The organism is Brachybacterium sp. HMSC06H03 (genome assembly GCF_001807385.1).
Taxonomy (GTDB): domain Bacteria; phylum Actinomycetota; class Actinomycetes; order Actinomycetales; family Dermabacteraceae; genus Brachybacterium; species Brachybacterium conglomeratum.
The window spans coordinates 1-40529 of sequence record NZ_KV788636.1 but is presented as its reverse complement, the minus strand read 5'-3'; the positions used below and the strand labels follow the sequence as shown (position 1 = coordinate 40529).

General features: G+C 71.3%; 29 protein-coding genes and 1 pseudogene. 9 read left to right on the top strand and 21 right to left on the bottom strand.

The window, feature by feature from the left end; all coding sequences use genetic code 11:
- Nucleotides 1–170: 170 nt before the first annotated feature.
- Nucleotides 171–962, bottom strand: coding sequence for a ParA family protein (locus tag HMPREF3159_RS00420; protein WP_070499050.1), 792 nt, complete (start codon nucleotides 960–962; stop codon nucleotides 171–173).
- A 93-nt stretch (nucleotides 963–1055) separates the two neighbouring features.
- Between HMPREF3159_RS00420 and HMPREF3159_RS00415 the strand changes: the two genes are divergently transcribed.
- On the top strand, nucleotides 1056–2075 hold the full coding sequence (locus HMPREF3159_RS00415) for a methyltransferase (RefSeq protein WP_070499049.1): 1020 nt from the start codon (nucleotides 1056–1058) through the stop codon (nucleotides 2073–2075).
- A gap of 24 nt (nucleotides 2076–2099) precedes the next feature.
- On the opposite strand, the gene HMPREF3159_RS00410 is transcribed toward HMPREF3159_RS00415, so the two are convergent.
- Genes HMPREF3159_RS00410 through HMPREF3159_RS00400 form a run of 3 tightly spaced genes read right to left on the bottom strand, consistent with a single transcriptional unit; the run spans nucleotide 2100 to nucleotide 4950 of the window.
- The gene (locus HMPREF3159_RS00410) at nucleotides 2100–2762 is read right to left on the bottom strand and encodes a TIGR03085 family metal-binding protein (protein WP_070499048.1); all 663 of its coding nucleotides are present in this window, start codon (nucleotides 2760–2762) and stop codon (nucleotides 2100–2102) included.
- Nucleotides 2759–3760, bottom strand: coding sequence for a sugar phosphate isomerase/epimerase family protein (locus HMPREF3159_RS00405; protein ID WP_070499047.1), 1002 nt, complete (start codon nucleotides 3758–3760; stop codon nucleotides 2759–2761). Before HMPREF3159_RS00405 ends, HMPREF3159_RS00410 begins: the two co-directional genes overlap by 4 nt.
- Nucleotides 3761–3804: 44 nt before the next feature.
- Nucleotides 3805–4950, bottom strand: coding sequence for a Gfo/Idh/MocA family protein (locus tag HMPREF3159_RS00400; RefSeq protein WP_070499046.1), 1146 nt, complete (start codon nucleotides 4948–4950; stop codon nucleotides 3805–3807).
- 212 nt (nucleotides 4951–5162) lie between these two features.
- Between HMPREF3159_RS00400 and HMPREF3159_RS00395 the strand changes: the two genes are divergently transcribed.
- Nucleotides 5163–5960 (top strand): transglutaminase-like domain-containing protein, encoded by a 798-nt coding sequence (locus HMPREF3159_RS00395; protein WP_070499045.1) that lies wholly within the window; start codon nucleotides 5163–5165, stop codon nucleotides 5958–5960.
- Nucleotides 5961–5982: 22 nt separating this feature from the next.
- On the opposite strand, the gene HMPREF3159_RS00390 is transcribed toward HMPREF3159_RS00395, so the two are convergent.
- Together HMPREF3159_RS00390 and HMPREF3159_RS00385 are read right to left on the bottom strand one after the other, a co-directional pair.
- A complete protein-coding gene (locus tag HMPREF3159_RS00390; RefSeq protein WP_246821379.1) occupies nucleotides 5983–7038 on the bottom strand; it encodes a PAC2 family protein in 1056 nt (351 codons plus the stop codon).
- Nucleotides 7039–7154: 116 nt separating this feature from the next.
- A complete protein-coding gene (locus tag HMPREF3159_RS00385; RefSeq protein WP_070499044.1) occupies nucleotides 7155–7958 on the bottom strand; it encodes a TSUP family transporter in 804 nt (267 codons plus the stop codon).
- A gap of 54 nt (nucleotides 7959–8012) precedes the next feature.
- On the opposite strand from HMPREF3159_RS00385, the gene HMPREF3159_RS00380 reads away from it, so the two are divergent.
- Nucleotides 8013–8627, top strand: a complete 615-nt coding sequence (locus tag HMPREF3159_RS00380; protein ID WP_070499043.1) for an HAD family hydrolase — start codon at nucleotides 8013–8015, stop codon at nucleotides 8625–8627.
- Nucleotides 8628–8682: 55 nt separating this feature from the next.
- Here the strand turns inward: HMPREF3159_RS00380 and HMPREF3159_RS00375 are convergent, their stop codons facing one another.
- Nucleotides 8683–9486, bottom strand: a complete 804-nt coding sequence (locus HMPREF3159_RS00375) for a hypothetical protein (RefSeq protein ID WP_070499042.1) — start codon at nucleotides 9484–9486, stop codon at nucleotides 8683–8685.
- Nucleotides 9487–9583: 97 nt separating this feature from the next.
- On the opposite strand from HMPREF3159_RS00375, the gene HMPREF3159_RS00370 reads away from it, so the two are divergent.
- Nucleotides 9584–10156 (top strand): maltokinase N-terminal cap-like domain-containing protein, encoded by a 573-nt coding sequence (locus HMPREF3159_RS00370; protein WP_070499041.1) that lies wholly within the window; start codon nucleotides 9584–9586, stop codon nucleotides 10154–10156.
- Nucleotides 10157–10171: 15 nt separating this feature from the next.
- On the opposite strand, the gene HMPREF3159_RS00365 is transcribed toward HMPREF3159_RS00370, so the two are convergent.
- The 5 genes from HMPREF3159_RS00365 to HMPREF3159_RS00345 form a co-directional block, all read right to left on the bottom strand.
- Nucleotides 10172–10981 carry an IclR family transcriptional regulator gene (locus HMPREF3159_RS00365; protein WP_070499040.1) on the bottom strand — a complete coding sequence of 270 codons (810 nt, stop codon included), beginning with the start codon at nucleotides 10979–10981 and terminating at the stop codon, nucleotides 10172–10174.
- 133 nt (nucleotides 10982–11114) lie between these two features.
- The gene (locus tag HMPREF3159_RS00360; RefSeq protein ID WP_070499039.1) at nucleotides 11115–11894 is read right to left on the bottom strand and encodes an N-carbamoylsarcosine amidohydrolase; all 780 of its coding nucleotides are present in this window, start codon (nucleotides 11892–11894) and stop codon (nucleotides 11115–11117) included.
- Between the two features lie 121 nt (nucleotides 11895–12015).
- Entirely contained in the window at nucleotides 12016–13470 is a 1455-nt protein-coding gene (locus HMPREF3159_RS00355) for an MFS transporter (protein ID WP_070499038.1), read from the bottom strand.
- A 393-nt stretch (nucleotides 13471–13863) separates the two neighbouring features.
- Nucleotides 13864–17772 (bottom strand): hydantoinase B/oxoprolinase family protein, encoded by a 3909-nt coding sequence (locus HMPREF3159_RS00350; RefSeq protein ID WP_083305719.1) that lies wholly within the window; start codon nucleotides 17770–17772, stop codon nucleotides 13864–13866.
- Nucleotides 17773–17989: 217 nt separating this feature from the next.
- Nucleotides 17990–18925, bottom strand: a complete 936-nt coding sequence (locus HMPREF3159_RS00345) for a LysR family transcriptional regulator (protein WP_070499037.1) — start codon at nucleotides 18923–18925, stop codon at nucleotides 17990–17992.
- A 106-nt stretch (nucleotides 18926–19031) separates the two neighbouring features.
- Here HMPREF3159_RS00345 and HMPREF3159_RS00340 point away from each other — a divergent pair, with 106 nt between their 5' ends.
- Genes HMPREF3159_RS00340 through HMPREF3159_RS00330 form a run of 3 tightly spaced genes read left to right on the top strand, consistent with a single transcriptional unit; the run spans nucleotide 19032 to nucleotide 24261 of the window.
- Nucleotides 19032–20330, top strand: coding sequence for an aromatic ring-hydroxylating oxygenase subunit alpha (locus HMPREF3159_RS00340; protein ID WP_070499036.1), 1299 nt, complete (start codon nucleotides 19032–19034; stop codon nucleotides 20328–20330).
- Nucleotides 20327–21706, top strand: a complete 1380-nt coding sequence (locus tag HMPREF3159_RS00335) for a flavin reductase family protein (RefSeq protein WP_210388806.1) — start codon at nucleotides 20327–20329, stop codon at nucleotides 21704–21706. Before HMPREF3159_RS00340 ends, HMPREF3159_RS00335 begins: the two co-directional genes overlap by 4 nt.
- A 20-nt stretch (nucleotides 21707–21726) precedes the next feature.
- Nucleotides 21727–24261 carry a GcvT family protein gene (locus tag HMPREF3159_RS00330; RefSeq protein ID WP_070499035.1) on the top strand — a complete coding sequence of 845 codons (2535 nt, stop codon included), beginning with the start codon at nucleotides 21727–21729 and terminating at the stop codon, nucleotides 24259–24261.
- A 1002-nt stretch (nucleotides 24262–25263) separates the two neighbouring features.
- Here the strand turns inward: HMPREF3159_RS00330 and HMPREF3159_RS00320 are convergent.
- From HMPREF3159_RS00320 to HMPREF3159_RS00300, 5 genes are all read right to left on the bottom strand, one after another.
- Nucleotides 25264–26691 carry a multidrug effflux MFS transporter gene (locus HMPREF3159_RS00320; protein ID WP_083305718.1) on the bottom strand — a complete coding sequence of 476 codons (1428 nt, stop codon included), beginning with the start codon at nucleotides 26689–26691 and terminating at the stop codon, nucleotides 25264–25266.
- Nucleotides 26692–26768: 77 nt separating this feature from the next.
- Complete coding sequence (locus tag HMPREF3159_RS00315) at nucleotides 26769–27311, bottom strand: CPBP family intramembrane glutamic endopeptidase (RefSeq protein WP_246821378.1); 543 nt, start codon at nucleotides 27309–27311, stop codon at nucleotides 26769–26771.
- A gap of 156 nt (nucleotides 27312–27467) precedes the next feature.
- Nucleotides 27468–28238 (bottom strand): queuosine precursor transporter, encoded by a 771-nt coding sequence (locus HMPREF3159_RS00310; RefSeq protein WP_070499066.1) that lies wholly within the window; start codon nucleotides 28236–28238, stop codon nucleotides 27468–27470.
- 105 nt (nucleotides 28239–28343) lie between these two features.
- A complete protein-coding gene (locus HMPREF3159_RS00305; protein ID WP_070499033.1) occupies nucleotides 28344–29147 on the bottom strand; it encodes a GH25 family lysozyme in 804 nt (267 codons plus the stop codon).
- A gap of 163 nt (nucleotides 29148–29310) precedes the next feature.
- Complete coding sequence (locus tag HMPREF3159_RS00300) at nucleotides 29311–29976, bottom strand: TetR/AcrR family transcriptional regulator (RefSeq protein WP_070499032.1); 666 nt, start codon at nucleotides 29974–29976, stop codon at nucleotides 29311–29313.
- Nucleotides 29977–30140: 164 nt separating this feature from the next.
- On the opposite strand from HMPREF3159_RS00300, the gene HMPREF3159_RS00295 reads away from it, so the two are divergent.
- Nucleotides 30141–32906 carry an MMPL family transporter gene (locus tag HMPREF3159_RS00295; RefSeq protein ID WP_070499031.1) on the top strand — a complete coding sequence of 922 codons (2766 nt, stop codon included), beginning with the start codon at nucleotides 30141–30143 and terminating at the stop codon, nucleotides 32904–32906.
- Nucleotides 32903–35716 (top strand): YhgE/Pip domain-containing protein, encoded by a 2814-nt coding sequence (locus tag HMPREF3159_RS00290; protein WP_070499030.1) that lies wholly within the window; start codon nucleotides 32903–32905, stop codon nucleotides 35714–35716. Before HMPREF3159_RS00295 ends, HMPREF3159_RS00290 begins: the two co-directional genes overlap by 4 nt.
- Nucleotides 35717–35722: 6 nt before the next feature.
- Here HMPREF3159_RS00290 and HMPREF3159_RS00285 read toward each other — a convergent pair whose 3' ends face one another.
- The 4 genes and pseudogenes from HMPREF3159_RS00285 to HMPREF3159_RS00270 form a co-directional block, all read right to left on the bottom strand.
- Entirely contained in the window at nucleotides 35723–39148 is a 3426-nt protein-coding gene (locus tag HMPREF3159_RS00285) for an error-prone DNA polymerase (protein ID WP_070499029.1), read from the bottom strand.
- Nucleotides 39149–39150: 2 nt separating this feature from the next.
- The gene (locus tag HMPREF3159_RS00280; RefSeq protein ID WP_070499028.1) at nucleotides 39151–39603 is read right to left on the bottom strand and encodes a hypothetical protein; all 453 of its coding nucleotides are present in this window, start codon (nucleotides 39601–39603) and stop codon (nucleotides 39151–39153) included.
- The gene (locus tag HMPREF3159_RS00275; RefSeq protein WP_070499027.1) at nucleotides 39594–40178 is read right to left on the bottom strand and encodes a winged helix-turn-helix domain-containing protein; all 585 of its coding nucleotides are present in this window, start codon (nucleotides 40176–40178) and stop codon (nucleotides 39594–39596) included. The genes HMPREF3159_RS00280 and HMPREF3159_RS00275 overlap by 10 nt, the downstream gene beginning before the upstream one ends.
- A gap of 160 nt (nucleotides 40179–40338) precedes the next feature.
- Nucleotides 40339–40529: pseudogene (locus HMPREF3159_RS00270) on the bottom strand (DNA polymerase Y family protein); the annotation flags it as partial.

Here is a 40529-nt window from a genome sequence, read left to right as displayed (position 1 = left end):
GAACGGCGGGACCCTCGGGGAAGGGGTCCCGCCGTTCTCTCGTGCGGTGATCGTGCTGGTGCTGTGCGGTGCCGAGGTCACGGGCGGGCCCGAGGAGCCCGGCGAGGGCGACGAGCTCCGCAGCCGACTTGTCCCGCGCAGACTCCGGGGCCCGCGCGGGGGAGGAGCGCTCAGGAGTTCTGGCGCGAGTCCATCACGGTGCGCAGCAGCGCGTCGAAGTCCTCGGTGAGGCGCGCGCCGGAGGCGCCCTCGTAGAGGTGCAGCGGGACCGCGCCGCCCTGCGCCTGCTGCAGGCCCACCCGCTCCTCGATGACCGGGTCCAGGACCGAGTCGCCGAAGAGGTCGCGCAGCTCGGCCAGGCGGTACTGGTGCTCGACCGAGCGCGGACGGTAGCGGTTCACCACGAGCCCCAGGGGCTGCAGCCGCGGGGCGATGCCCTCCTCGTGCATCTCGGCGGCGAGCTTGAGCGCGCGGTCCGCGGCGGTGACCGCGAAGAAGCCCGGCTCGGCCACCACGAGGGAGCGATCGGAGGCGGCCAGCGCCATCTGCGTGAGCCCGTTGAGGGAGGGCGGGCAGTCGATGATGACCAGGTCGTACTGGTGGGTGCGCTTGTCCAGCGCCTGGTGCAGCCGGCCCACGTCCTTCTGGTTCAGCGCGGGGGAGTCCATCACCGCGGAGCGGCTGGTGCCCGGGATGATGTCGAGGTGCGAGGCGGCGTCCTTCGACCACGGCGTGGGGATGATCGCACGATCGATCGTCTCCGTGCGCGGGGAGGAGAGCACCTCGGCGATGTCGAGCGTGGAGGCCGGCTCCCCGAGCAGGCCCAGCGTCGAGTCGCCCTGGGGGTCGAGATCGATGACGAGCGCGTTCACCCCCTGGTGCAGGGCGGCAGAGGCCAGGCCCAGGGTCACGGACGTCTTGCCGACGCCGCCCTTCAGGGAACACACACTCACGATGAACACCCCCGCAGTCTACCGACCCGGGCAGGCTCCTCGGTGCCGCGACGAGCGGTAACCTGCCGTGGCCACCCGCACCCCGCCCCCGGAGGGACCCCGATGACGCAGCTGACCCACGACCTCGTGCTCGAGGTGCTCGAGGGATGCGCCGCCAGCGCCCTCGCCGAGGCCCGAGAGCTCGGTGCCGTGCGCACCGTCTCCGCGACGGAGCTGACGCTGCGCACCGACGATCTCGACGCCGTCCGCTCCCTGCGCCACGTCGTCGCCGCCTCGACCTCGCTCACGGTCCCCGCGCGCCGCCCCCGGGAGCTGCTGGAGACCTCCGTGCAGCAGCGGCTCGCCGAGCTGCTCCAGGACCTGCGCCGGCAACGGCCCCGCCAGGTGTTCCACGGGCTGCGCCTGGAGGCGGCGGGTGCCGGGACGCCGGAGATGCGACGCCTGGCCGCCGCCCTCGCCGAGCTCGCCGATCTCCCGATCGACGACGCCGACGGGGACCTCGTCGCCCGGGTGCGCCGCGGCGCCGCGCCCGGTACCTGGCAGGTGCTGCTGCGCACCACGCCGCGCCCGCTCGCGACCCGGGCATGGCGCGAGGTCGACTACCCCGGCGCCGTCAACGCCACCATCGCCGCGACCGTGCTGGGCCTCCTGGACGTCGGCGCGCAGGACTCCCTGCTGGACATGACCTGCGGCTCGGGCACCTTCCTCGTCGAGCAGCTGCACCGGGCGGCACCGGTCCGCGCCGTGGGCGTGGACCTCGATCCCGGGGCGCTGGACGCGGCACGCCGGCACCAGCGCGCGGCCCGGCGCAGAGGCCGCATCGACTGGGTCGAGGGCGATGTGCTGACCGCGGAGCTCGAGGGAGGCTTCACCCGCCTGGTCACCAACCCGCCCTGGGGCACCCTCCACGGCGAGCACGAGAGCAACGAGGACCTCCTCGCGGCGCTGCTCGAGCGCGCCGCGGAGCTCGCCGCGCCCAGCGCCCGGCTCGGGGTGCTCACCCACGAGATCACCCGCATGCAGCGCGTCCTCGAGCAGCGCGCCGCGGGCTGGCGCCGCGTCGGCGAGCACCGCTTCTTCCAGAAGGGCCACCACCCGCGCCTGTTCCTGCTCGAGCGCTGAGCAGGCCGACGGCGCCAAGCGCGCTCAGAGCCCGCGGCGCCCCGCCGTGAGCGCCCGCCTGCCGCCGGAGTCCCCGTGGATCCGCACCCGCGCGACCTCGTCGCGGCCCGTCACCCACAGCAGCAGCTCGAGCGGCTCGCCGTGCACGCGCAGGCTCCCCTCGGCGCCGCGGGAGCGCAGCCGCCGCCCGCCCAGCGGGGAGACGAGCGTGACATCGGCCCGGATCCGCATCGCCAGCGGCGCCATCAGGCCCACGGCCCGCCACGCCGCCCGATCCCGCTCCGCATCCGGACGGCGCGGCTCCCAGCCGTGCCGGCCCCGGCGCAGGTCCTCGTGGTGGATGAGCAGCTCGGCCTGGCCGCTCAGCCGGTCCATCCGTCCGGCGAAGGAGAGCGGGCCGGGGCCCCGCCGGAAGTCCTCGACCCGTTCCGTCCACGGGCGACCCCGCCGGCTCTCCCGCGTCTCGCGGGCTCGTCGGCCGAGCGGGCCGGGCAGGCGCGGCCCGACGACCAGGTGCGGGGCGGACTCCCGCAGCACGAGGTGCTCCAGGAGGTCCTCCGCGTCCCAGCCGGGCAGGATCGTCGGTGCCTCGGGGCCGAGCGCGGCGAAGCTCGCCGCGAGGGCCTCGCGCTCATCGCACTCGCGGTCTGCGCCGGCGCGGTCCCCGGCTCTGCGCACGCGGCTCATCCCTGGTTGCTGAAGGCCGCGTCGAAGGACTGCTCCGAGACCGGGTAGTCCAGGCCGCGCAGCCGCTCGAGCGCCTCCTTCGCGCCGTGCAGGCGGTCCATCCCGGCGTCCTCCCACTCGATGGAGATCGGGCCCTCGTAGCCGATCGAGCGCAGCGCCCGGAACGCCGCGTCCCACGGCACGTCCCCGCGGCCGAAGGAGACGAAGTCCCAGCCGCGCCGCGGATCGCCCCACGGCAGGTGCGAGCCGAGGCGGGTGTTGCGCCCGGTGGTGCGCACCCTGATGTCCTTGCAGTCCACGTGGTAGATCCGGTCGGCGAAGTCGGTGACGAAGGAGACCGGGTCGATCTCCTGCCACATGAAGTGGGAGGGGTCCCAGTTCAGGCCGAAGGACTCCCGGTGCCCGATCGCCTCGAGGGTGCGCTTCGTGGTCCAGTAGTCGTAGGCGATCTCGGAGGGGTGGACCTCGTGCGCGAAGCGGACCCCGCACTCCTCGAAGACGTCGAGGATCGGGTTCCAGCGGTCGGCGAAGTCCTGGTAGCCCTCGTCGATGACGTCCTGGCCGACGGGCGGGAACATCGCCACGTACTTCCAGATCTTCGAGCCGGTGAAGCCGACGACCGTGTCCACTCCGAGCTTCTGCGCGAGGCGGGCGGTGTTCCTCATGTCCTCGGCGGCGCGCTGCCGCACGCCCTCCGGATCGCCGTCGCCCCACACGGCGGGGCCGACGATCGCCTGGTGGCGGAAGTCGATCGGGTCGTCGCAGATCGCCTGGCCCTTGAGGTGGTTGGAGATCGTCCAGACCTTCAGCCCGTGCTTCTCCAGGATCCCGAGCCGCTCGGCGATGTAGGCCTCGTCGTCCCAGCGGCTCGCGTCGAGGTGCTCGCCGGAGACGGCGATCTCGAGACCGTCATAGCCCCAGCCGGCCGCGAGCTCCGCGACCTCCTCGAGGGTGAGATCGGCCCACTGGCCGGTGAACAGGGTGTGGGGGTGCGCCATGGCGGCGTTGCTCCTTCTCGTCGGTGAGGGTGGCGTGCGAGGGGTCAGAGGCGGACGGTCGCGCCGTCGGCCCGGTGGGAGGCGATGACGGCGTCGAGGATCCGCTGGAGGGCGAGCCCGTCCTCGAAGTCGGGGGAGTAGGCGGCGGGGTCGCGGTCCCGGACGGCCAGCAGCAGGTCGCGGGCCTGGTTCGTGAAGGCGTTCTCCCAGCCCAGGATGTGGCCCTGCGGCCACCAGCCCTCGAGATAGGGGTGCTCGGGCTCGGTGACGAGCACCCGGGCGAAGCCCTGCTCGGCGACCGGTGCGGTGGCGTCGAGGACCCACAGCTCGTCCAGGCGCTCGAGGTCGAAGCGCAGCGCGCCCTTCGTGCCGTACACCTCCAGGGCGAGCTCGTTCTTCGCACCGGTGGCCATGCGGGTGGCCTCGAGGGATGCGATCGCGCCGCCGTCGAGCTCGAGGGTGGCCCAGGCGGCGTCGTCGACCGTGACGGGCTCGGGGCCGTCGGGGCCCGGACGCTCGGGGACCATCGTCGCGAGCCGGCCGCGCACCGCGGTGACCTGCTGCCCGGTGACGTACTGGATCTGGTCGATCGCGTGGGAGCCGATGTCGCCGAGCGCGCCGGAGCCCGCGGTCTCCTTCCGCAGCCGCCAGGTCATCCCGGCCTCGGCGTCCACGAGCCAGTCCTGCAGGTAGGAGGCGCGGATCTGGCGGATCTCACCGAGCCGGCCGGCGGCGACGAGATCGCGGGCGTGGGTGAGGGCGGGCACGCGGCGGTAGGTGTGGCCGAGGGCGGCGATCTGTCCGCGCTCGCGCGCGGTGCGGGCGGCCTCGACCATGCGCTCCGCCTCGGCCGGGTCGTTCGCCAGCGGCTTCTCGCACAGCACGTGCTTGCCGGCCTCGAGCGCGGCGACCGCGATCTCGGCGTGGAGGAAGCCGGGGGTGCAGATGTCGACGATGTCGACGTCGTCCCTCGTGATCGCCTCGCGCCAGTCGGTGGCGTGCTCCTCCCAGTCCAACCGGCGCGCCGCCTCCGCGACGGCCTGCTCGTCCCGTCCCACGATCACGCGGCGCGCGATCGGCGGCACGTCGAAGGCGGCGCCGACGGTGCGCCAGGCCTGGGAGTGGGCGCGGCCCATGAAGGCGTAGCCGATCAGGGCGACGCCGAGCGGACGGGCGGGGGTCTCGGGCACAGGGGCTCCTTCGGACGACGGGTCATGGCCGGGCGGATGCCCGCGAGGGCGCGGCCTGCTCGGCAGCACCGCGGGAGCGCGGGTGGACCGCGCCGCGTCTGTGCGATGCTCCGGCACCGATGGCCCCGGCTCACCACCCTATGTCGCTGATCACGTCCGGGCAAAGGCGCCGGCCGCCCGCCGGGCATCCGCCGATGCCGGAGACTGGGGGCATGGAACGTCATGTGCGCGCATGGATGAGAGCCGAGGTCCAGGAGGGGACGGACGTCGCACTGCTGGTCGCGGTCTCGGACGCCCCGGCGGCGGAGGAGACGCTCAGCGTGCGCGCGGGCGGGGCCGAGCATCCGGTGACGGAGACCCGGGACCGCTTCGGCAGCCGCCTCCACGTCCTGCACGACCTGCCCGCCGGGGAGGTGGAGATCGTCTACGACGCGCGCGGCATCGGCGAGGCGCCCGCGCCGCGGGTGCTCGAGGCGGACTCGGTGCTGCACCTGCGTCCCTCCCGCTACTGCGAGGTCGACGAGTTCACCCGCAGCGCCCAGGAGATCGTGGGGGAGCGGGAGGGGATCGAGGCCCTCGACGCGGTCGTGGACTGGGTGCACGGCCACCTGGACTACGTGCCAGGGTCGAGCACGATCACCGACTCGGCCCGCAGCATCTTCGTCACCCGGCGCGGAGTGTGCCGGGACTTCGCCCATCTCACCGCGACGCTGCTGCGCGCGGCGGGCATCCCGGCGCGCTGCGCCTCGGTGTACGCGCCGGGTCTGAGCCCGATGGACTTCCACCTCGTGGTCGAGGCGCTGGTCAAGGGGGAGTGGCTGGTGGTCGACGCGACGCATCTCGCGCCGCGCGCCTCCATGGTGCGCATCGCCACAGGTCAGGACGCCGCGGACACGGCCTTCATGACCACCCTCGCCGGGGACGTCGCGCTCACCGGCATCCAGGTCACCGCCGTGGTCGATCCGGAGCTGCCGCGCGAGCGGCCGGGGGAGCGGCGAGCGCTGCGCTGAGCACAGGGCCCGCCGCTGCCGCTCAGGCCCGCGGCGTCTCCGGCCCGGAGGGGTCCTCGGGATCCGTCGATCCGTCGATCCCCGTCGGCCCCTCGGAACCCGCGCTCCCCTTGGAGCCGGGCGAGCCCTCGCCGTCCCTCGACCCGGCCGTGTCCTGCGTCGACTGCTCGGCGGAGCCCTCGGGCGCCTGCCCGCCCTCGGTCTCGAAGCTCGCCAGGTACTCCTCGACCTCGGCGGCGATGTCCTCGGCGCTGGGCACGACGGAGCCGGCCCCGGAGGTGATCATCCGGTCGTAGCGCTGCTCGAACCCGGCGACCATCTCCTGCAGCGCCGGCTGGGCCTCGATCTGGGCGGCGATCGCCTCGCGCACGGGGAGCGCCTGCGCCTCGAGCGCGTCGGCCGCGATCCGGGGCCCCCTCTCCTCGCCGACCGCGGTCAGCAGCGCGATCGCGGCGTCGGGAAAGGACATCTCGTGGAGGTACTGGGGCACGTGCGCGGTCAGGCCCACCACGTCGTGCCCGCCCTCGGCCAGACGCATCGTCAGCAGCGCCGTGAACGGGGCACGGAGACGGAAGGTGCCCGGCATGGTGCGGCGCACCGCGATCGACTCCGGGTCGCCGGCGAAGCGGGTCACGGGCAGCTCCCGGGTGTGGGGGACCGGGGCGGGGAAGCCCTGCAGCAGCAGGGTCCGCTCGATGCCGAGCTGCTCGACCACGATCCGCAGCGCGCTCGCGACGCGCTCCCACTGGAAGGACGGCTCCGGCCCGGTGAGCAGGAAGAAGGTCTCCCCCCGCTCGTCGGTCACCTCGTGCAGCAGGATCTCGGGCTTCTCGTAGTCGTCGAAGTGATCCAGCTGCAGCGTGACCTCGGGGCGGCGTCCGGCGTAGTCGTGGACCTGGTCCATGTCCAGCCGTCCCACGACACGGCTGGAGAGCGTGTTGAGCAGGTGATCGTCCAGGAGCCGCTGCGCATCGCCCGCATCGGTGAAGGCTCCGAGGGTGACCAGCAGCGTCCTGCCGTGCAGGGCGCGCGAGTCGACATGGCGCTCGTAGCTGAACAGGGTCGTCGGATCCATCATGACCTCCAGGGCGACAGGACGGCCTCGGCGGGCCGCGGGTGGGTGACCTCCTGGTCAACGGCGCCTCCGTCGGAACTATTCCGCCCTCGGCGCAGACGGGCCGGAGTTGGTGCACCTCACAGCAGCATCAGGGCCGTGTCCGCGGCGAGCCGCGCCGCGAGCGCCCCGGTCACCACCAGGAACACGATCCGCACGAAGCGCGATCCCAGGCGCAGCGCGAGCCTCGCGCCGAGGAAGCCGCCGCTGAGGTTCGCCATCGCCAGCACGCCGCCCAGCAGCCACCACACCTGGCCCTGCAGCCCGAAGACCAGCAGCGCCCCGACATTGGTGGTGAGGTTCGCGAGCTTCGCGTGGACGCTCGCCTCGAGGAAGCCGTAGCCCAGCAGGGAGACCATCAGGATGATGAAGAAGCTGCCGGTGCCGGGGCCGAGGATCCCGTCGTACATGCCGACGCCCGCCCCGATCCCGCCCGCGCGCAGCAGATGGGAGCGGCCCTGGTGGCGCGGGGCGTGCTCGAGCCCCATCGACGGCTTCATCAGCGTGTACGCGCCGACGGGGAGCAGGGCGACCAGCACGATCGGGGTCAGCCAGGGCTTCGGAATCAGGCTCGCCAGCGCCGCCCCGGCCGCGCTCCCGCCCAGCGCGCACACCACCAGCGGCCCCGCGGTCGCGGCGACCGGGGTGATCCGTCGGACGTAGGTCCAGGAGGACACCGCCGTCCCCGCGGCGGAGGCGATCTTGTTCGTGCCGAGCACGGCGCCGCTGGAGGCGTCGGACGGCATGGCGGTCAGCAGCGCAGGCAGTTGGATCAGCCCGCCGCCGCCGACGACCGCATCCACCCAGCCGGCCACGAAAGCGGCCCCGATGAGCAGGACGAGGGTCAGGGCGGAGAGCTGGGTGAGTTCGGCGAGCAGAGGCACCGCACCAGTGAACCACCGCCCCGGCCCGGCGGGCCGGGCTGACACACTGGGGCCATGCGCGCGCTCATCTGGGACCTCGGCGGCACGCTCGTGGACACCTATCCGGACGTCGACCGGGCGCTCGCCGGGGCGCTGCGCGCGGAGCCGGACCAGGGGCTGCTGCACGAGGTCGCGGTGCTGACCCGGCGCTCCAGCTCCGAGGCGATCACCGAGCTCGCCGCCCGCCATGAGGTGACCGAGGCGCGCCTGCGCGCCGCCTACGAGGCGACGAAGGAGCAGTGGGCGCGCAGGGCCCCGCCGCTGAAGGACGGCGCCCGGGAGGTGCTGGTGGCCGTGCGCGAGCGCGGCGGGCTGGATCTCGTGGCGACACATCGCGATCGCGCGAGCGCCGCCGCCCTGCTCGCCGCGCACGGCCTCGAGATCGACGACATGGTGTGCGCACCCGACGGCCACCCCCGCAAGCCCGCCCCCGACATGATGCTCGACCTGCTGGCCCGGCACGGGCTGACGGCGGCGGAGTGCCTCGCGGTGGGGGACCGGCCGGCCGACGTCGAGGCCGCGCGGGCCGCCGGGGTCGAGGGCGTGCTGCTGGAGACCCCCGGGATCCCGCTCGAGGCGCCAGGGGCGCGCCGCATCCACTCGCTGCGCGACCTGATCCCGCTGCTCTGACCGCCGGCGACCCGGACGGCCCACGTGGTGGTGCCCGCCTGCATCGGCGCGACACTCATGGCGCGCCTGGCCGGCGCGGAGCCCTCCGCTGCACCGCCGGATCGAGCCGGTAGTGGCCGCTCGCAGCATCGTGCTGGAAGAGGCTGATCAGGGCCGCGAGCGCGAGGGCGATCCCGCTCATCTCCAGCAGCTCCTCGATCATCGTGCCGTAGATGTAGCGGTTGTCCACGATCCAGTCCGATGCCGCCAGATGACGGCCGTTCAGGGTCTCCACCCCGACCGCGCCCACCAGGAACAGCGCCCCGCCCAGCAGGATCCCGATCTGCGCCCGGCGGGGGAGCGAGAGCCCCAGGCGCAGCAGGAGCAGCCCGATCACCAGCGCGATCGGCGCGCCGACGAGGACCCAGGTGAACCCGACGTCGAACGGCAGCAGCGCCGCGAGCCGGTCGCCAGGCACGTCGAAGCGCTCGTGGATCTCGAGGTACTCGTCGACCGAGGCGAGCAGCGCCACCACCGCCAGCAGCCACCAGGAGCGACGGAAGGACGGCCCGGCCAGGGCGATCATCGCCGCGAGCCCGCCCAGCAGCAGCCAGAGGCCGGAGTTGTACCAGGTCGCCATGTTGTACTCGCGCCCCACGTCGAAGTACCAGAACACGGTGTGGAAGTTCTGCGACGTGACGCCGGTGGTGCGCTGATGGGCCAGCAGCGTCGCGAGCGCGACGAGGATGATCACCACCGCCACGGCGGTCAGGCGGGCGGCGATGCGGGGGAGTGAGAGCGGGCGGAAGTCGGCCTCGTCGGGAGTGACGGTGTCGGTGGCGCGTGCGTCTGCGGTGCGCACGGCGGCGGGGTCGGTCATTTCGGACACCCTATGAACTCCCGATGAGATCTCGGTGAACCCCTGATGTGGACGCTCTCATGCGTGTCGCGGCACGTCGGGGGACTACGTTGGGGACATGGCGATCATCTACCAGGCCGAGCTCAGCCCGACGAAGCGCGAGGTGCTGCGACAGCTGCTCACCTCCCGCCCCTGGGGGGAGGACGGAGAGCTCCAGGTGCTCGGCGCCTACCGCTTCGACGACCCGACCGGCGAGGTCGGCGTGGAATGCCATCTCGTGCGGGTGGGGGAGAGCATCTACCACCTGCCGCTGACCTACCGGGGCGCGCCGCTCGAGGACCCCGCGGCGCAGCTGGTGACCACGATGGACCACTCGGTGCTGGGCACCCGCTACGTCTACGACGGCCTCGAGGACGAGCTGGCGATCGAGTGCTTCGCCCGGGCGCTCGCCGGCGTCCAGCAGCAGGCGGAGCTCCAGATCTTCGCACCCGACGGCACCCCCGAGGGGACCCGTCCGCAGGCGGTGGAGCTGAGGCTCGAGGTCGACGAGGGCGAGACGGCGCCCACCCTCGAGGAGCTGCTCGACGGGGACGAGACGTTCACCGTCGCTCGCACGGTCGACGGGCTCGACGGCGCAGTCCGTCTCGTCGCCGCCTGGGACGGCGGACGCGGGGTCGTCGCGGCCTGCTGAGCGGGTCGACGCCCCTCAACCTCCGCTCCCCGTCGGGGAGGACTGCCCGCCGAGACGTGCGGTGACCTGTGCGGCGGCTTCGATCACGGCATCGCGCAGCACAAGGTGGCTCCCCGTGTGCTGGACTCGGGAGCGCGGTGCGCTCGCGGTGATGCATCCGACGAGCTCGCCGCGATAGTCGTGGACAGGGGCGGAGACGCCGTACTCGTCCATCGTCGTCTCTCCGTCGTTCACGGCCACGCCCTGCTCGCGGACGCGGGCGAGCTCCTCGTGCACGGGGTCCTCGGGACCCAAGTAGTCCTGCAGGCCGAAGCCGTGCCGTGCGAACAGCTGATCGGCATCCTCGGGGCTGAGCGGTGCAAGGAAGACCCGCACGGAAGAGCTGGCGAGCCGCGTGTAACGGGTGCCGATCGAGGCGCTGTGCTTGACCTGGTGTGGGCTCGCGTACTGCTCGACGACGATGGCCTCCGTGCTGTTCCAGACAGCGAGGGCCGAGGTCTCCTGCGTCTGCTGCGTCATGGCCTCGAGGTGCGGGGCGGCCGCGCGTCGGATGTCGAGCTCCGCGAGCAGCGGACCGGCCAGGCCGATCATCCCCAGTCCGAGGCGGTACCTGCCGGAGGATTCATCCCGCTGGACGTATCCGCCCTCTGCGAGCCCGGCCAGCATGCGGGAGACGGTGCTCTTGTGCAGGTTGACGATCTCCGCGATCTCGGTGACACCGAGCAGCGATCGATCCGAGGCGGAGAATGCCTCGAGCACCAGGAAACCGTTGAGCAGCGACGCGGCCGCCCCCTGCTTCTCGTTGTTCTCCCTCTCGCCCACCATCGAAAGCCCCTCCGAACTCGTCGTCGCACTGCGCCCGGTCGGGCGCCTCGAAAGTGTAGAGCGCACGGACGGACGGTGGGCCCGAGGACCGGTCGGTCCTCGGGCCCACTCTTCGCCAGGGCGCCGTGTCGGCTCAGGCGGGGTCCGCGGGTGCCGAGACCTCGGGCTGAGGATCCGAGAGGGTCTTGGGGACGGTCTCCTCGAACTGCGGAAGAGCCTCGAGATAGCGCACGACGTCGTCGGTGGACTCCACATCGCCGAACTTGTTGTCGATGTCGTAGAGGTTCCACTGCACGACGCCGGGCACGCGATCACCGATCGTCTCGCGAGGGATGATCGGTCGGAAGCCCTTGGCCAGGGCGTCCTCGACCGTGTGGCGCACACAGCCGGCGGCCGTCGCTCCTGTGACGATCAGGGTGTCGATGCGGTTGGAGGTCAGGAACAGCTCGAGGTTGGTGCCCGGGAAGGCCGAGGCGCGGTTCTTCTCGATGACGACCTCGCCCTCGGCGGGGGCGATGCGGTCGTCGATCTGCGCCCAATAGGAATCGGCGGGGAGGGTCTCCGTGGGGATCTTCGAGTACCACAGGCCCATGTCGTTGGTGCCCGAGGAAGCATCGCGGTTCTTGTAGACGTTGGTGGTGTAGAAGACCGGGACACCCTTCGCGCGGGCGGCCTCGTTGATGCGCTGGACGTTGGGGATGATCGTGTCCATACCGGCGCAGGTGAAGGGGTGACCGGGGCGGGTCCAGGCATTCGCCAGGTCGATGTGGATCACGGCGGGGCGGTTGCCGTAGCCGACGCGGCGCTTGAATCCGCGCTCGTTGTAGATGCCGACGCCGGCCTCGAAAGCCTCCTCCAGCACGGCGGCGAGGCGGGTCTCGATGTCGTTCGCGGTCTCGATCGTGTCGGTCATGGGAGTCTCCAACTCTTCTGCGAAATGGTTGTCGGCTCAGCAACGGTGTTGCTGGTGTAAATACTGTAGCTCAGGTCATGTCCAAGAGCCAGGGGGCTCCCTGCGGTGTCGGGATAGTGGATCAGTCGGTGCGGACCGCACGCGGATCCACATTGCGGGCACCCAGGATGACCAGGCCAGACAGCAGGATCGGCACGCAGCCCCACGCCATCACCGAGGAGCCCCAGCCGCTGCCCGAGGCGATTGCCGCGGTCACGCCGATGCCGGCGATGAGGGCGCCGAGCTGCCCGCTGGCATTGATGATCGATCCGCCGGTGGCCCTGGTGTGGGCCGGGAAGCTCTCGCCGTTGAAGAACAGGAGCGCTGCGAAGGGCCCGATGAGGAAGAAGAGTCCCGAGCTGTAGAGCGCGATGATCAGTCCGAAGCTGCCCTGTGGTGCGAGCACCAGCGCGAGGAACGAGAGGCCCGAGAGGATCCAGCCCAGTGCGATCGTGTTGCGCCGGCCGATGCGATCTCCCAGCCAGCCGTGGAACAGATAGCCCAGGAACGCGGTCCCGTTGGAGACGACGAGGATCCCGAGCGCGTTGGTGAACGGAACGTCCTTGCCATCGGGAGCTGTGAGATACGACGTCCCCAGCATCACGAAGCACAGAACCCCGAACCAGCTCAGCATGAAGGCGATCGAGATGATGAGCGTAGGGCGAAGGGAAGCTCCCTTGAACGCGGCCGCCAGCGGCGTGGACTGCTCGGCGAGGTCGATGCCGGACTCTCGGGCGAGCTCGAACGCCTCGGCCTCGTGACCGTCCTTCAGCAGACGGTCCGCCTCGCGCCGCAGCACGAACTGCGGGGTCTCCTTGAGCTTCTTCGCCGCGAGCAGGATGAAGACGGCCGGGAACATCGCGACCACGAACGGGAGCTCCCAGCTGCCGATCGGGAACAGCACGTACACCGACGCCGCGGCGAGCACCGATCCGACGGGCCAGCCTGACTGCACCAGAGAGTAGATGAATCCGCGCCGTTTCGCCCGTCTCGCGTCGGTGTGGGTCTGAGCGAAGAGCTCGTTGAGGTAGGTGGCATTGATCGCCTGCTCGGCATAGCCCAGCCCTGCCATCGAACGAACCATCACGAGCACGATCACTCCGAGGCCGCCCACGACTCCGGCGATCAGGCCCGCGACTGCGGTCAGGCCGGATGCGAGGGCGGCGCCGGCTACAGCCAGGACGATTCCCTTGCGGCGTCCGAAGCGGTCCACGATCGGTCCGATGCCGAAGGCCACCAGTGCCGTGCCAGCGGTGACGGCAGTGTTGATGCCGGTGCTCTGCGCGGAGCTCCAGCCGAGGTCGGCGGCCATCTCCGGCAGCAAATTCCCGAACAGCACGAAGTCGTAGACGGCGAATGTCCAGGCCAGGAAGCACAGGACGAGTGCCCAGTTGAGGTCCTTGCGGGTGATCGACGGCGCTTCGGCGAGGGCCGCTGCCACGAGGTGGCTGTCGGCGGCGGGTTCGGGGCGGGTGGTATCAGGAGCGTCTCCGGCCAGGGCGGCGGAAGTGCTGGCGTCGTCGGTGGGGGTGTTCATGTCGGTTCCCTCTCGCGGGTCCGGTGATCTCTGCGGGATGCGGCGGCGTTCGGAGCGCGGAGTCAGCGAACGCGACCAGGTGCTCGACCGACGGGGCCGTCAGGAGATGACCGGGTCGGGGAGGAGTGGGAGCGCGTTGATGCGAGACAGCGGCGAAACGGGGGAAGCAGTGGAACGGGTGGTGCAAGGGAAGAGCTGCGGGGCCGCAGCGCCGCAGGACGCGATGGGCGTGGAGCGGAGCTGTCCGCTCCGGGCCTGAGGAGTCAGGTACGCCAGGACCCGGCGTCTCCGTGGACGGCGCCGGGTCCTGACCTGCCGGTGTGCGATGCGGGCGGTGCCGACGAAGGTCGCCGGTGGGCGAGCCGTTCGGTCGGCGCCAGCCGTGCGTGTGGATCAGGCGTTGGCGGGAGCGAGCGCCTGCTCCGACGGCTCCTCCGAACCGGTCGTCTCGGAGTCGCTGGTGCGTGCGGCCCGCAGCGCAGCGGTGGCCGCGCCGTCGAGCACGAGCTCGCCCTGCTCCTCCTCGAGGACCACGCCGTAGTCGTCCTTCGCGGCCTCGCGGGTGGTGAAGCCGTCGAGGACGTCCTCGAGCACCTTCTCCGGTGCCCGCCTGAGCGGATCACCGAAGCCGCCTCCCGAGGGGACCGTGATCGTCAGCGAGTCACCGGCCGAGATCTTGAAGCCCGTGACCTTCGAGGGCCAGTTCTCCTCGCCCTCGCGGCCCTTGTTCTTCACGATCGACGCGTTCAGTCCGTCGTGGCCGCCGAAGATGCCCCATGGGACGTCCGAGTCATGGCGCTCTCCCTCGCAGGTGACCACCGTGTCGGTGAGGAAGGTGTTCTCCCGGACGATGCCGATGCCGCCCCGGTGCTCGCCGGCCGCGGCAGGCTCCTCGCGCAGCTCGTAGCGGTCGGTCCGCATCGGGAACCGCCACTCGAGCTCCTCGATGGGGTTGTTGCGGGTGTTGGCGATGAGGTTGTCGGTCGAGTCGGGACCGTCCGAGTGGGCCCGGCCGCCGTAGGATCCCTCATTGACCTCGAGGTAGACCCAGTACTCGCCCTCGTTCTCGTCCCAGCCCGCGTAGGACATGAAGTGGATGTGGGCGGAGTTGCCGGCCGTCACCCGCTCGGGGATCTGGGGCGCTAGCGCCCTCAGGGCCAGGTCCACGGCGCGCTGCACCTGCGAGAAGCGGGAGAACGTCGCAGCGGGGTACGTCGGATTGAAGATCGTGCCCTCGGGAGCGATGACCTTCAGCGGCTTCAGCATGCCCTCGTTCTGCGGGACGTGGACCGGGAAGGCCACCTCGTCGAGGAACATCATCCGGGTGATGAAGGTGAAGGCCGAGACCGTCGTCCCCTCGAATGCGCAGTTGTAGGCGGTGGGGACCTGGGGTGAGGACCCGGTGAGGTCGTACGTGATCTCGTCGCCCTCGACGATGACCTTCACCGCGATCGGCAGCTTCTCCCCGAAGTTCCGCCCGTCGTCGTCCAGGTATCCGACCTCGGTCTCGTAGACGCCATCGGGGATCTTCGCGATCTCCTGACGCAGCATGCGCTCGGAGTAGTCGATCCACGACTGCCCGGCCTCACGCACCGCCGGATAGCCGTAGCGCTCGACCAGCGCGAGGTAGCGGGAGCGTGCGAGCTCACAGGCGGCGATCATCGCCTGGAAGTCACCGAGGTTCGAGGTGGGGGTGCGGGAGTTGTTCAGGATGTGCCGGATCAGAGACTCCTGGCGCACGCCTTTCTCGTAGATCTTCACAGCCCGGAAGATCTGGCCCTCGGACTGCATGTCCTGGATGTCGACCATCAGTCCGGAGAACGCGCCGCCGTTGTCGATCAGCTGACCGGAGGCGCCGGCGAAGCCGACGAGTTCGCCGTCGTGGAAGATCGGCTGGATCACGGCGACGTCGGGGGAGTGGGTCGCACCGAGATAGGGGTCGTTGTGCAGGATGACGTCGCCCTCGTGGATGTCGTCGCCGAGCACGGAGATGACGCCCTTGACGATCTTCGGCATGGAGCCCATGAACATCGGGGTCGAATCGGACTCGGCCAGGACGTTGCCGTCCTTGTCGAACAGGCCGGCGCCGAGGTCCTCGGACTCGCGGATGATCGAGGAGTAGGCCATGCGGAACAGGACCGAGGCCATCTCCTTCGCCGCTGAGCTCAGGGCGCCTCCGATGACGCGCATGAGGATCGGGGTGGCGAGCTTTACATCCGCAGCCTGGACTGCAGGGCAGGTGATGACGATGTTGCCGGCCCCGTCGACGACGCCGGTGAACTCCGGCGGCACCACGACGGTCGAGTCGTACTGCTCGATGATGATCGGGCCCTCGAACTCGGTTCCGCACGCGAGCCCCGCTCGATCGTAGAAGCCGGTGGCGAAGGTCTTGGGCTTGCCGTCCACGCTGAAGGTGACGTCACGGGTCTCGATGAGCGCGCCCTCGAGGTCACCGCCCTGGGGAGGCTGTGCAGGGGGCAGGTCGTCCATCACGCCGATGGCCTCGACGCGGATCGTGATCAGCTCGACCTCTCCGTCGGCGAACCGATGGCCGTACTCGGCGAAATGCGCCTCGTGGAAGGCCTCCTCCGCCGCCTCCAGCCAGGCCTCGTCGACCGGTCCCTCGGGGACGTCGAAACGGATCTCGTAGCCCTGACCCGCGTAGCGGGCGTCGGCCTTCCAGTCGATCCTGCGACGCTCGGGCGGGACCTCCTCGGCGTCGAGCTGGGCGACGGCCCGCGCCTCGAGCGCCTCGTAGGCCTTCTGGACCCTCTCGGGCTCCGGCTCCGCGAAGCGCATCCGCAGGGTCGACATGAACTCGTACTCCTCGTCGGTCGCGAGGAGGCCGATGCCGGCGATGATGCCCGGGTGTGCGGGGACGAGGACGTGGGGGACCTCGAGCTCCGCAGCGATCTCGCAGGCGAACAGTGCCCCCGCACCGCCCTCGGCGACCAGGGTGAAGTCTCGCGGGTCGTAGCCTCGGCGCACCGAGTTCTGCTCGATGGCCTGGGTCATCCCGAACTTCTGGATCTGCAGCGCACCGAGCGCCGCCTCGTCGATGCTCATGTCCAGCTCATCGGCCAGACCCTGCATCGCCCGCCGGGCCGCCTCGATGTCCATGTCCAGGTCCGAGCCGGCCAAGATCCGATCGGGCCGCATGCGGCCTAGCAGCACCTGGGCGTCGGTCGAGGTGGGTTCGGTGCCGCCGCGGCCGTAGCAGACGGGACCGGGCACGGCTCCGGCAGACTGCGGGCCGACCCTGAAGACGCCTCCCTGGTCCACGTAGGCGATCGAGCCGCCGCCCGCGCCGATGGTGTCGACGTCGACCATGGGGACCATGGCCTGGTAATCACCGATCTTCGTGTCCAGCAGATGGCGCATCCGCAGCTCGCCCTGGTGCGCCACACCGATATCCGCCGAGGTGCCGCCGATGTCGAGGGTGATGACGTTGTCGAAGCCGGACTGCTTCCCGGCCCATACGCCGCCGATGAGGCCGCCGACGGGGCCGGACATCATCAGGGTCACGGGCAGCTTCGCGGCCTCGGCGATCGGGACCATGCCGCCGGAGGACTGCATCAGCAGGATCTCGCGCTTGTAGCCGAGACCGGTGGCCGCTTCCTGGAGCCGACGGAGATAGCGGGAGACCTTCGGACCGACGTAGGCGTTCAGCGCGGTGGTGGAGAAGCGCTCGTACTCGCGATAGAGCGGGACGACCTCGCTGGAGAGGGAGAGGTACGCCTCGGGGAACTCCTCGTGCACGATCTCGCCGATGCGTCGCTCGTGCGAGTCGTTGAGATAGCTGTGCAGCAGGCACACTGCGATCGCCTCGACACCGGCCGCCTTCAGCTCGCGGACGCGCTCGCGGACCTCGCCCTCGTCGAGTTCGACCAGGACTTCGCCGTGAGGCGCGGTGACGCGCTCCCGCACGGTCAGCCGATGGCGCCGCTTGACCAGGGGGTGGGTCTGCCAGGGGAGATCCTGCTGGAGCGAGAAGTTGTACGGCTTCTTGTGGCGGGCGATGTGGAGGATGTCGCGGAAGCCCTCGGTCGTGATCATGCCGACCTCGGCGCCCGTATGGGTGAGGGCGGTGTTCGTCGCGACAGTGGTGCCGTGGACGAGCTGGTCGATCTCGGAGAGCGGGACGCCTGCCTTCTCCGAGAGCTTCTCGAGGCCGTTGATGACGGCCTCGGACGGATCGTGCGGCGTGGACGGGACCTTCTCGACCACCGCAGTGCGGTTCTCATCGTCGGAGAAGTAGAGATCTGTGAACGTTCCGCCGACATCGACGCCGATGCGCTTCATGGTGGGATCCTTCCCGGGGAGATCTGTGGTCAGCACTCCACGAACGTGACCTGCGCCATAGTCCGTGTTGCTTGGGTAGCACCGTATATGTGACAGGAGCAACACGCAATGGGTGTCGGGGGAGTAGCCGTTCTGTGATCAGAGGTCTCATGGCGAGGGGTGCGCTGACCGCCCACCGTCCGAAATGCCGTGGGGTGTGGAGGGCGATCGATTCCCCCTAGTCGCTCTCCCCGGCGAGGTGGGTGGCGAGGATGTCCTGGGCGATCTCGCGCAGCAGCCTGATCGAGTCGCGGGGGAGCTGGGCCTCGGTGCTGCCGGCGCGCATCGCCGCGATGATCCGCCGGCTCGAACGCCCCGGACCCGCCAGGCGCACACGACGGACACCAGGGTTGTCCGCGAGGCTCACCAGACGGGGGAGCAGGCCGACCCCCGCTCCGGCGCCGACGAGGGCGATGGCCGTGCCCCACTCCGTGGCCTCGTGGACGATCCTCGGCGTGAGACCTGCCGCCGTGAAAGCCGCCGTGAACAGCGCGCGATAGGCGGAGCCGGGGCGGTCGGTCACCCACGGGTCCGCGACGAGGTCGTCCAGCGACACGCGCTCCCGTGCGGCGAGGGGGTGATCCGCCGGCACCATGACGTCCAGCGGGTCGTCGAGCAGGGTGATCTTCTCGAACCGGGGGTCGGCCTCGAGCAGCACCTCGCCCTGCATCGAGACGACCACCGCCACGTCGATGCGCTCGGCCACCAGCAGGTCGAAGCAGCGTGCCGGGCTCGCCTCCATCACCTGGACCTCGACGGAGGGGTGCAGGTCGCGCAGGCGGGGCAGGAGAGGGGCGATGAGGTGCGAGGCCGCGGTGGAGAAGCCTCCGATGCCGAACTGCCCCGGGACCTGACCGTCCGCGCTCGCGCTCGCGGCCCTGATCTGCTCCCACTGCGCGAACAGCGCGTCGCTGCGGCGCACCAGCTCCTTCCCTGCGGCGGTCAGGCGCAGCCCTCGGCCGTCGCGTGTGAGCAGCGTCAGGCCCAGGGACTGCTGCAGCTCTCTCAGCTGCGCCGACACCGCCGAGGGGGAGTAGCCCATGAGCTCCGCGGTGGCCGCGACGGTCCCGCAGCGGGCGAAGGTGCGCAGGGTGACGAGGCGAGCATCGATCATGCGGAGATTCTGCACTGCACTCGCCGACGATTCGCGCTTATCGTGCATGATCCGCGGCGCTAGCCTTCTGCGTATCCGCTGTCATCCCCCGACGAAGAGGGAGAGCATGTCCACGATCGACGCACGACGCGCAGCACCCTTCGCGACGGCCGCCATCGCGCCCGAGAAGCTCTCCGAGCTCCAGGCACTCGTCGACTCCCGTCGACCCGGCTTCTCGCTGACGGCCCCGTTCTACACCGACAGGCAGCTGTTCGACCTCGACATGCGCGCCGTCTTCGGACGGCACTGGCTGTTCGCGGGGAGCATCGCCGAGCTGCCCGAGCCCGGCGACTACATCACCGTCGACTTCGGCCCCTATGCGCTCATCCTGCTGCACCACGACGACGGCTCCATCAGGGCCCTGCACAACGTGTGCCGTCACCGCGGCGCCCGGATCCTCACGGAGGACTCCGGGACGACGGGGAACCTCGTGTGCGGGTACCACTCGTGGACGTACGCCCCGGACGGAGCGCTGATCCACGCCTCCGCGCCCGGGGAGATCGACTTCGACGCCGGCTGCTTCGCGCTCAAGCGCGCGCACTGCAGGGTGGTGGGCGGTCTGATCTTCGTGTGCATCGCGGCGGAGCCGCCGGAGGACTTCGACGAGGTCGCCGAGATCTTCCGCCCGTACATCGAGCCGCACGAGCTCGGCGCGACGAAGGTCGCCTACCAGCAGGACATCGTGGAGCAGGGCAACTGGAAGCTCGTGATGGAGAACAACCGCGAGTGCTACCACTGCGACGGCCATCCCGAGCTGGCGTGCTCGCTGTTTCCCACCTGGGGACTCACCGACGAGACGGTGCCGACCCATCTCGTCGACGTGTGGGACCGCAATCTCACGGCGAGCGCCGCCCTCGAGCAGCGGTGCCGACGGTACGGCCTGCCGTTCGAGGTGATCGAGGAGCTCGACACCCGCGTGGCCGGCATCCGCATCTCCCGGGAGCCGCTCGACGGCGCGGGGGAGTCCTTCTCGGCCGACGGCCGTCGGCTGTCGAAGAAGCTGCTGGGAGATCTGCCCGACTTCCGGCTGGGCCGCTGCTCCATGCACCTGCAGCCCAACAGCTGGTTCCACCTCCTCGGCGATCACGTCATCACCTTCGCGGCTCTCCCGATCGACGAGGGGCGCACGCTGGTGCGCACCACCTGGCTTGTCGCCGACGACGCCGTCGAGGGTGTCGACTACGACCTCGAGACCCTGACCCACACCTGGAAGCAGACCAACCTGCAGGACAAGGCGTTCGTCGAGCTGTGCCAGCGCGGTGCCGCCAGCCCCGTGTACGAGCCCGGCCCGTACATGAAGAGCGAGTACCAGGTCGAAGCCTTCGTGAACTGGTACATCACGCGCCTGCGGGAGGCGCTGCAGTGAGCTTCGACGTCGACGTGGACAGGGGCGCGGTGTCGCCCGCCCTGCGCACCCGCGGCCTCGAGATGCCGTGGAACCGCGTGCTCGCGGCGGTGGCGGGGCCGGCGCGCGCCGCGAGGGCGCTCGGCCCCTGGTACCCGGAGGAGTTCCAGGCCGAGTGCGTCGAGACCATCCCCGAGTCCCAGGACTGCACGACCTTCGTGTTCCGACGGCTCGACGGCGCGCCGCTGGCGTTCCGTGCGGGCCAGTACCTCAACATCGACTTCCCCGTGGACGGAGAGGAGGCCGAGCCGGTCAGCCGCAGCTACTCGCTCTCCAGCGCCCCGACCTCTCCCTGGACCTTCGCCGTGACGGTGCGCCGTGACCCGGCAGGTCTGGTGTCGTCCTGGGCGCACGCGAACATGCGTCCGGGCATGATCCTCGACATGCTGGGACCTGTCGGCGCGTTCCACCTGCCCGACTACGACCGCCGGGCGCGCTACCTGTTCCTCGCCGCCGGATCGGGCATCACCCCGATCATGTCGATGATCCGCACGATCCACTCCCTGCCGGGACAGGCCGACGTCTGCCTGCTGTACCACGGCTCGTCCCCGGATCGCTTCGCCTTCGTCGACGAGCTCGACTTCCTCGAGAAGGCCGACTTCCGGATCCGGGTGGCCTATTCGCTCGGCGACCGCGAGCGGCCCGAGGGGTGGGGCGCCCGCGTGGGACGCATCTCGGCGGAGATGATCGACGCCGTCGCGCCCGACGCCAACGGTCGCCAGGTGTACGCCTGCGGTCCGCAGGGATACCTCGAGCAGGTCCTCGACTGCCTGCCCGCGGTCGGCGTGGACGACACCTCGGTGTTCGTCGAGAGCTTCACCGGCGATTCCGCCACACGGCGCGAGTACGCGGCCGAGCTCGCGGCCGCCACGGAGTTCGCCGAGGACCTGCAGGTCGCCGCCGAGGAGAGCGCGGAGCACCAGGGCGCGGTCCTGGACGTCTACGACCTGACGGCGGCAGACTTCCCTGCGCTGGCGCACGTGGAGCCCACCGTGGCGGTAGACGCCGAGGCGAGCGCGCCCGTTCCCCGCACCCCGGACGCACCGGAGGGGGAGCGCCAGGTGGTCGGTGCCGGCGCGCTCACCATGTCTTTCCTCCGCAGCGGGCTCGACGTGCGCATCGACCCGGAGCAGAACATCCTGCAGGCGGCACGGGCCTCCGGCGTGCGCATCGGCGCCAACTGCCAGGAGGGCATGTGCGGCTCCTGCAAGATCGTGAAGCTGGAGGGCGACGTCGACATGCACCACCAGGGCGGCATCCGCGCACGCGAGATCGCCGCCGGGAAGTTCCTGCCCTGCTGCTCCACCGCCGTGACCGACCTCGTCATCGACGCCTGACCCCTCGGGAGAGAGCCCCCATGCGCACCGCACCCCGCATCGTCATCATCGGCGCCGGCATCGTCGGCGCGAACCTCGCCGACGAGCTCGCCCAGCGCGGCGCCACGAACACGCTCGTGCTCGAGCAGGGCCCGCTCGAGACGCCGGGAGGGTCCACCTCCCATGCTCCCGGCCTCGTCTTCTCGACGAATCCCTCGAAGTCGATGACCGCGTTCGCGCAGCAGACCATCGAGAAGTACACGAACCTGAGGGGACCGGACGGCTCCGGATCGTTCCTGGCCGTCGGCGGTCTCGAGCTCGCGACCACCCCCGAGCGGCTGCAGGATCTGCATCGTCGTGCCGGCTGGAACCGCTCCTGGGGAGTCGAGGCGCAGGTGGCCGACACCGACGAGTGCCGTCGGCTCTTCCCGATGGTCGATCCCGAGCCCGTCCTCGGCGGTCTCTGGACGCCCGGGGACGGCCTCGCGCTCGCGCTGAAGGGAACGCGGCTCGTGATCGAGCGCGCGCGAAGAGCCGGGGTCGAGTTCCGCGACCGCACCGCGGTGACGGGCATCGACACCTCGGGCGGCCGCGTGCGCGCCGTGCTCGTGGGGGAAGAGCGCATCCCGGCCGACATCGTCGTCTCCTGCGCCGGGTTCTGGGGCCCGCGGATCGGCGAGATGGCCGGGGTCGACGTGCCGCTGCTGCCGCTCGGCCACCAGTTCGCGATCACCTCGCCCGTGCCGAGCCTCAGGGGGAAGAACGAGCTGCCCAAGGGAGCTTCCGCCCCGATCCTGCGCCATCAGGACCGCGATCTCTACTTCCGCGAGTGGGGCGACCGGATCGGGATCGGCTCGTACGCGCACCGCCCCATGCCCGTCGCCCTCGACGACCTGCCGCAGTACCGCGCCGAGGACATCACCGACGAGGCGATGCCCTCGAGCCTCCCCTTCACGCCGGAGGACTTCGCGGCCGAATGGGAGGAGTCGCAGAGGCTGCTGCCCGAGCTGCGGCAGACCTCGGTCGATCGCGCCTTCAACGGCGTCTTCTCCTTCACGCCGGACGGCGGATCGCTGGTGGGGGAGTCCGCCGGGGTCGACGGGTTCTTCATGGCCGAGGCCGTGTGGGTGACCCACTCGGTCGGCATCTCGCGAGCCCTCGCCGAGGTGATCACGACGGGATCCTCGGAGACCGACCTGTCGGGCCTCGACCTCAACCGCTTCGAGAAGATCCAGACCACGCGCGCCTACGTGGACGAGACGAGCCAGCAGAACTTCGTCGAGATCTACGACATCCTGCATCCCCGCCAGCCGCGGGTCTCGCCGCGCGCCCTCCGGCTCAGTCCGTTCCACCGACGCCAGGTGGAGCTCGGCGCCTTCTTCCTGGAGGCGCACTCCTGGGAGCGGCCGCACTGGTACGAGGCCAACGCCTCGCTGCTGGACGAGCTGCCCCCCGAGTGGGCGGCCCCGCCGCGCGACGACTGGTCGGCGCAGTTCCATTCGCCCGTCGCGGCGTGCGAGGCGTGGAGGACGCGCACCGCCGTCGCGATGTACGACATGACGGCGCTGACGAGCTTCTCGGTGACGGGCCCCGGTGCCGCCGACCTGCTCGACCGTCTGACCACGTCGTCGATGCGGCGCAGGCCCGGCGCGGTCAGCTACACGCTCCTGCTCGACCGGGCAGGCGGCATCACGAGCGACATCACCGTCGCGATCCTCGGCGAGAACGACTACCAGGTGGGCGCCAACGGCAGCATCGATCTCGCCTATCTCGCCCGCGAGGCCAGGCACCAGTCGCAGGAGGACCCCGCGAAGTGGGTCGAGGTGCGCGACATCACGCCCGGGACGTGCTGCATCGGGCTGTGGGGCCCGCTCGCCGGCGAGGTGGCGGCGCGGCTGACGGACGAGGACCTCGGCGCCGAGGAGCTCGGCTACTTCCGCACCCGGAGCGTCACGCTCGCGGGAGTCCCGGTGACGGCCATGCGGCTGTCGTACGTCGGCGAGTTCGGATGGGAGCTGTACACCTCAGCGGACCTGGGGGAGCGGCTGTGGGATGCGATCTTCGCGGCGGGGCAGGAGTACGGCATCGTCGCGGCGGGGCGCGAGGCGTTCGAGTCGCTGCGCCTGGAGAAGGGCTTCCGCTCCTTCGGGACGGACATGACCAGCGAGCACGAACCCGTCCAGGCCGGCATCGGCTTCGCGGTGAAGGCCTCGAAGACGGCGGACTTCGTGGGCAAGGACGCGCTGCCCGCGCGTGCGGCCGCTGCGACGACTCGGCTGACCTGCCTGACCTTCGACGATCCGACGTCGATCGCACTCGGCCTCGAGCCGGTGTTCCTGCCCGGATCCGAGACCGCCGCCGGATACGTCACCAGCGCCGCCTACGGCTACACGCTCGGTCGTGCGATCGCGTATGCCTGGCTGCCCGACCACCTGACGGTCGGCGACTCCGTCGAGGTCGAGTACCTCGGCACGCGCTTCGCGGCGACCGTCGCGGAGGAGCCGCTCTACGATCCCGCCATGGACAGGATCCGTCCCGAGAAGGCGGCGCAGGTGCTCGAGGGCCGGTCGGTGTGAGCGCAGGCGCGGCCGGCGGTGTGACGGACCGTGCGCGCGCCGGATCGGCCCGCCGGCGACAGGCAGCACGTGCGCGCACGGGGTCGGAAGTCGGCGAAACGGGACGGTCGCGGGTACACGTCGGACCGGCCGTCGAAGGGACCGGCGGGACGGGACGGCGGTGTGCTCGCCGTCCGATGCGTGATGGTCGGGGGAGGCGAGGCGCGAACGGCACGTCGGTCGCGCTTCCTCCCTACTTTACATAACGTGCATTATCGGCTCGACGTTTTGAGGGTGGTCCGGGAGGCGGTGAGCCTCCATGGCGCCCGCCGCCTGACCGTCGTCACGGCGACGACCTCGCACCGCCGTCGCGACTTCTGCGTGCGATTCTCGACGCGCTCGTGCACGAGATCGAGTGGCGCATCTCAGTCGGTATATCTGCCGTGAAGCGGTCGAGATCTGGCACTCGATCGCGACTCGATCGTGGCGTCGCATCGGCGTGGTGCCGTGCAGTCGCAGCGCCTGACAGCTCGGCACCCTGCTGCACCGCGGGAAGGCCGAGTGCGGCATCCGGACGGCCACCGGCGCTGTCGACGGTCCGGATGCAGCACTCGGTGCGGCGAGATCGCCGACCTCAGCGGTCACCCTCGACATCGTCCGATGCTGCGAGGACTATCCGACCGCTGTCCAGGAACTCATCCTTCGGGCCGGGGACGTCGAGACCGGCGGAGTCTGCGTCATGCGCGATCTCGAGGGAGTCGACTCCTTTGTCGCCCGGGTACAGCTCGGGCAGAGACGGTGTTCCGCCCGGGCTGAGCCGTCGTCGGATCCGCTGACACGTCTCGTTCATGCTCACTCCGCCCGAAGTCCGGTCAGCACGACTGGTATATCAATGCGGGTCAGGGGCACTGGAGCGTGTGCACTCAGGCTCTGGGGCCGCTCTCCCGCATTCTCGCCGTGATGTGCGCCATGCGCAACGGGGCGAGGCCGGAGAGCATGCGCGGGATCAAGGGCGGGCAGAGCTCAGGCCTCGCCCGGCAGCCGTGCGGTGTCGGCGCCGCTCCCCCGGCCCGCCATGATGAAGAAGGCGCCGGAGATCATCACGCCGCACACCATCGCGATCGCCATCGGCAGCGACGAGTGCGTGCCGGCCACGCCCACCAGCGGCGCCGCGATCGACGCCGCGAAGGAGAAGCCGAGCCCCAGCATCGCCGAGCCCGTCCCGGCGAACTCGCGGGCCTGATCCGCGGCGAGGGCGCCGCCGTTGCCGAAGATCATGCCCTGCGGTGCGACGGTGAAGAAGAACGCCGGCAGCACGATCCATGCCGGGGTGTCCAGGAACAGGCTCCCGATCAGCAGCGCGAAGCTCGCCAGTGACACCACGATCAGGCCCATCCGGATCAGCCTGCGCGGATGGACGGTGCGGGTCAGCCGCGCCGAGAGCAGCGACATCGCCATCATACCCATCGAGTTGATCGCGAAGCTGATCGAGTACTCGCTCGAGGAGAAGCCCAGCATCTCCTGCACCACGAACGACGAGGCGGAGACGTACGCCATCAGCGCGAAGGCCGAGAACGCGTTGACCAGCATGTAGGCGACGAAGATCCGTCGGCCCAGCAGCGTGCGGCAGTTGCGCAGGAAGGTGCGGAAGCCGCCCGAGTGGCGCCGGGAGACCGGCAGCGACTCCGGGATCAGGAAGAGCACGCCGAGCAGCGAGATCAGAGACATCACCGAGATGACCACGAAGATCTCGCGCCACTGCCCGAAGACCAGGATGATCCCGCCGAGCAGCGGGGCGACGATCGGGGCGACGCCGCCCACGCCCTGCATGATGTTCATAATCCGGAACAGCTCGGGGCCGTCGGTCATGTCGATCAGCACCGCGCGACCCAGCACCATCCCGAAGCCGCCGCCGATCCCCTGCAGCACGCGCAGCACCAGCAGCACCTCGACCGAGGGTGCCAGGGCGCAGCCGATCGAGGCGAGCAGGCACAGGACGATGCCGATCAGCAGCGGGCCGCGCCGTCCCATGCGGTCCGAGAGCGGCCCGGCGACGATCTGGCCGCTCGCGGTGCCGAGGAAGAACGCGGTGATCGTCAGCTGCATCCGTGAGGCGGTGGTGCCGAGCTCCCCCGCGACCTCCGGGAAGGCGGGGATGTACATGTCGGTCGCGAGCGGGCCGATCGCGCTCAGCGTGGTCAGCACGACGATCACCATCACGGTGACCTTGGCGCGGGTGCGGCTCAGCTGCTCCTCGTCGGGCAGGTGCGCGAGCTCGCGATCGGCGGGGTCCTCGAGCACGGGGATCGCGCCGGTGATGGTGGGGATCGATCCGGTGACGGTGGGGACGGAACCGGTGGAGGTGGGGCCCGGGCCGGTGGAGGTGGTCGGCTCGGGGCGCGGGTCCTGGGCGGGATCCTCGCGGGGGATGTCGTCGGCGGCGGGGGCCACGGTGCTCCTTCAGGGGATCGGCAGACGACGAGCCGGGAGGAGATCACAGGGATCCCGCCCGGCTCGATCGCACCATTCTAGGGACGCTGTGACCTCTCGTACAGCCACACCAGGCCGACGGCCACGAGGTCCACCACGATGAACACGAGCATGAACGGCCCGCCCATCCCCACGCTGCGGTCGATGACGATGCCGCCGCCCCCGGCGAAGAGCGCACCGACGACCATCATGATCAGGTTGTTCATCACGTGGAAGGCGATCGGCACCTCGAGGCCGCGGCTGATCACGGCCATCGCCGCCATGCACAGCCCGAAGACCGCGTAGTAGCTCAGCAACCACGGATCCACCGACATGTGCACGAAGCCGAAGACGATGTTCGAGGCGATCATGCCGAGGACGAGCGCGGGCCTGACCGCTCGGACCCAGGAGGCGAACAGCGGCATCATCGCCCCGCGGAACAGGAGCTCCTCCCCCGCCGCCTGCAGCGGGGTGGTCAGCAGTGCGACCAGGACCAGCCCGATCGTGGTCGAGGTGATGGCGAACTGCCCGATCCCCGCGGCCGACGGGTCGCCTCCGCGCCGCCGAGGAAGTGCCGCTTCGTCGGCGCCTCGCTCGACCATCGTCGAGCACTCGGGCGCCGACCGTGACCTTCGTCGGGCGGGACGAGGGCCGCAGGTCGGCCGGCCCTTGCGCCTCTCGGCGGGGGCCCGGCGAACACGAGCCTCCCGGCGAGGACGACGATCGCCGCGGTCCGCCGGACGGCCCGGGGCGATCGCTCAGGCGCTTCCGGACTCCTGCTCCGCCAGTCGGCGCTGATAGGTGGGGTCCGTGCGCTTCAGCCAGCGGATCACCGCGGAGGTCACCGGGATCATCGCGTACTGCACGAGCACCTTGTAGAGCACGCCGAGCACTGTGTACTCCACGTACTGCTCGAAGGTGGTGATGCCGATCGCGACCGAGGCGATGGCGCAGAAGATGATGGTGTCCACGAGCTCGCCCAGGCCGCTCGAGGTGAACAGGCGCGCGATCAGGCCCCGCTCCCCCATCCGGCGCTTCATGCGGGAGACGACCAGGGAGTTCAGGGTCTGACCGGCGAGGAAGCCGGCGAGCCCGGCGAGCACGACGATCCAGACCGGCCCGAGCGCGAGCTCGAGGGCCTCCTGCTTGGCGAGGCCGTACTCGTCGGGGAAGGGCGGCAGCGCGATGATCACCTGGTAGCTGAGCGAGGCGAGGATGCTCACGACGAAGGAGGTGAGGATGGCGCGGCGGGCGCTGCGAGGGCCGTACAGCTCGGTGATGATGTCGCCGAGCACATAGGCGAGGGGGAAGAGGAAGAAGCCGCCGTCGGTGATGATCTCGAATCCGGTGCCGGGCACGTCGCCGAAGCTGACGCCCTTGGCGGCTCCGATGCCGGAGAGGATCACGACCGTGACCATGGCGGCCAGGAGGATGTCGAAGTGGGAGGAGCCCCGGTCGGCGTAGACGGCGCCGGCCGGGCGTCCAGACGGCGGAGCGGCGGGGGCGGTGCGGTTCTGTTCAGCAGTCACCGGGGAAGGGTACACAGCGCGACGCCGCCCCGGCCGGTCACGGGACCGTCCGGGGCGGCGCGGGGGTCGACGGGGACTCGCCGGGAGGCGAGTACGTCGGCGGTGTCAGATGCCGGCGGCGTCGTAGTCCGCGTCGGCGACGAAGCTCTCGAACTGGCTCTCGCTGCCGTACCAGAGGTTGGAGTCGCCGGCGAAGGGGCCGGAGTCGGAGTACTGCCACAGCTCCCAGCCCCACCAGCGGCCCGGCAGGGTGCTGGGGCGAGAGGAGCTGTAGGATGCGAGGAAGAGCGGCGAGTTCGTCGGGGTCCAGTCCCCCACCACGTCGTTCCACCAGTGCAGGTTGGTGTAGATCACCGGGCGGCGCCCGGCCTGGTCGCGGTAGCGGATCGAGAAGGCGGAGATCCAGTCCCGCATCTCCTGCTGGCCGAGCCCGTAGTTCCGCGGGAGCCCGGAGTAGGCCTCGAAGTCGACCATGCCCGGGAGGGTGATCCCGTCGCCGGTCCAGCCGCCGCCGTTGTTCAGGAAGAAGTCCACCTGCTCCTCGGGGCCGCCGGAGTCGGGGCGGGCGAAGTGGTAGCCGCCGCGCACGAGCCCTGCGCCGCCGGCGCCGGAGTACTGGTGGGAGAACGCGGGGCTGCGGTAGGAGCGGCCCTCGGTGGTCTTGACGTAGGCGAAGCGGGATCCGGCCGCGGCCTGGGCGGCCCAGTCGACCTCACCCTGCCAGCCGGAGACGTCCTGGCCGTAGATGCCTGCGGCTTGCGCGGCGGGTGCGGCGAGGGCGGCCGTGCCGGTGCCGAGCGCCATGGCGCCGAGCGCTCCGCCGCGCAGCACGCTGCGGCGCGAAGCTCCCGAGGCGGGGTCGACGGTCGGGGCCGGAGGGGCGAGATGGCGGGGACGGTAGGACGACATGGGGAAGCTCCTGGGGAAGGGGACAGCTGCACTGCGAGGAAGAGTGCGACAGGGGTCACACCGCGTCCACCGTAGAGGGGGCCCCCGGGATCGCACCACCGCCCGCCCCCGTTCCGGCGTGTCGCGGCGAAACGGGCGGAAGGTGCGCAGTGCTGCGAAGCGGTCAGTTCGAGCTCGGGGCGATGAAGGCCCTCAGGGTGCCCAGTATCGTGGTCGCCGCGAGCTGTGTGACGTCCCGTCCTTCCAGCTGCTCGCGCACGAGCAGGTCGATGAAGATGCCCATCAGCAGCTGGGCGAGGTCCTCGACGGGCAGCAGCGCCCGCTCCGCCGAGGCCGCCAGGCGTGTGGCCAGGAGTGCCCCGATCTGGTTCCGCATCCGCTCCCGCTGCTCGGCGAGCTCCGCGCGGAGGGCGTCGTCGCGCAGAGAGCGGGCGATCGCGTCGGAATACAGCAGGTACCACTGGCGGCCGAAGGGGCGGATCCCCTCGAACACCGCGAGCATCACCTGCGCGTCGTCGGCCTCGAGTATGGAGCAGCTCTCGTCCGCCTCGACGTCCGCGACCGCGCTCTCCACGGAGCTGTTCGCGATCGCCATGAGCTCGGCGGTCACCTCGTCGAACAGGGCGATGAACACCTCCTCCTTGCTGGAGAAGTTCGAATAGAAGGCCCCGCGCGTGAAGCCGGCCGCCTTCACCAGGTCGTCGACGGTCGCGCCGTCGATGCCCTTCTCGACGAAGACGTCCAGCGAGGCGCGCACGAGCTTGGCGCGGGTGTTCTCCTTGCGTCGCGTGCCCGCCGACTCGGGCAGCGGCTCGAACAGATCGGTCATGGCTCCTCGGATGCGCGACTGACGGACGTCTCGCGCGGTGACGCCCATTGAAGGGGTGCGGCGAGCCCGATAGCATCCCAACGATACATCTTCGTATCGAATTCGCGGACGTCTCGGGCAGGGGTCCGTCGTCGCCCTCGTGCCGAACTCGTCCTGGAGGCCGCGTGTCCTCGTCCCTGTACCGTCTGGGCCTTCTGATGGCCTCCCTGCGCTGGAAGATCGTCGGCGCCTGGGTCGCTCTGCTGGTGATCGTCGGCGGCCTCGCCGTCGTCCTCGGCGGCACCTTCACCGCCGACATCGAGATCCCCGGCACCGAGGGGCAGCGCGGCATCGACACCCTCGCCAACCGCTTCCCCGAGATGGGCGGCACCGCCGGGCAGGTCGTGCTGGTGACCGAGGACGGCTCGAGCGTCGATGAGCATCAGGACGAGATCGACGCGCTCATGGGGGACATCGCCGAGGTCGAGGGCGTCGCGGCCGCCCCCTCCCCCTTCGACGACCTCTCCCCCGGCACGCGCACCGACGACGACACCGCGATCATCGCCCAGTTCCAGATGGAGGGGCAGACCGGCGCTTTCCCCGAGAGCTCCGTCGAGGAGATCCGCTCGCTCGTGGAGGAGGCGGGCACTCCGAGCCTGGAGACGCACCTCGGCGGGCAGGTGCTGCAGAGCGCGGAGGTGCCCTTCGGCGCCGGCGAGGTCTTCGGCATCATCGCCGCCCTGATCATCCTCGCGATCGTCTTCCGCTCGCTGGTCCCCGCCTTCATCCCGATCGTCACCGCGGTCGTCGGCGTGGGCGTGTCGATGCTGGCGCTGGTCGCGCTCTCCGCCGGGGTCGACATCCCCTCGGTCACCACGGCGCTGGGCGCCATGCTCGGCCTCGCCGTCGGCATCGACTACGCCCTGTTCATCCTCTCCCGCCACCGCGACCAGCTCGCCCAGGGTGACGACGTGCACGAGTCGATCGGCAAGTCCCTGGCCACCTCCGGCAGCGCCGTCATCTTCGCCGGCCTCACCGTGATCATCGCGCTGGTGGGCCTGTTCATCACCGGCATCCCCTTCCTCACCGTGATGGGCGTCGCCGCGGCCGCCACGGTGGCGCTGTCCGTCGTGGTGGCGCTGACCATGCTGCCGGCGCTGATGGGCATCCTCGGCGAACGGCTGCGGCCCCGCAGTATCCGGCGCCTGATGGCCGAGAACGAGGGCGCCCTGCCCGAGGCGGGCCCCGCGCGGCGCCCCCGCCGCTCCTTCGGCCGCACCTGGGTGCGCCTGGTGACCAAGGTGCCCGCGCTGACGATCCTGGCGGTCGTGATCGGTGTCGGCGCACTCGCGATCCCGATCAAGGACCTCGAGCTGGCCCTGCCGGACCTGGGCACCGAGCCGGTCGGCACCGATGCGCGCGACACCTACGACCTCGTCTCCGAGGAGTTCGGCCCCGGCTACAACGGTCCGCTGCTGGTCACCGCCGACATCATCAACACCACCGATCCGCTCGCCGTCGTCGACGAGCTCGAGAGCGACATCTCCGAGCTCGACCACGTCAAGGAGATCCAGCTGGCGACCCCCAACCAGGGCGCCGACATGGCCGTGGTGGTCGTGATCCCCGAGGGCGGACCCACCGAGCAGTCCACCAAGGACCTCGTCGCCGATCTGCGCGACAGCGCCGACGGCTGGGAGCAGGACCTCTCGATCTCCGACGTCACCGTCACCGGCGCGACCGCGATCGGCATCGACGTCACCGACAAGCTCTCCGCCGCGCTGCTGCCCTTCGCGCTCTTCGTCGTCGGCCTGTCCCTGATCCTGCTGACGCTCGTCTTCCGCTCCCTGTGGGTGCCGCTGAAGGCGTCGGTCGGCTATCTCTTCTCGGTCGCTGCGGCGTTCGGCGTCACCTCGATGGTGTTCGAGTACGGCTGGTTCAACGGTCCGCTGTTCGTGGACGTCAACGGGCCGGTGGTCTCCTTCATGCCGATCATGGTGATGGGCGTGCTGTTCGGGCTCGCGATGGACTACGAGGTCTTCCTCGTCTCCCGTATGCGCGAGGAGTTCGTGCACACCGGCGACGCGAAGCACTCGATCGAGCGCGGCTTCACCGCCAACGCCCCCGTCGTCACCGCCGCCGCGCTGATCATGGTCTCCGTGTTCGCGGGATTCGTGACCTCGGGCTGGTTCATGCTGCAGCCGATCGCGGTGGCGCTCGCCGTGGGCGTGCTCGTGGACGCCTTCGTGGTGAGGATGACCTTCGTGCCCGCCGTGCTCGCGCTGCTGGGCCGGCACGCCTGGTGGCTGCCGCGCTGGCTCGACCGCCTCCTGCCCACGGTCGACGTCGAGGGCGAGGGCCTGGCCGGGGTGCTCGAGCACCGCCACTGGACCGAGCAGAACGGCCGGCACTCGCTGCGCCTCGAGGACGCGGTCGCTCCCCTGCTCGGCGAGAAGGGGACCCTCGGCCCGCTCACCGGCGCGGTCGCCCCCGGCTCCCTGCTGGTGGTCCGCGCCCCCGACAGCGCCGCCCGCGCGACCTTCCTCGGCCTCGTCGCAGGCCGCGTCGCCCCGGTCTCCGGCGTCCTCGCCGTCCACGACCGGCTCTCCCCCGACGACATCGGGGCCGTGCAGGCCCAGGTCCATTGGATCGGCGCGGACGCCCCGGTGGCGCGTCGCCTCGAGCAGATCGACGGCCGACGCGTCGGCCGCTCCGTGATCGTGATCGAGGAGCTCGAGGACCTCGCCCACGCCGCCGTGTCCGTCGACGACACGCTCGTCGAGCGCCTCGACGCGCTCCTCGCCCGCGGGGCCACGATCGTGGTCGGCTCCCGCGCCGAGCACGCCACCGACGCCGAGCGCCGCCTCCACGCGACCCTGCGGGACCCGCGCCGCATGCTCGCCCTCTCCGTCCAGCGCTCCACCGCCCAGACCCCCGAAGGAGCTCTCGCATGAAGCGCCTCGCCCACCCCCGCACGCTGATCGTCGTCCTGATGCTGCCCCTGCTCGTGGCGGCGCTGGGCATGTGGGCGCTCAGCGGCCGCGTGGACCGGCTCGACGCCGTGCCCGCCGCCGTGGTCAACCTCGACGAGGGCGCGGAGGGGACCGACGCGGACGGAGAGACGCAGACGGTGCCCTTCGGCCGCCTGCTCGCCGGCTCCCTCACCCAGCCCGGCACCGTCGAGGGGCAGGACGCCCCGGAGACCACCGGCTTCGACTGGCAGCTGACCAGCCAGGAGGACGCCGAGGAGGGGCTGAAGGACGGAAGCTACTCGGCCGTCGTCGTCATCCCGAAGGACTTCTCGAAGCACCTCGCCACCCTCGGCACGCCCGAGGCGTCCCGGGCGATCCTCGAGGTCACCACCAACGACGCGAGCGGCCAGATCAACGCCCTGGTGGGCACCGCCGTCGCCGAGGCCTCGGCGAACACCATGGGCGGGCAGATGGCGGAGCAGTACCTCGACCAGCTCTACGTGGGCTTCAACGACCTCGGCGACGGCTTCTCCGATGCGGCCGACGGGGCCGAGGAGCTCGCCGGGGGCACCTCCGAGCTCGCCGACGGCACGGAGGAGCTCGCCGGCGGCACCCGCACCCTCGCGGACGGGACCACCGAGGCCGCCGAGGGCGCCCGGGAGTTCTCGGGCGGCGTGTGGACCTTCGCCGACGGCACCTGGCAGGCCGCCGACGGCAGCCGCACCCTCGCCGACGGGCTCGACGACCTCGCCACCGGCAGCGAGGAGCTCGCCGGCGGCATCGGGGAGCTGCAGACCGGGATGCGCGGCACCGAGGGGCAGCCGGGCCTGCTCACCGGCGTCGAGCAGCTCGCCGCCGGGGTCGAGGGCGACGGCACCGCCGAGAACCCCGGCCTCGAGGCCGGCGCCGACCAGCTCGCCACCGGCCTCGAGCAGTTCGCCGGCGGCGTAGAGCAGACCGGCACCGCCGTCGCGGGCGACGGCACGGAGCAGAACCCGGGCCTCGCCCCCACCGCCCGCCAGGTGGACCAGGGCGTGACCGAGCTCGGCCAGGGCGCCCAGCAGGCGGCCGACGGGCTCCGCGGCACCGAGGACCAGCCCGGCCTCGCCCAGGCCGCCGAGGGCGTGGTCGCCTACGCCGACGGCGTCGACCAGGCCGCGGGCGGGCTGGACACAGCCCTGGACGGCGACGGCACCGCGGACAACCCGGGCATGACGAGCCTGATCGAGGGCGACGGCACAGCGCAGAACCCGGGGATGAAGGCCCTCGCCGTCGGAGACGGCTCCGCCGACGCTCCTGCGGCCGGCTCCATGCAGGCGAACGCCTGCGACCTTGCTGCGCGGTACCCCGATGATCCGCAGGCCGTGGCGCTGTGCCAGCAGGCCGAGGGGATGTCCCGGTCGGTCGAGGGCATGTCCGGCTACGTCGGCGGCGTCGACGAGGCCCGCTCGGGCCTGCACACCGTCGTCGACGGCGACGGCACTGCGCAGAACCCGGGTCTCGCCGCGACCGCCCAGGGCGTCGGCGAGGGCGCGACCGCCGCGGCCGACGGCGTCCAGCAGATCGCCGACGGCATCAACGGCACCGACCAGCAGCCCGGCCTCGTCCAGGGCACCGGGGGCATGGTCACCTATGCCGAGGGGGTCGAGACGGCCTTCGCCGGAGACGGCACCGCCCAGAACCCGGGCCTCACCGAGTCCGCGAACCAGCTCGCCACCGGCGCCCGCGCGAGCGCTGACGGCGCCGGCGAGCTCGTCACCGGCGTGACCGGTCTGCGCGACGGGCTCACCGAGTACGCGAACGGCGTCGACCAGCTCGCCGGCGGCGCGGACCAGCTCGCCGAGGGCACGCGCGGCGCCGCCGACGGCGCCTCCGACCTCGCCGACGGCAGCGAGGAGCTCGCGCTCGGCGCCGGCCGGCTCGGCACCGGTGCGGACCAGCTCGCCGGCGGCAACCAGCAGCTCGCGGACGGGGCCGGGGAGCTCGCTGAGGGCACCGACGAGCTCGCCGAGGGCTCCGGGCAGCTCGCCGAGGGCAGCGAGGAGCTGGCCGGCGGTCTGCGCGAGGGCGCCGACGGCGTGCCCTCCTACAGCGAGGCCGAGCGCCAGCGCATGAGCGAGATGGCCGCCTCCCCCGTCGGCACCGACGCGCAGCGGCAGAACGAGGCGAACGGCGCGGACACCGCGACCTTCCCGTTCGTCACCTCGCTCGCGCTGTGGCTGGGCGCCTTCGGCACCTTCCTGCTGCTGCCGGGGCTCTCGCGCCGCCTGCTGGATCGGGCGATGCCGATGTGGAAGGTGGTGCTGCGCTCCCTCGCCCCGGCGCTGCTGATCGCGGTGGTGCAGACCGTCGCGGTGCTCGCCGTGCTCACGGCGATCGGGATCTCCCCCGTCTCGCCGCTGTCGGTGGGGGTGGTCGCCTTCGCGGGCGCGGTGATGTTCGCGGCGCTGCACCAGACGCTGCTGACGGTGCTCGGCGACCGGATCGGGCGGATCGCCTCGATCGTGCTGATGGTGCTGCAGGTGGTGACCCTGGTGGGGATCGTGCCCGTCGAGACGGCGCCCGAGCTGCTGCAGTCGGTGGGCTCGCTGATGCCGCTGTCGATCGTCACCCAGGGCCTGGTCCATGCGGCGCTCGGCGGGAGCCTGGTCAGCACCACCGGCACGCTGCTGGCGATCCTCGCCTGGGCGGCGGTGTCGCTGCTGGTGACCTTCGCGGCCTCGCGCAAGGCGAGGATCGCTCGACGCTCCTCGCACGTGAGCGTCGTCGGCGCGGTGCCCGCCGCGGCCTGATCCCGCCTACTGGAAGTCCCTGGACCGGCCCGCCGCGGCCAGGTCCAGGGGCTCCACCGCGTCGGCGACGAGGTTCACCGCGCCGGTGCGGTTCTCGACGATGCCGCGCAGCACGATCGCCCGCGCGGTGCGCAGCAGGGCCCGGTGCCGCACCCAGAACCCCTGGGAGCAGACCACGTTGAGGATCCCGGTCTCGTCCTCGAGGCTGAGGAAGGTGACGTTCCCGGCGGTCGCGGGGCGCTGGCGGTGCGTGATCACCCCGGCGACGTGGATCCGGGAGCCGTCCTCCGCCTCCCGGGTGCCGGTGATCGAGAGCACCCCCTCGGCCGTCATCCGTTCCCGCACCAGCGCCATCGGATGGTCCGCGAGGGTGATCCCGGTGGCCCAGGCGTCGGCGGTGGCGAGCTCCGCATCGCTCATCCCCGGCAGCATCGGCGCCTCGGCGCCGACGGCGAGGTGCGGGAGCGTGTCCGGGGACTCCTGCGCGGCGGCGCCCGCCGCCCACAGCGCCTGCCGGCGCGAGCTCGCGAGGCGGTCCAGCGCCCCCGCGGTCGCGAGCGCCTCGAGCTGACGGGCGGTCAGCCGCACCCTCCGCGCCAGGTCCGGGACGGACGCGAAGGGGCCGCCGCGCTCCCGCTCGGCGACGATCTGCTCGGCGGTCTCGGTGGAGATGCCGCGCACCTGGTCCAGGCCCAGCCGGATCGCGGGGCCGCTCGCGGCCCGCTCCCCCTGCACCTGCTCCCCCGGGGTCTCGAGCCGGTACCCGACGTGCTCCTCGTCGGTCTCCAGGTCGGTGCGGGCGCGGGAGGCGAGCACATCCGGGCCGTGGGTGAGCACGCCGTGGCGCCTCGCGTCGGCGACCAGGGACTGCGGGGAGTAGAAGCCCATCGGCTGGGAGCGCAGCAGCGCGGCGGTGAACGCGGCCGGGTAGTGGCACTTGAGATAGGAGCTCGCGTAGACGAGATACGCGAAGGAGTAGGCGTGCGACTCGGGGAAGCCGTAGTTGGCGAAGGCGAGTAGCTTGCGGTGGATCGCCTCGGCGTCCTCCCCGGTGATGCCGTGGCGGGCCATCCCCGTGAACAGCGCATCGGACAGCTCGAGCATCTTCTGGGTGGAGCGCTTGGAGCCCATGGCGCGGCGCAGCTGGTCGGCCTGGGCGGGGGTGAAGTCGGCGACGTCGACCACCATCTGCATCAGCTGCTCCTGGAACAGCGGGATCCCGAGCGTGCGGCCCAGGGACTTCTTCAGCTTCGGATGCAGGTAGGTGACCTCCTCCTCGCCGGCGCGGCGGCGGATGTAGGGGTGGACGGACCCGCCCTGGATGGGGCCGGGCCGGATCAGCGCCACCTCGACCACCAGGTCGTAGAACACCCGCGGCTTCAGCCGCGGCAGGGTGGAGATCTGGGCGCGGGACTCGACCTGGAAGACGCCCACGCTGTCCCCGGCGCAGAGCATGTCGTAGACGGCCGGGTCCTCCTGCGGCAGGGTGCGCAGCTCGAAGTGCTGGCCGTGGTGCTCGGCGACGATCTTCAGCGCATGGTCGAGCGCCGTGAGCATCCCCAGGCCCAGCAGGTCGAACTTCACCAGGCCCGCGTCGGCGCAGTCGTCCTTGTCCCACTGCAGCACGGAGCGGTCCGCCATCGCCGCCCACTGCACCGGGCACACCTCGATCACGGGCCGGTCGGCGAGGACCATCCCGCCGGAGTGGATGCCGAGGTGGCGCGGTGCGTCCCGCAGCTGCTGGGCGAGGGCGATCACGTCCTCGGGAACGTCCGCGTCCTTCAGCGAGGAGAAGGAGCGCTCGATCCGCTTGGCGAAGGCGTCCTGCGCGCCGGGGTCGTAGCCGAGCGCCCTCGCCGCGTCGCGCACCGCGAGCTTCGCCCGGTAGGTGATGACGTTGGCGACCTGCGCGGCGTTCTCCCTCCCGTAGCGCTCGTAGACGTGCTGGATCACCTCCTCCCGGCGGTCCGAGGCGATGTCGATGTCGATGTCCGGCGGGCCGTCCCGCTCCGGGGCGAGGAACCGCTCGAACAGCAGCTCGTGGCCGACGGGTTCGACCGCTGTGATCCCCAGCGCGTAGCAGACCGCGCTGTTGGCGGCGGAGCCGCGGCCCTGGGCGAGGATCCCCTCCCCTGCGCAGAAGTCGACGAGCTCGTGGACGATCAGGAAGTAGCCGGGGAAGTGCAGGTCGGTGATGACCTTCAGCTCGTGGTCGATCTGCGCCCACGCCCCGGGGATCTTCTCGGGAAGGCCCGGTGCGGGCCGCGGCCCGTAGCGCTCGCGCCCCTCGATCTCCACCAGCTCCACCAGCCAGCTCGCCTCGTCGTGCCCGGCGGGGACGGGGAAGGGCGGCAGATCTGGGGCGAGCAGGCGCAGGTCCAGGGCGCAGTCCCGGCCCAGCTGTGCGGCCTGCGCGATCGCGGCGGGATAGCGGGGCAGCAGCTGCGCCATCTCCTCCCCGCTGCGCAGGTGCGCGGGCCGGGAGGCGAGATGGGGGTCGGCGCTCTCCAGCGACCCTCCGGCGCGCAGGGCGGCGTGGGTGTCGGCCAGGTGCTTGTCCGAGGGACGGGCGTAGTGCGCGTTCGTGCTCGCCACCAGCGGCAGCGAGACCGCGTCCAGCCCGTGCGACTCGCGCACCAGGCGGGCGCCCTGGGCGAGCGCGTCGTGGAGCTCGTCGGTCTCTCCCCCGCCGCCGACGATCAGCTCGACGGCGACGTTCCCGGGACCGAACAGCTCCACCAGACGCGCGATCTGCTCCGCGGCGGCATGCGCGGCGCCTTCGAGGTCGCCCTCGGCCAGGCGCGCGCTCGCGGCCCGGGTCACGGCGCCCTTGCGGCAGCCGGTGAGGATCAGCCAGTGCCCCTCCCGGGCGATCCGCGACAGCTCGGCGAGACGGTAGCGGGGCGCGGCCTTCTGCCCGCTACCCAGGTGGGCGCGGGCGATCGCGGCGGAGAGCCGGCGGTACCCGGCCTCGTCCCGCACCAGCACCAGCAGGTGCTCCCCCTCGGGGTCGGGCGTTCCGGTGCGGGATGCGGAGATCACGGGGGTGCTGCTCGCGGTCTCGGCCCCGGGCTCGAGGCCGAGGGTCAGCTCGGCGCCGAACACGGTCGCGATCCCTGCCTCGGCCGCGGCCTTCGCCGCCTGCACCACCCCGGGCAGCCCGTCGTGGTCCACCAGCGCGATCGCACCGAGCCCGAGCCGGGCCGCCTGGATGGCCATGTCCTCGGGGCTCGAGGCGCCGTCGAGGAAGCTGAAGTGGGAGTGGGCGTGCAGCTCCGCGTACTCGACGTGACGGGCAGGGCGGTACGGATCCTCCGCCTGCTTCCCGGTGTGCTCGACGACGATCGGCGGGGAGACCAGCTCGGCGGGACGGTCCGAGAGGACCGCCTCGAGGTCCTTCCACGCGGGCGGGCCCAGGAACCAGCGGGCCATGGTCAGACGCCCCGCGCTGCCGCGCCGTCGTGCAGCGCCCGAGCCGCCCTGCTCGCCACGTCGGCATCCGCGTCCCCGACGCTGGAGGCCTCGTAGCGCAGCTGGTTGCGTGCACGGCGCATCTGATCGAATCGTCGTGCCCCTGACTGCCCTGGAGGCGTGGTCAGCACTGCCCTCAGGAAGCGTCCCAGCGCCTCGTGCTGTCCCGGTCCGTTGGTCGTCCGGTACCCGTAGGCGGCCAGCAGCGCTTCTCCGACGTCATGGGCGGCGTCGTAGGCGAGGTTGTATCGACTCTCCGCCCAGCTGAGGTTGTCGAGGTCCGCGAGACGACGACGGGCCTTCTCCAGAAACAGCTCTGCACGCCGCAGGTCGACGGGCACCTGTTCCAGTCGGCGCGCGGCCACGAGAGCGCGCACTGACTGCTCCTGGTCCGGGTCGAGCGGGGTCAAGGCCATGGCAGCTCTCCGAGGACGGGGACGGTGGGACTGTTCCGCACCCGGGTGTGGAATCCCGAGTCGCGATCGAACTCGCTGCGGGTGGTGATGGTGGGATTGACCGGGCGGTGCACGATCTCCTCGACCCGTCCGCAGGCGTCGTACACCGCATCGGGGTCCGGGGTCCCGATGATCATGAGATCGATGTCGTTCGGAGCAGGACCGTCCACCCGTCGCATCCGTGCGGCGAAGGAGCCGTGGAGGAATGCGCTCTCGATCCCGTGGATCCGGCAGAGCTCGTCCTTCAGCAGCGGAACGGGCCCGGTGGTGATGAGGAGGATCTCCCGCAGGGGGGCGACGAGGGGGCTGTCCGGGTCGGCGCGGAGCAGACGTGTGCGCCCTGCCTGGCGCTCGGTCAGGATCCCCGCCTGGAGAAGTCGGGTGGCTTCCCGATGGACGGAGGGGTACGCCAGTCCGGTCTGCTCGGCGAGCTGGGTGAGACTCCGCTCCTCGTCCTCGAGCATGAGAGCGGACAGCAGACGAGCCTGGCCATCCGATCGGAAGATGGGGGCGAGCAGCGGCGCTTCGGTTCTCATATAACGGAGGATATCCTCCATTATTTTGACACTCAAGAGGTCCCGGACCTCAGTCCCGACCCCCTCTGCCTGCGCTCCTGCTGCTCGTTCCTCGCAGCACGTCGCCTCAGCGGTGCCGTCGGACTGCGCTCCTGCCGCTCGTCCCTCGCAGCACGTCGCGCTAGTCATAGAGCCCCTCCAACGTCCACTCCCCTGCCCGGGACAGAGCGAGCACGGCGACCTCCTCGGCGCTCGCTCCGCGCACCACGAGCTGCAGGCGCGCGCCACGCCTGCCGTCCCGCGCCCACCAGCGCTCGTCGAGCACGACGGGGGCGGCATGGGCGAGCACCTGGCAGCCGGAGCCGGCGCGCA

Excerpts from the sequence above, each read along its gene's own strand:
- HMPREF3159_RS00285 (WP_070499029.1), bottom strand. The coding sequence starts at position 39,148 with ATGGCCCGCTGGTTCCTGGGCCCGCCCGCGTGGAAGGACCTCGAGGCG.
- HMPREF3159_RS00305 (WP_070499033.1), bottom strand. The coding sequence starts at position 29,147 with ATGTCGTCCTACCGTCCCCGCCATCTCGCCCCTCCGGCCCCGACCGTC.
- HMPREF3159_RS00355 (WP_070499038.1), bottom strand. The coding sequence starts at position 13,470 with ATGAACACCCCCACCGACGACGCCAGCACTTCCGCCGCCCTGGCCGGA.
- HMPREF3159_RS00350 (WP_083305719.1), bottom strand. The coding sequence starts at position 17,772 with ATGAAGCGCATCGGCGTCGATGTCGGCGGAACGTTCACAGATCTCTAC.
- HMPREF3159_RS00375 (WP_070499042.1), bottom strand. The coding sequence starts at position 9,486 with ATGACCGACCCCGCCGCCGTGCGCACCGCAGACGCACGCGCCACCGAC.
- HMPREF3159_RS00390 (WP_246821379.1), bottom strand. The coding sequence starts at position 7,038 with ATGATGGATCCGACGACCCTGTTCAGCTACGAGCGCCATGTCGACTCG.
- HMPREF3159_RS00395 (WP_070499045.1), top strand. The coding sequence starts at position 5,163 with ATGGAACGTCATGTGCGCGCATGGATGAGAGCCGAGGTCCAGGAGGGG.
- HMPREF3159_RS00345 (WP_070499037.1), bottom strand. The coding sequence starts at position 18,925 with ATGATCGATGCTCGCCTCGTCACCCTGCGCACCTTCGCCCGCTGCGGG.
- HMPREF3159_RS00380 (WP_070499043.1), top strand. The coding sequence starts at position 8,013 with ATGCGCGCGCTCATCTGGGACCTCGGCGGCACGCTCGTGGACACCTAT.
- HMPREF3159_RS00300 (WP_070499032.1), bottom strand. The coding sequence starts at position 29,976 with ATGACCGATCTGTTCGAGCCGCTGCCCGAGTCGGCGGGCACGCGACGC.
- HMPREF3159_RS00340 (WP_070499036.1), top strand. The coding sequence starts at position 19,032 with ATGTCCACGATCGACGCACGACGCGCAGCACCCTTCGCGACGGCCGCC.
- HMPREF3159_RS00330 (WP_070499035.1), top strand. The coding sequence starts at position 21,727 with ATGCGCACCGCACCCCGCATCGTCATCATCGGCGCCGGCATCGTCGGC.
- HMPREF3159_RS00360 (WP_070499039.1), bottom strand. The coding sequence starts at position 11,894 with ATGACCGACACGATCGAGACCGCGAACGACATCGAGACCCGCCTCGCC.
- HMPREF3159_RS00405 (WP_070499047.1), bottom strand. The coding sequence starts at position 3,760 with ATGGCGCACCCCCACACCCTGTTCACCGGCCAGTGGGCCGATCTCACC.
- HMPREF3159_RS00275 (WP_070499027.1), bottom strand. The coding sequence starts at position 40,178 with ATGAGAACCGAAGCGCCGCTGCTCGCCCCCATCTTCCGATCGGATGGC.
- HMPREF3159_RS00410 (WP_070499048.1), bottom strand. The coding sequence starts at position 2,762 with ATGAGCCGCGTGCGCAGAGCCGGGGACCGCGCCGGCGCAGACCGCGAG.
- HMPREF3159_RS00315 (WP_246821378.1), bottom strand. The coding sequence starts at position 27,311 with ATGGTCGAGCGAGGCGCCGACGAAGCGGCACTTCCTCGGCGGCGCGGA.
- HMPREF3159_RS00370 (WP_070499041.1), top strand. The coding sequence starts at position 9,584 with ATGGCGATCATCTACCAGGCCGAGCTCAGCCCGACGAAGCGCGAGGTG.
- HMPREF3159_RS00365 (WP_070499040.1), bottom strand. The coding sequence starts at position 10,981 with ATGGTGGGCGAGAGGGAGAACAACGAGAAGCAGGGGGCGGCCGCGTCG.
- HMPREF3159_RS00415 (WP_070499049.1), top strand. The coding sequence starts at position 1,056 with ATGACGCAGCTGACCCACGACCTCGTGCTCGAGGTGCTCGAGGGATGC.
- HMPREF3159_RS00290 (WP_070499030.1), top strand. The coding sequence starts at position 32,903 with ATGAAGCGCCTCGCCCACCCCCGCACGCTGATCGTCGTCCTGATGCTG.
- HMPREF3159_RS00280 (WP_070499028.1), bottom strand. The coding sequence starts at position 39,603 with ATGGCCTTGACCCCGCTCGACCCGGACCAGGAGCAGTCAGTGCGCGCT.